This is a genomic window from Vagococcus intermedius (assembly GCF_029144185.1).
Taxonomy (GTDB): Bacteria; Bacillota; Bacilli; order Lactobacillales; family Vagococcaceae; genus Vagococcus_D; species Vagococcus_D intermedius.
Genome location: NZ_CP110232.1, coordinates 1,153,429 through 1,211,099 on the forward strand (window position 1 = coordinate 1,153,429; position 57,671 = coordinate 1,211,099).

Below are 57,671 nucleotides of genomic sequence, written 5' to 3' on the forward strand. Positions count from 1 at the left end.
TTCCTCATAAGTGATTATAGCTTTTTGAAAATAATTTGGCTATTGACTTAAAAGAGAAAATAATGAGGCAAATGCACAATAACTTCATAAATATGTCAAGTTAACTTGACATCGCGAGCGGTAATGTTGTAAGTTATATGTAAAGTTAGCTTTACATATAACTTAAGAAAGGAACGCATCTATGAAAAATAATTTAAGTGACTATCGAAAAGAACTTAAAATTAGCCAAGATGAATTAGCTAAAAAAATGTGTGTCTCCAGGCAAACCATTAGTTCACTTGAAAAAGATCGGTATAACCCATCTATTGTTTTAGCGATGAAATTAGCAAAATATTTTAATGTCACAGTAGAAGAATTATTTATTTATGAGGAGGGTGATGACGATGTTAAGAAATAAAACAAACTATTTAGTACTATCAGGGGGAATTGGTGTTATTTTTATCCTCGTAGGTAGCTATTTAGGTAGCGATTGGTTAAATAGCTCTCTAATTGGACTAGGTGCTGGTTTAGTAGGTGCCTCATTAGGTAAGTATATTAATTACCGGAAAATAACGAGAACTAATGAAAGCATAGAATCGTATGAGATAGAGATGAATGATCCTCGTAATCGTGAAATTAAAACAATCGCAATGGCTAAAGCTGGCAGATTACTTGATCTTATCTTAATAATTTTATCTGTAATTTCTATTTTTACTAAACAACCCTTATGGCTGACAGTCATTCTCATCTCTTTATTTTTACTTTACGAATTATTTGTTTATCTGTATATTGTAAAATTAAATAAAGAGATGTAAAAAAACTGCCTAATTAATTTAGGCAGTTTTTTACATCTCTTGTTATTCTATTATTGGTAAAGATGGATCTACTTTAACTGGTTTCCCCGTCAAAAGTGACTCTTGTGCCGCTGTAGCCACACGTTGTGCCATTATAACATCAAAACCATCAGCCACTAGTGGACAGCCTTCAAGCACCGCTTCAACAAATTGGTTCACTTCTTCTTTATAAGCGTAACGATAGCGTTCCGTAAAGATTGGTAATGGATTTTTCATACTTTGTTTTTTAGCAGTATACAGTTCGACAGTTGATTCTGAGACATTCTCAGCTTTCAACATACCTTTTGTTCCGAATACTTCTACTCGTTGGTCATAACCATAAACAGCCCGCCTACTATTATCAATTAAACCGAAGGCGCCATTTTCAAATTCTAAAACAATCGCCAAGGTATCAACATCTCCAATATTTTTTAAACTAGGATCTATCAATGTCCCTCCTTTGGCATAAACTTCCACGATGTTACTTTGCATCATGTAACGAGCCATATCAAAATCATGCATCGTAAAGTCAAATAATAAGCCACCAATCCTTTTAATCAAGTCATGTGGTAATAAATCAGGGTCACGTGAAGTAATCTTCACGATTTGAGGGTCTCCAATTGCACCAGCTTGAATTTGTTCATAAATAGTTTTAAATTGTAGATCAACCCGTCGGTTAAAACCTATCTGCAATAAAACATTATTTTTTGTTACTTCTCTTAAAACATTAATACTTGCAGATTCTTTCAAATCCATACTTAACGGTTTTTCACAGAAAATGTGTTTGCCAGCACGAGCTGCAGCAATTGTTATTTCTTCATGCGTATCCGTTGAAGAAAAAATAAAGACTGCTTCAATTGAATCATCTTTTAATAACTCTTCATAATCCGCATACAAATTATAAATACCTAAATCATTTAAATAAGTTTTGCTATTTTCTATAAATAAATCTGAAACACCTACGATGTTAATTGTTGATAAAGATAATAAATTTTCAATGTGCATTAACCCTACTCTACCTGCACCTATTACACCACATGTCAATCTTTTCAAAATTAAAATCTCCTTACTTTACTTTTATAATAGTTATGACAACTCTATTTTGACTACGTCACCTGTTTCAGCCGATACCTTACAGGCTTTAGCTATTTTTAAAGCTTTAATGCCGTCATCTACTGAAATATCAGATTGACAATTAGTTTTAACGTTTACGATAAAATCTTTTAATTCTGTAATGAAAGCTTCTTCGAAACGTTCTGAGAAACTTTGCATACTTGGACGAACAACGCCCGCATTTGTAAACAAAGTTACAAAATCTTTTTCTGGTTCTTGAGCGATTCTAATCCAACCGTTGGACCCCATTATTTCCATCTCAACTTGATTACCATGAGCCGCATGGCGACCACCTATCAAAGTTGCTACCATATTATTTTCAAATCGTAATGTTGCTACCCCTGTTTCAAATTCTCCGATAGCTTTTAATTGTGGTGCGGCAATATCATTACCAACAGCCCAAGTTTCAACTGGATCCATTCCGGTATACCATCTAATTAGGTCGATGTCGTGAATACACATATCAACAAAAATACCACCACTATCATTATCCGTAGCAAATTTAGTAAAACTTTCCATACCTGAAATAGGATCGATTCCATAAGCTCTAATATAGATAATATCCCCTATTCCATTAGCATCAATAATTTCTTTCGCATGACGATACGAAGCATCAAAACGACGCATAAAACCTAATTGGAAAACCAAATCAGAATGAGCATTGATTTGCGTAGCCATATCTTCAACTTCTGGCATTTCTAACCCTAAAGGTTTTTCACAAAAAACATGCTTACCTGCATTTAAAGCATATTCAGTCATTTCAGGATGGAACCCAGTAGGTGCAACGATTACCACTGCATCGATAGGTGCTTCATCGATCATTTTTTTATAATCGTCATAAGTTGTCACTCCAAAGTTCTCCTCAGCAAACATCAGTTGCTCTTTATCCACGGCGCAGACGGCTATAACCTCTGCATCACTAATAAGTGTTACTAAATGTTCTGTATGAACCATCCCTAAGCGACCTAAACCAATGACTCCGATTTTAACTTTATCCATTTCAATTGACACTCCATTCGACTATTACTATATTGTTTATTTATTAAAAAACTGTTCGATTTCTTCTAAAGTCTTCCCTTTCGTTTCAGGTACAAAAATATTCACTACAATCATCCCGATTACGGCACAGACTGCAAAACTATAGAATGTGGCATTAATCCCAATCGTTTCAATTAAGACTGGGAAGAATAACCCAATAAAGAAGTTAGCGATCCACAAGACGAACACCGCAATCCCTGAAAAAGTCCCGCGATATTTGGCTGGAAATATCTCTGAGATTAAAATCCAAGTAACGGGCCCAACAGCTCCTTGGAAAGCAAAAATATAAATAAAAATTAGTACTAACGCCAAGTAAGGTGTAAAACTTTGTTCTGCTAATAACTGTGAGGTTAAACTGACTAAGACAAGCGCTACTGCGCAAATAGACAAGCCAATGTTTTCCAATTTTTTTCTACCTAATTTATCAACAATTAGCATACCTACCATTGAGGCTACTACACAAATGACACCATTTAATACATTGAACGTTAAAGCTGCACTCTCACTAAAGCCATAAATATTTAATATTTCAGTACCATAGTACATAATGGCATTAATCCCAACAAATTGTTGAATAACACCTAAAGAACACCCGATAAGCAATACTCGGATAGCCCATCCAGGGATTTTCCCTTTGGTTTCACTTTGATTATCATTGTTTTGCTGTGAGATTTTCTCTAATTCATTTAATTCGTAAGCTTGTTCTTCACCGCTATAAATTCCTTTAATGATTTCAATTGCTTTAGCCATTTTCCCTTGTTTAGCTAACCATTTTGGTGATTCAAACACTTTAGTCATTCCGATTAACATAAAAATCGCTGGAATAGCAGCTGTTCCCATCATTAATTTCCATACTTGATTGTTATCCATAAACATATTTCCTAAAATTGCATTAATTAAGAATGATAAAAACTGTCCACCAACAATCATAACTTGATTTAAACCAACCATCTTACCACGTTGCTCAGGGCTAGAAATTTCACTTAAATACATAGGGATAACTGCTGAAGCTGACCCTACAGCTAAACCTAAAAAGAATCTAGCAGTGACTAATTGGATAAAGTTTAAAGATAATGAACAACCTATAGCACCCAATAAAAAGATCCAAGCGATGAGCCGCAGTGTTTTCTTTCGGCCTATCTTATCACTAATTGTTCCACCAAAAACTGCTCCAAATGCCGCTGATAAGGTTAAAGCTGAAGATACCCAGCCTTTTTGGAAAGAGCTTATTCCAAAATCTTTCTCCAAAAATCCTAAAGCGCCATTGACAACTGCTGTGTTGTACCCAAATAACAATGCTCCAATCGTTACAATTAATGCAACTTTCATAATTAACTTCTGACTTTGTTTACTACTATCCACCGCTAACCCCTCCTATTTTTGACCCCTAACCGTTTTTGGTTATTTTTTGATTCACATTTGATGAACAAAGGTAATCATAATTTTAACTAAATAAGATCGGCGTACACGGCTACTGGTTTTCCTGTCTCGAATGATTCTTTAGCAGCTATTGCAATTTTAACAGCCATAATCCCATCTTCTATCGTACATGCAACTGGAATGCCATTGATGATTGAATTGGCGAAATAATTCATTTCTGTAGCATAAGATTGTTGGTATCTTTCTAAAAAGAAGTACTGAGGTTTTTCTGATACCACACCTTCATCAGAGGAATAAACAGTGTTTGCTATAGTATGGTTAGCATTAGCTAACATTCCTTTATTTCCGAATACCTCCAGGCGTTGATCATAACCATAAACTGCTTGGCGACTATTATCAATCACACCAAGGGCTTTATTTTTAAATTTCAAAGAGATAATAGCTGTATCAATATCATTGTAATTTGCTACATCTGGATTTACCAAAGCATCACCTTGAACGAATACTTCTGTTACTTCGCCCATCATATATCGAGCCATGTCAAAATCATGAATGGCCATATCCATAAACAAACCACCCGAACTTTTTACGTATTCCATAGAAGGTGCTTCTGGGTCACGAGAAGTAATTTTTAAAATGTGAGGGTCTCCAACTTTTTTTAAAGTTTGATGAATTGCTAAAAAATCTTCATCAAATCGACGGTTAAACCCTAATTGGAAAATAACATCATTTTCTTTAACTGCTGTATACGCTTGCATTATTTCGTCCATGTTAAACCCGATTGGTTTTTCACAAAAGATATTTTTCTTAGCTTTAGCTGCAGCCGTGATAATTTCAGGATGTAAATCTGTTGGCGTACAAATCATGATAGCCTCAACTCGATCTGAAGATAACACTCTAGTATAATCATTCACAAAATCAATGCTACTTGGGAGCGATTCTTTTGAACAAGCTTCCTGATTGATATCACAGATAAATGTCACATCATAGGCTGGATTATTTTTAATGTTTTCATAATGAACCTTTCCTATTCTCCCAAACCCGATAATACCTAATTTAATCGCTGACATGTTTGTTCCTCCTCATAATATTAGCAAAATAGTTAAGCGTGTTAAAAATTAACTGCTTACGCTTACAATGAGTATATTACTCTTAAAAAAAGAAAAAATCAATACTTTTGGTTAAGTTTTATTTACTTCATGGTAACTTGGTGGTTATAAACATTAAAATGTTGACTAATTATTGATAACATATTATTGTTTATATAGTAACAAGAAAGAAAATAACTATAAGTCATAAATTTAAAATGGGAATGGCAGATTCTTCAGGACTAAAATAGTTAAAAATAAGGTTACTAATCCAAATTAATAATACTCACTGACTCGCTGTATGGGAATTATTTGCAAAAGATAGCGATCATTTCATTTATATTACTGATTTTTAAACAATTGATAGTTGCCATTGTCAAAGGAAAGGTTGAATATTGATGATTTCTTTTATCTTACTTTTAATAGCTATTGTAGTAGGCTGTTTATCTCCTATTCAAGCAGCTGTGAATAATCAACTAAATAAAAAAATAAACTCTACTTTCTTATCAGGAGCTATAAGTAATTTAGTTGGTGGGATAATTATGCTGGTTATCGCCCTGCACAAACATAACAAATCTCCTATTATGATTACGTCGTTCAACGTTAAAGATTGGTGGCTGTTTAGTGGTGGGGTTTTTAGTGCTGTTATCGTTCTTACTAGCATTATTTTACCGACTAAAATAGGATATGCTTCTTACATTTCCTCGTTCTTGTGCGGACAATTAATCATTGCCTTGCTTATTGATACTTTAGGATGGTTTGGCTCACCAGTTATACCAATAACGGGCAAGGATTTTTTAGCTATAATAATGTTATGTTTTGGTGTTATTCTATTAAAAAAATAAATTAAAAAGCTATTTAAGACTGATATCTTAAATAGCTTTTTAATTTAATATTTTTTAGCATTTAATAATTTTGCTAATTGTTTCTCACTTGCTAACTGGACTGCCTTATTTTTTGAAATATCCGCTACTCCGACATGCCACCAACTGCCTACACAATCATTACTCATCGTTTTAGGTAAAACTTTAATATCGATCAAAGTCGATGTTTTTTGTTTTTTAGAATCTAGCAATGCTTCTTCCAACTCCGCCATGGTAGTCACGGTATAAGAGGTCATTCCATAACCTTCTGCTATTTTTTTATAATCAATAGTCATGATTTCGTCATTATAATTTCTTAACTCCGTTCCTTGACTCCCATTACCATGTTCCATTTGGAGGTTATTGATACAACCATATCCTGAATTATCAAGTAAAATAATATTGATTTTTTGCCCATACTGTAAAGCTGTTACCAATTCTGTATGAAGCATTAAAAAGCTACCGTCACCTAAAAAAGCATAACTTTCCTGAGATGGTGCAGCTAATTTAGCGCCCAAAGCGCCAGCTATCTCATATCCCATTGTTGAATAACCATACTCTAAGTGATAAGTATTTTCGACACTAGCGTTCCACAATCGTTGCATATCTCCAGGAATGCTCCCTGCCGCAGCTACCACAATCGCATTATCATCTACTAAATCATTCACTTTGATGAACACGCTACTTTGAGTTAATTCTGTTTTTAAAGTATCTGCATAATCATTGAGTTTTGTTTGTGAAAAATGTTTCGCTATTTCTGGAGTGAAATTTTGACGGTTAAATGTTACATTGCTTAATCTATGGCGCTCTAATAACCATTCTTCTTTCTTATTAGTGAGTTCTTCCTCTGTATATGCTGTTTGATACTCACCTAAATCTTGGATGACTTTCTTTAAACTAATTTTTGCATCGCCAACAATTTGATCAGCGTCAAATTTATACGCTTGAAAACGACTAATATTAATATTTAAAAATCGACAATGCTCAAAATTAAAAATGGTCTTAGAAGACGTTGTAAAATCACTATAGCGAGTTCCAATACCAATAATTAAATCTGAATCCATAACTACTTGGTTCGCCGCAGATGTACCTAAAACCCCAACCCCTCCTAAGTTATATTTAAAATCAAAAGAAACAGTTGATTTTCCTGCATATGTCCCAACCAATGGGATGCGATATCTTTCAGAAATTTCTAGTAATTCTTCTCGTGCTTCAGAATATTTTGCACCACCACCAACTATGATAACAGGCCGTTTACTATTTTTAATTATCGATATAGCGTTTTCAATTTCACGGTCATTAGGCAACTTTCTGTCAACATAATGAATACGTTTGTTAAAAAATTCTACAGGATAATCAAACGCTTCCCCTTCGACATCTTGTGAGATACAAATAGTTGCAGGTCCTGCAGTTTCAGGATTTGTCATCACTTCAAAAGCGCGAATTAAAGCACTCATCAATTGCTCTGGCCGTTGAACTCGATCCCAATAACGAGATAATGGTTTGAATGCATCATTGGTAGTAATAGCACAACTAGAAGGTTGTTCTAGCTGCTGTAAGACAGGATCTGGTTGACGGGTAGCAAAAGTATCTGCTGGTAAAAATAAAACAGGTATATTATTAGTAAATGCTGTCCCAGCTGCTGTTAATAGATTGGCTGATCCTGGACCTGAAGAGGTTGAAACAGCATAAATTTTTTTACGTAAGGACTGTTTAGAAAAAGCTATCGCCGCATGAGCCATTCCTTGCTCACTTTTTCCTTGAAAACTTTTTAAATGACCAGGATCATTTTCTAAAGCTTCACCAATCCCTAATACATTACCGTGCCCATAAATATGGAATATTCCTTCAACAAATGGTAATTCTTCACCATCAACAAAAATATATTGTTGATTCAAAAATTTAATTAATGCTTGGGCTGTTGTTAATTTTATCGTCTTGGTCATAACATTCTCACTTTCTCAAATAAATTTTAGAGATATCGAAACAATTGTATCCGCTACCAAAAATGATTGTTTGAGTATCTTTATAGTTATATTTTAATACAATATATAATTTTAGTCAACAAAAACTCTTTTAAAAACCACAAAGTAACAAAGATGTTACCATCATTTAATCAAAAAACTTTAACTCCTGTTAATTGTATAGTATGATAAATATGTAGTAAAAAATAACTATTGGAGGATGTTAAAATGCCATTAATTAAAGTATCAGTAGTCAAAGGTCATGACCCTATCTTGTTAAAAAATATGTTGGACGATATACATAATTGTGTAGTCAAAGCTTTCAACGTCCCTTTTGGAGATCGTTATCAAGTATTAAATGAAATTGATGAATCGTTCTTAATATTAGAGGATACCGGCTTAGGATTTACTCGCACTAGTCAACGTTTATTGATTGAAATTACTAGTAGACAACGTAGTGAACACGAAAAAGTAACTTTTTATAAATTAGTGAATGAAACGTTACATCAAACATATCAAATAAATAAACAAGATATTATCATTAGCTTTACAGAAAATGGCAATGCTGATTGGTCGTTTTCTGATGGGAAAGCACAATTTTTAACCGGTGATTTGATATGAAACTGATAATTGTTGACTTTTGAATTAAGCTAGAATTTATTAAATTATTTGATGTTATTACTTTAAAAAATAAAGAAAGAGACCTTACTCAAATGCTGAATAGACTTGTTAATATTGTAGACCATCTTTAAACATATATGACAATTATAACTTAACAACAATAAGGTGAAACAAAGAAAGTGTATATAAGATTTTCTTGAGCTTCTTCTTGAAGACATGGCTAACTTATGATTGCCTACCAATCATAAGTTAGCCATATAAATAACAACAAAAACTTTTGTTAGGATTAGCTAACAAAAGTTTTTGTTGTTATTTATATAATATTTAGCACACTACTTTTAGTTTACTCAACTCCAAATTTAAAATCTAATTCTATTTCTTCTAACGTTTTCCCTCTTGTTTCGGGTACTTTTTTAATTGCGAATAATAATGAACCAAAATTAAAAACTGTAAACAATAAGAAAGTATAACTGATGCCAATTGAAGCTAATAAGATTGGGAACATTAGGGCTACTAAGAAATTAGCAATCCATAAAAAGAAAGTTGAGATCCCCATACCTAGGCCACGAATCTTTTGAGGAAATATTTCAGATAGTAATAGCCAAGTCACTGGTCCGATACAACCTTGGAAAAAGGCTATAAAAATAACAGTTAGAACTATAACAAAAATCGGTAACATCGTTGAATCAGGAATTATGAAAAGACATGCGGTTAATGCTGTCATAGAAAAAGTAGTCCCAATAATACCGGTTATAATCATTTTTCTCCGATCCACTTTGTGCATCACGTTCATTCCGACAATAATCGCTAGTACCGATACAACCCCATTAGAAACGTTCGCAATCAGCGAGACACTTTCTCCCATACCTGATTCTATTAAGATAACGGTTCCATAGTAAATCATAATATTAATTCCAATAATCTGTTGCATGACACCTAAACCGATACCTAAAAATAATAACTTTCTCATCCAAGGTATTTTAAAATCTGCTAAACTTAACTTAGTTTTTTCTACATTCTCTTTTTCACGTTTTAATGAAATACTGATGCGTTCTAATTCATCCCGTGAACCTTCTTCGCTTCTGATTACTTTTAAAGCGCTCAATGTTTTTTCTTTAGTCGAATGTAAAAATAACCACCTAGGAGATTCTGGTACTTTTCTCATACCAAAAAATAACACAAATGCTGGCAAAATAGAAACAACAAGCATTACTCTCCAAACACCGGGTATTTCCCCAAATAAAGTGCCTAAAATAGCATTAATTAAAAAAGCAACTAATTGCCCCGCCACAATCATCAATTCATTTTGAGTGACAATTTTACCTCGCGTTTCCGTCGTAGATATTTCTGCTAAGTAAGTAGGAACTATTACAGACGCTGCTCCCACTGCCAATCCTAAACAAAAACGAGCAATAATCATCATCGTAGTATTAGGAGCTAGTGCGCACGCACCTGATCCTAAGAAGAAAATAATTGACATAAACCAAATCATTTTACGACGACCAAATGTATCGGACAACCTACCTCCAAATAGTGCACCAAAAGCAGCACCTAAAGTTAAGAGGCTGGTTACTAACCCTTCAGATAGAGGTGTTAGGTTTAATTCCTCTGGACGTGACATGAACGATAAGGCTCCGTTCATGACGCCGGTATTATAACCGAATAACAACCCACCAAATGTTGAAATACATGCTATCTTACTAAGATTTTTTCTCGACTTACTATCTAATTCCATCGTGCCTTTTCTCCTTTCGTTATTATTAGACAGAACACTTCCTTACCTGTGCCCTGTCTAACATAACTTCCGATTCTTATATAGACTATAAACCTGTTACTTGTTTAATATGATTACGCGCTTTTTTAGCGTATAAAAATGGATTGGCTTTTGCTGGATCTTGCTCTGCTTCTACCACAATCCATCCTTCGTAATCATTTTCATCTATTAATTTCCAGATAGGAGAAAAATCAATCATGCCATCTCCTGGAACAGTAAATACACCTGATTTAACACCGTCTAAGAAACTCATCTTAGATTCTTTGACCACAGCCATTCTATCTTTTCTAATATCTTTAAAATGAATATGCTTAATTCGTGAATGATGTTTTTTATAAATCTCTAATGGGTCTTCTCCTGAGAATACTAAATGTCCAGTATCGAATAATAAAGATACTTTCTCCGGATCAGTATGAGCCATTAAACGATCAATTTCTTCTGTTGTTTGAACTCCTGTCCCCATATGATGATGATAGACGATTGTCATCTCTTTCTCTTTAGCCAATTCTCCTAATTTTTCCAACCCTGTGGTTAGCTTATCCCACTCTTCCTCAGTGAAAGTTGGTTTATCTTGATAGATTGGTTTATCTAATCCTTGAATACTGTGACCTTGTTCAGATATAACAATTACTTTGGCTCCCATTGCATGTAAAAAATCACGGTGTTCAATAAATGCAGGCACGTTTTCTTCATAAGATTTCGTTGTTAAATAGACACTAAACCAAGCACTTGCAACATTTAAACCGCGTGGTGCTAAATAACTTTTTAATACATCAGGATCTTTAGGATACTTATTACCAATTTCAGTCCCAGTAAATCTAGCTAAAGCCATTTCACTAATACATTGTTCAAAACTGTTTTCTGCACCTAATTCTGGTAAATCGTCATTTGTCCAAGCAATTGGTGCAATTCCTAATTTAATTGTCATTTTTTTCACCTATCCTTTTTTATTTTCCGTAACTTTCTGATTGTTTTTCAATTAAAGCTTCGATTTCTTCCAAGTTAGGCATAGCATCAGATGAACTATGTTTACTAACTACAATAGCTGCTGAAGCACTCCCATATTTTAATGCTTCATCGACTGGTTTACCATGAGAAAGAGCCGTAATGAAAGCTGCCGCATAAGAGTCGCCTGCACCAAAAGTTTTTAATACATCTGATTTATAGGCGTATCCTCGATGAGTCTTCCCATTTTTTTCAAATGCATATGAGCCTTTGACACCATGTTTAATAATCACTAACTCAGGTTCATAATTGAATAAATAATCAGCACTTGCGTGATCGTTACCATCTTTTAAATTTTCCATCATATCAAATTCGTCGCGGGTTCCAATAACTACGGAAGACTCACGCGCTACTAAAGAATAATACACCGCTACTTCTTCTGGATTTTTCCATGTATATGGACGGTAGTCTAACTCAAAAATAATCTTAATATCGTTATCCTTTGCTAGAGCGACTGCTTTTAAAATAGCTTCTCTTGACGGACTTTGGGCTAAAGCTGTTCCAGAAACTACTAAAGCTTCCGTATTTTTTAAATATTCTTCTGAAACTTCTTCTGGTGTAAGGAATAGATCAGCTACCTCGTCTCGATACATTAAAATACTACACTCTTCTGGGCTTCTAATCTCTGTAAAGGCTAAACCTGATTTATGCCCATCTTTATCAAAGACGACTCCTCCTGTATCAACATTTGAGTCTTCCAAGTATGATTTTATATAATGCCCATGTTGATCTTCTGAGAGTTTACCAATAAAACCCACTTTCATTCCTAACTTAGCAGCACCAATAGCGATATTAGCTGGTGATCCTCCTACGTATTTAGAAAAAGTATGTGTCTCTTCCATAGGTCGATTATATTCGACAGCATTCAAATCAATTGCTGCTCTACCAATAGCGATAAAATCAAATTTTTTACTCATGAAAAACTCTCCTTCTTAGTCACGATTGATTATCCATTCGTGGTCTTTTTCGTTATTAAATTTCCAAATTTTTGTAGGGCCTGCCATTATATTTAAATAATAACCATTATAGCCATCAGGTACGCTTACTGGATGATAGCCTTTTGGTACAATCACCATTTCCTGATTATAAACAGCCATTGTTTCATCTAAAATTCGGTCATCAGTGTAGACGCGCTGATAGACAAACCCTTTGTCCGAATCCATCTCATGATAGTAAGTTTCTTCCAAAAAGGACTCATGAGGCAAATTATCTTGATCATGTTTATGAGGCGGATAACTAGACCAGTTAGCTGAATCCGTATACACTTCTACGACTAATAAATTTTCAGCAATTTCACTTTGGTCATCTAAAATATTATGCACTAAGCGCTTATTATTATATTTCCCCCGCGCTTCAATTGAATTCTCATTAGCACGTATTAGTGTTGTGATTTTTTTATTATCAGATGATGGGGTATAGCATAAGATAATGTTGCCTGGCTCTAAACAGTCAATCTTCAGTTCTTTTTTACAAGGGACATAAACACTGTCAGTCGGAATTCGCTCAAAAACAGATTTTCTAGTTCCTACTGAGTTAAACAGATGCTCGCCTTCACACATTTTATATTTTCCAGTCAAGGCAACTGCACAGACCTCACGGTCTTCGGTAGTAACTGTAAGGCTACCACCGGGAGCTAATTTGAAGACTTGTACTTCGACATAATTTAAAAGACTATTCTCTTTTGAAATGTGCTGTAATAGTGTCACGTTTTCATCTATTTTAAAATTAATGACTTCTCTTTTTAATCGACTCACTTGACTCACTCCTTAAATATCTTCTTGACCATAACGAGCTGTCACCACTTTACGGTGTGTATAAAACTCAACGCTATCTTTACCATTACAATGTAAATCGCCATAGAATGAAGATTTGTATCCTGAAAAGGCAAAGAACGAAACAGGAGCAGGTACTCCAAGATTAATCCCTAACATACCAGCATCAATATTTTCTCTAAAGTAACGAATCGCACTAGCGTTATTACTGAATAGGCATGCTCCATTAGCAAATTCTGATTTATTAGCTATCTCAATCCCTTCTTGTAAGTTTTTCACACGAATAACTGACAAGACTGGTGCAAAAATTTCATCTTTCCAAATTGTCATATCAGTTGTCACATCAGTAAAAATAGTTGGTCCAACAAAATAACCTTCGCTAGGTAAATTTTCACGACCATCCAAGATTAAATTAGCGCCCTCTTCTAGACCTTTTTCAATATATTTAAATGTTCTTTCTTGATTTTCTTTCCTAATAACAGGTCCTAAGAACGTTCCTTCATCCAAACCATTCCCGATTTTTATTTCTTTTGCCGCTTGTGTCAAACGTTCGATAAATTCATCAGCAATGTCCTCTTCAACTGTGACAACAGTACAGGCCATACAACGTTCCCCAGCTGAACCATAAGCAGCGGATATAATGTTTTTAATGGTAGTATCTAAATTAGCGTCTTTTAAAATAATGCTATGATTTTTAGCACCTGTTAATGATTGGACACGCTTTAAGTTTTTAGTTCCTTCCTGATAAACATATTGACCAACAGGTTGTGAGCCAACAAATGAAATCGCTTTAACTTTCTCGTGTTCTAATAAACCGTTTACAATATCGTGAGCACCAAACACAATGTTAAAGACACCTTTTGGTAAACCAGACTCTTCTAATAATTCAGCTATTTTTTCAGATAACAACGGTGTTTTTTCTGAAGGTTTTAAAACAAAGGTGTTTCCACAAACAATCGCCATCGGGAACATCCAAAATGGTACCATCATTGGGAAATTAAAAGGTGTGATTCCACCAACAACCCCTAGAGGATATTTGTAGTTCGTTGCTTCGACATCTGTTGCAATAGATGTTAAGGAGTCTCCCATCATTAAAGTTGGTGCACTAGCAGCAAATTCTACATTTTCAATTCCTCTTTGTACCTCACCTAAAGCTTCTGAAAGAGATTTCCCATTTTCGATGGTGATTAATTTCGCTAATTCTTCTTTATTATCCATTAATAATTCATGAAATTTATACATGACTCTTGCTCTTTTTGGAACCGCTGTATTTTTCCAAGATTCAAATGCTTCATCCGCTATTTTTACTGCGTGGTCTAAATCTAATTTTGTTGACAAAGGAACCTCGCATAAAGCTTCTTCTGTTGCAGGATTATACACAGTTTCATAGTTAGTTGTGTCACTCTCAAGCCATGTTCCACCAATATAATTCTTTAATTTTCTTTCTGACATATTAATTCCTCCAATGTTTGATTAACTCTTACAATTAAAATAATAATCTAAAAACGCAAAAAAGTCAACAACTTATACCAATAAAGTAATCACGAGTTAACCAAAAAGAACAACATATGTTGGTGTTTTTCGTGTTTATGCTTGGTTTTAACCCTATCTATGTTATACTATAAATGAATTTATAAGAATTTTTAAGGAGGTTTGGTTATTTTGAAATCCAAAAGAATAGATGAAATTGAAAAAATGGTATTAAAATTAGAGACAGTTTCTATCGAGGAACTATGTGATGAGTTTGATGTTTCTAAAAATACAATCCGTCGAGATATTAATGAGTTAGTAGAAAGAGACGTGATTGAAAAAGTATACGGTGGGATAAAAGCCAAAAGGTTACCACTTGTTTCTTACGAAAAACGCGATGATTTTCATAGAGAACAGAAACGAAATATTGCCGAATTTGCATCATCTCTCATCAAAGAAGGGGACGTTATATATATAGATTCTGGAACTACAGCAGCTCAAATCCCTACTTTTTTGGACAAGGATATTGATTGCACTATCATAACTAATAATTTTGATGTTGTTGAAGTGTGCTCTGAGTTTCATAACGCGAACTTGTTTGTAATAGGGTCCTTATATAATTACAAGACGCGGTCTTTTGTTGAATTAGATACTAGCGCTGAGTTAGTTAATTTTAATATTAATAAAGCATTTATGGCAGCTACGGGACTAACGATTGATAACGGCTTAACAAATTCAGATCCTTTAGAATATGAAATGAAAAAGAAAATCTGTCAAAATTCAACAGAAATCATTGCAGTAGTTGATGAGTCTAAATTCAACAAATCTACCCTCTTAACGTATTGCCCTTTATCTAGTGTTAATCATATTATCTCATCGGATAATATAGCTGATAGGTACAAGGAGTTCTTTATAAAAAAAGAAATTATCTACACAGCTATTGAAGGATAAAGCACAGATAAAAACCCCCTCCTCTCTTAATAATGTTATTAAGAGAGGAGGGGGTTTTTATTCCCTATCAACAAAGATAGTTAGTATCCATTAATTAAATAAAATTAATCAATTTTATTAATTTTTTGATAATCTTGACGATATCTTTTCGGTGTCTTACCTGTATGTTTTTTAAAGGTTGTCTGAAAGTGACTTAAATTATTAAATCCAACCCGAAATGCGATATCTGTAACACTGTATTTCGTATTTTGGAGTAATGTTTGGGCCTCACCGATTCTCATTTTAATTAAATAATTAACTGGTGAACAATTGTAATGTTTTTTAAACTGATGAGCTAAATAATAGGGACTTACATTCACTAACTGTGCTAAACTATCTAATGCAATTTTTTCATTATAATGTGTTTCTAAATATGTTTTGACTTGATGCATCAAGTCTTTACTAACATTATCATTAAAATAAGTGAAGTGATTAAAAAGATTATCTTCAATATACTTTAAGTAGACTTCAAATAAAGATTGTACTGTCTGGTTATTAATTGGGTCATTATCTTGCAACAAATCAAATAAAAGACTCATTAGGACCTTTATTCGATTGAAATGCTTACCTGTATCGAAAACAGGACATATATTATCTGGAATTAAGGTGTTTTCTCGTAATCCTTTTTTACAAATATTGGTAATGCTACAACAATATGTTTCTACTAGTTTATCTTGTCTTAAATATTCATCATGAGCAACTAAGCTATTAAAAATAAGCAAATCCCCTTGTTTTACTAGATAACTACGGCCATCAATTAAATATTCCCCTTTACCTTTTGTGACTAAAACGACTTCTAAAAAATCTTTATGAAAATGCATAGACCTCTTGTAGACACCTTCAAAAGACTCAACTTTACTTATCGACATTAACAGTGGTTTTCCATCTATTGGATCTTTTTTCTTATCAGCAAAACAGACTTTCATATCATATCTCCCCTATATAAATAACTATAACATTTCTTTGTTTGCAAGTTCATTATAGTAGATACCTAGCCTTGTTGATAGCCTTAATTACTATTTAAAATAGTAACTAGAAAAAGAGTACACCTATTGCCAAATAACCGTAGCGACTTCTTTTGACGAAAGTTTTAGAGAGCATTCTTTTTCATTTTCTACTATTCTAAAATCAACACTCACACTACCATTATTGTACAGTACTATAATTTTGTCACCATTTGGATTAATAAAACCAACATGCTCAATCTGACTTGAATAACTTGATGTTAAAATCACATGAGCATCATTTTCAATGAAATGGCTAAAGTGATTGATGTAGTAATAAGACAAGTTAATTGATAATTTATCTTTTTCCGCTTGGTATAGGATAGGCGCTTCACAAGTATTTCCCATATGATTTGGACCGCCTTCATGATCTAAAAGAATATTCCAATCAATATAACCAGTTGTCCCATTTTTGAAATTCCCAATCAAATCATGAATATAAACATAAGCGTGTTCATGATTATTAATAGGTTCTTGATTAAACGGCACGCACCCTTCTGTAAACAATAAGTCCTTATCTGGATAGGTTGTTGCTAAATAATTAATTTGTTCAAAATGATCACCTGTATACCAATGGAAAGCCACGCCATCTATTTCTTCAGCATATATTTGGTTGTCTAAGCTAAATGATTGATCTATCCAATCAATCAACCCATCTTTATCATGATCCCAAATATATAATTGAATATCTTCGTGAGGACTATCTTTTAAAATAGTTCGCAAATATTTTGCAGCAAAAAGTAATTCATTTTTATTCGTATAAAGACACGAGTCCCATGGTTTTACCGCAACAGGTTCATTTTGGACAGATAATTTTTTTATTTTAATCCCATTTTTTAAATAATGGTCTAAATACTTTTTAATGACTAACGCCCATGATTCATAATACTTTTCTTTCAGTTCCCCCCCTTTATTCATATTTTGGTTTGTTTTCATAAAAGCAGGCGGACTCCAAGGAGATGCCATGAAAACTATCTCAGGATTCACTTTAAGAGCGGCTTTAACGAATGGTATAATATACTCATCATCATGAGAAAAATCAAAATTTTCATGTAACAAATCGGACTCATCTTTGATATATTCATAATTTTTCAATGAAAAGTCACAACTTTGAATAGGTAGCCTTGCTAAATTGTATCTACTTCCATTTAATCCAAAATATAAATCCAATAATTTTTCCTTTGTTTTTTCAGTCATTTTATTAAATGATACACCAGATCCTTCCGTGAAAGAACTACCAAACCCTTGTATTTTTTGCTTTTTTTTATGTGGAAAAACTTTTAGAATATTACTGTTATCTTTTGTTCGTTCAGTAAAAATAACATCTTCTTGAAGTAGTCTTATAGTCTCTGTTGTACGATAAATTTTTGCGTTCATTTTTATCTCTCCTAGAAAATTAGTTGATTAGTAAAAAGAGGTAAAGGGGTCCGTAGATTCCTTTACCTTCTTTATTGTTATAAATACGAAATTTAACTAGCGTTTACGCATTATAAAATTCTGGTTTTTTAGCACCTTTTACTAATTCTGTTTTACCAGATACTTGTGATTTGACACAGGCATCTGCTGTAATTGCAGCTAAGTAACCATCCCAAGATGTCGGTCCTGTTGGATCTTCGTTGTTGTTTAGACGGTCGAAGAAATCTTGGAATTCAACATCATAAGCTTCTTCGAAACGTTCTTTCCAATCAACTAAAATATCTGTACTATTTTTGGCATCTTTTCTAATTGACACGCTAGCAGGGTTAGGTAACTGTGCTAAACCTGTTTCTCCTGTGATATCGCAATTAATATCGTACCCATATTGACAATTTACAAAGACTTCTACTACAATATTAATACCTTTAGTTGTCTCCATCACAATCACTTGTGGATCTTTTAAGCGACCGTCATCACTTTTAACCAATGATGATTGACGAGGGAAATAAACTTTAACTTGCTCATAATCATCATCTAATAACCAATGTAACACATCTATTTCATGAATTAATGTTTCATAAATCGCACGTGCTGTTTTATAATCAGCCACTTGACTTTGGTTATAGTGACGACAATGTAACATCAACGGTTCACCAATCTCACCATTGTCTACAACTTCTTTCAAGCGTTTATAACCAGCATCATAACGTCTCATAAAACCAACTTGCAACATTTTTTTACCAGTTTTTTGTTCAGCTTCCATAACACGTTGACAATCATCTGCATTTAATGCCAGTGGTTTTTCGCAAAAAACGTATTTATCAGCTTCTAAAGCGGCTACGGCAATATCAGCATGGGCTTCATTTGATGCTGTAATCACGACTACTTCTACTTCCGGATCATCAATTAATTTTTGGAAATGATCATAGTCTTTCAATTTTAAATCCAAATCATCTAACGCTTTTTGTGCTTTACCAGGAACATTGTCACATACAGCTACTACTTCTACACCAGAAATAGAATTAGCTAAACGTTTTAAATGATCTACCCCTATAAAACCAATCCCTACGATACCTGCTTTTAATGTCATAATAATTTTTCCTCCTAATACTTAATTTGTACGTTTTTAGGTTTGTTATATATTGAAAGCGCTACCCGAGTACAATTTAAGTATATAACGGTTACATGTTGAGTTACTTTCGGTATATTGCTGAGTTTTAATAGAAAAAACAACTATTTTTCATTTATTTTAAAATTTAATACGATTTATTGCTTTTATTCGTCAAATGTTTAAACAGTCATAAAAATAAAAAACCTCTCTTGATTTAAGAGAGGTTTTTTATTTTTATGACTGTTTTATAATGATAAATCGATTACCATACGTCCTTTGATCTTACCTGATACCATTTCATCAAAGATATCATTAACATCTTCTAATGGACGCATATGTACTTTAGGTACTACTTTACCTTCTTTAGCAAATTCAAATGCTTCTTTCAAATCTTCACGTGTTCCGACTAATGACCCAACAACATGGATACCATCTAAAACTAGACGAGGAATACTTAAATCCATTGACTCTGGTGGTAAACCAACAGCCACAACTGTTCCACCTGCACGAACGGCATTAACAGCTGAATTAAAAGCTGATTTAGCTACAGCTGTTACGACTGCTGCATGAGCGCCACCCACTGTATTTTGGATTTCTTCTTCAACATTTGTTGTCATAGGGTTCAAGACCATATCTGCTCCCAGTTCTTTAGCAAATTCCAATTGAGCTTCATTGACATCAACTGCAATGACTTTAGCATTAAAAACATTTTTAGCATATTGTAACGCAAGGTTTCCTAGCCCACCTAATCCAAAAACGACTAACCATTGACCTGGTTTAATAGTAGAAACTTTTACTGCTTTATATGTTGTCACACCTGCACAAGTCACACTACTTGCTGCAGCTGGGTCTAATCCATCTGGCACTTTTACAGCATAGTCGGCTGTGACAATACATTGCTCTGCCATACCACCATCAACTGTGTACCCTGCATTTTTAACTTCACGACACAATGTTTCATTTCCATTTACGCAATATTCACAGTGTCCGCATCCTTCAAAGAACCAAGCAACGCTGACACGATCCCCTACTTTTAAACTAGTTACGCCTGGAGCGATTTCTTTAACAACACCAATTCCTTCGTGACCTAATGTAACGCCAGTGACATCGCCAAAATCAGCATTTTTAACGTGTAAGTCAGTATGACAAACACCACAAAATTCCATATCTACTAGAGCTTCGCCATGTTTAAGCGCTCTCATCTCTTTGTCAATTATTTCCACTGAATGATCTTTAGTTACGACTGCTGCTTTCATAAAATAACATCTCCTCATTAGTTCAATCTTTATTACGTGTTCATTATATCACAGACTTTTCTATAATAATAGTATTTTGGTCTTAATTTCAAAATAAATATTATCTTTTGTAAAACAAATTCATTAAATGGATATTTATAGGACGGATTTGTAAACCGGATGTCATATTCCTATTGTGACATTTCACACAAATTAGTTATGGTCAGATTTCTTACGCTATTGAAGATAGAAAGTTGGTTGTTTCTTCTTACTTTGCTATAATACTATTTAAGACACTAACAGCTAGCTAACTAATTAATTAATAGTACTGCTCAAAATAAAGGATGATATTATGAAAAAATCAAGAAAAGAAGAAATGTTGTTCACGCGTAAAACGATTATTGAAAAAGCAACCTCTTTATTCATGACACAAGGCTATAAACAAACGTCAACACGCGAGATTGCCATAGCTTCTGGTATTACACAACCAGCACTTTACCATCATTTCAAAGATAAAGAAACATTATATGTAGAAGTAATAAAAGAGCTGACGACCAACGTTAAAGAATCTCTGGATAAGTTATTATCCTGTAAAAATTATGATGAACGTTTATTAAGTGAGATGATAGAAACTTTGATTGTCCTTCACCCTACTAACATCTTACTCATGATTCACGATATCATGAGTGACTTAAAACCTGAAAATCAAACCTTACTTTACAAACTTTGTCTTCAAACTTACAATCAACCTTTTGAAATTTTTTTCCAAAAATTAAAAGATGAAGGACGACTACGACACTCAATTGAAGTTAAAACAGCAGCTCGTTATGTTATTTCTAGTATTACACCGTTGTTTGGACCAGAGCCCAAATTTAATGTTCAAAATAAAACCGAGCGCATTGCTGAATTGACGGATATTTTTTTGCATGGCTTATGCACCGATTAAAATAAAAAAGAGATCCCTCTAACCAGATTGGTGGGGCTCTTTTTTTTAAGCATAATATTTCATTTATCAACTGATAAGTGATATTATCTTATTTATCAGTTGATAAATGAAATTAAAAAGGAGTGGTACAATGTTTTTAGCGTGGAATGAAATAAAACATTCAAAAACCAGATTCATCTTGATTATTAGCGTGATGGTTCTTGTTTCTTATTTAGTCTTTTTTTTAGGTGGTCTAGCTTATGGTCTAGCTCAAGCAAATCGTACAAGTGTTGATAACTGGAAAGCGGATGGTATCATCTTAAATAGTGAGGCCAATGGGAACTTAACCGGCTCTACAATTGACTTACCCTTAGCAAAAAAAGTCAAAGCAAAAAAGGTTACCCCATTAGGACAAAGTACAAGTGTTGCAACAATTCCTGGTCAAAGTGATAAAGTTAATATTCAAGTTTTTGGTGTTATGAAGAACCAATTTATTTCACCTGAAATTACTGAAGGAAACGTATTTTCTAAAAAGAATGACGTAGTCGTAGACGATAGTTTAAAAGAAAACGGCATAGCTATTGGAGATACTTTTAGTCTATCTAATAGTGACGAAAAGTTGAAAGTAACAGGTTTCACCACCAATAGTAAATTTAATACAGCACCTGTTGTTTATATGTCTCTAGCTAACTGGCAAGATCTTAAGTTTACCCAAAAAGATCCAAATCGTCAGGAACGTGCGAGCGCTCTTATTATAAAAGATAACCAGATCAATCAGTTGAAAAGTCCTAGTAAGGATCAAATAATCTACAATATGCCTGACTTTATCAATAAAATTCCTGGTTATAAGCCTCAAAATTTAACTTTCGGTTTAATGATTGGCTTTTTATTTGTTATTGCAGCCTTTGTTATTGGGATATTCATCTATGTTTTAACTCTACAAAAGGTAAATATGTTTGGTGTTATGAAGGCGCAAGGGATTCCTACTAGCTATATAGCCCGTGGTAATGTTGCCCAAACCTTTATTTTAGCAACCATTGGTGTTGCGATTGGTTTAAGTTTAACAAGTTTAACAGCAGTTCTTTTACCAAGTGCTGTCCCTTATCAAACGAATTACCTATTCTTAGGAGCCTTTAGTTTGGTTTTAATCGGGGTTGCCATTTTGGGTTCGCTATTTTCAGTCAGAACCATTGTTAAAATTGATCCATTACAAGCGATAGGAGGATAAATAGAGATGAGTTTATTAGAGTTAAGTCACGTTACCAAAACATTCGAAGATGGTAATCAAAAAATAGAAGCCTTAAAAGCGACCTCTTTTTCTGTAGATAAAGGTGAATTTGTAGCAGTTATCGGTCCTAGTGGTTCCGGAAAAAGTACTTTTCTGACGATTGCAGGGGGATTGCAGTCCCCTTCTACCGGTGAAGTCTTAGTCAACGGTCATCCATTAAGTACTGAAAAGGAAAAAGTAAGAGCTTCTTTACGATTAAAAGAAATTGGGTTTATCTTACAAGCATCTAATTTAATCCCATTTTTAACCGTTTCAGATCAATTTGTTTTAGTCGATAAAATCGGTGAGAAAAACGAGCCTAAGATGGATAAAATGCTTTTGTTAAAAGACTTAGGTATTGCTGATTTGGCCCAAAAATATCCGGCTGATTTATCAGGTGGTCAGCGGCAACGAGTTGCTATTGCTCGCGCCTTATATCATAATCCAAGTGTTATTTTGGCAGATGAACCTACTGCTAGTTTAGATTCTGAAAAAGCCTTTGAAGTAGTTGAAATACTAGCACGAGAAACTAAAGAAAAGCAAAAAGCAACGGTTATGGTGACCCATGATACACGATTATTAGACTATTGTGATAAAGTATATGAAATGCGTGATGGTGAACTGTCACTTGTTAGGTCTAATAAAAATTAAATAAAAAAGCATACACCTTTTTATTCAGGTGTATGCTTTTTTATTAAGATTATTACAAGTGTCATAATTCGTTTTCTAACTGTCATCTCTTTTTAACCTAATAATTAAGGACTCTTGTTATACTGTTGTTAACTTAAGGTGGCAAGATTAGTGATTTGAGCTATCTTCTCTAAGCGACTCTCAATTTAAAGGGGATTTCCTTTTACTCATCTTAATCAACCAAATAAGATTAACTAGGTATTCCGATAAGTTGTGACGACCTTGAGATTAGCGGTGCAACTCCGCTAGCCACCATTGTATTGAAAATCCTTCAATACAAATTTTTTAAATAACGAGAAATCTTCTCGTTTCGACAGCCGCGCCGTCATGGGTGCGGTCTTTTTAGTTTGGCGAGCGACTCGTTGATTACTAGTAATAATCCTCTCTGCTAACTATTTAAATATAACAGAAAAAAGCTTCTTGCTACTCTGTTTATAGTAGCAAGAAGCTGTTCATATCATTAGTTAGTTTCTTTTGAGGCTGTTGTTTCATCTTTACCTTTTAATAAGATAGTAAAACCATCTTCTTGCTTAATACGGCGTTCTTTAAGCAACGAGCCTAACGCACGTTTGAACTGCCCTTTAGAAATAGCAAACATTGTTTGGATTTCTTCTGGTGTAGATTTATCAGTAAATGGTATTTTACCTTCGGCTGATTTTTCTAAAAAGGTTAAAATCATCATAGCATCATCCGAAATAACTTCATGTGCACGTGGTTTTAGTGAGATATTAAGCGTCCCATCTGGTGATACCCCTACAATTCGCCCTTTTTGAGTTTCTCCTAAACGAGGTTCAATATAACGTTCTGACGGATGGATAAAACCTAAATAGTTATCTTCAGTAATGACATGAGTACCAGCTACTTTCAAGCGAAATGCTGTTGCCACAACATCCTTATTTAGAAAATCTTCTTTATAAACAGCTTGAACTTTTTTGCCCATAGCTTGAAAGACTGTTTCGTCAGCCAATGTTGCCCACATTCTATCTTTGTTGTCATTAATTAAGCTGACCATCAGACGGTCACCTTTTTTGGGCCAAAGCTCTCTCATTGTTGGCAATTCATCTAAAGATAAAACGACTTCTTTATCTGGTAAACCGATATCTATAAATGCTCCCAAATCTCTTCTTGTTGCTACGACTTCACCAAAATCACAACGATCTTGTGTTACTTTAGGGATATTTGTTGTAAAACGATTGTCTTGTTTCTGCCCTACATAGGCAAACCCTTCAATAGCTTCTCCTAACTCATGTTCGCCTTCAGCTTTGTCAAGTTTAAACGTGACACCTTCTTTTTGAACAAAATACGCCTGTTCATTCTCGTCTGTAATTAATCCTGTAAAGACATTTCCTAATAAATTTTGCATGCTATTCTCCTTCGTAACTCGATAATTTATTATAGCACAATTTGCTACCTAACTGGTTATTAATATCTTCCTATCCATTACTTTGCTACCTATTTTATTGAGATATATGCTATGATAAAATTAAAAGGCTGTGATAATATGATGAAGCGTATCAAAATAAGTCTGATAGGGATGTTCTTTTATGCTCTAGTAGCTTACAGCGGAAATATTTTAACCGGTTTAGCGAAATTGTCTAGTTGGCGCAGTATTTTAATCGAAACCTGTTTTTTCGGTATATTTATTTTATTATTTCAACAATTCAGAAAAACCAAAGAATCTGACGATGACTATAAATAAAAAGCGCTGTCTATTAAGACACGCTTTTTATTTATAAATGATTTTATAAAATTGCTAAAATAATAAAATTTATAATGAATAGTCCTGTCACGATCCATAAAATAGGTGAAATTTCTTTATGTTTTCCTTTTGTTAACTTCACAATAACGTAAAAGATAAATCCTACAGCAATCCCGTTTGAAATACTATAAGTTAGCCCCATAAAAATTGAGGCGAAAAAAGCTGGGACTGCATCTTCCAAATCTGACCAGTTAATCTCTTTAAAAGAGGCCATCATCATAATACCGACGAGAATTAAAGCAGGTGCAGTTGCTTGCGCAGGGACTAAACTAATAAATGGAGCAAACAAGCTACTTAACATAAATAAGATAGCCACTACAACCGAAGTTAACCCTGTTCTCCCCCCAGCACCAATTCCGGCGGCACTTTCAACGAAAGTTGTTGTATTAGAGGTTCCAAAAATCGCGCCAATCGAGGTTGCAATAGCATCTGAAAACAAGGCTTTATCCATTTTAGATTTGAATCCTCGGCTATCTTCCAGTGCCTCTTCATCTTCTTTACTAAATATACCTGTTCGTCGACCAGTTCCGATAAACGTCCCAATGGTATCAAAAGTATCAGATAAGCTAAATGCTAGAACCGTCATCAATACTTGAGGTAATTTAGCTGGGTCTTTAAATAAAGAAGGTAATCCTTCTGAGCTAAATGCTGCACCAAATGTTACCCCTAATTCTTTAATCGAATTGCTTAAAGAATTTTTTTGACTGTCCACCGCACTTACATCAACTACCCCTAACAATATACCTAATAGTGTAGTAGCAATAATTCCGATTAAAATAGCTCCCTTAATATCTAATAAGACTAGAACTAAAGTCAAAACAATACCAATAACAGCTAATATAACACCTGTATTATTGAAGTTAACTAGGCTAGGTACAATTCCACCATTTAATGACACATTAGTGACTTTTTCTCCCTCAATAACAGCATCTGTAATGGCTTGTTGGTTGCCTGTAAAACTTAATAAATTAGCATTTTTAATACCGACATAGGCCACAAAAATACCGATACCTCCACCTATGGCGTGTTGAATACTTTCTGGAATAGCTTTAATAATCAATTTTCTTATTTTCGTTACTGTGATCACAATATTAATCATCCCGCAAAGAAAAACCATTCCCAATGCTTGTTGCCAAGTATAACCTAGACCAAATACGACCGTAAAGGTGAAAAAGGCATTTAACCCCATTCCTGGCGCTTGAGCATATGGGACGTTAGCAAACAATCCCATAATCAACGTTCCGATGGCCGCTGAAATAATAGTTGCTAAAAAAACAGCTTGGAACGGCATACCTGATAAAGATAAAATCGACGGGTTAACGAATAAAATATAACTCATCGCAAAAAAAGTTGTCACACCAGCCATTATTTCTGTTCCAATTGTGGTACCGTGTTCCTTTAACTTAAAAAACTTATCCATTTGTAATTAGCTCTCCCTTAAAAATGTTATAGTTTAATACACGAACAAAAAAACCAATGAACCTTTTATAATTCGTTTATTGATCAGCTCGACCTTATTATAAAAGTAGTTTTATCTTTTTACAACCTTTTAACCTATTTAAACACTTTAAAACGAAATAATGTTCGTGTTTTATCGTTTTTTTCAGAGAATCACTATAAAAAATCAATAAAATCAACCAAAAAGACACCTCTTTTTCAGAGGTGTCTTTTTGGCTATGCTAATTTTCCTATCTTTTTACGAATTTTTTGTTCAAAGTTCTCATAGGCATAAACTATTTTTTTTATGAATTTAGAACGATAGATGGTTTTATGACAAATAGTCGCCGATAACCAACTTATAAAAATTGAGAGCAACACATCACTCGGGTATTCTGATCCGACCCATACTCTAGCCAAGCTTAACCAGCCTATCATCAATAAATAACTGATTCTGACCTGACTATACGAAGTTTTATACAGGATGAAGCAGACACTAAAGAATAGTAAACTATTATTGTTCGGGAATAACTGACTCATCTCAGATGTAATCAGTTCATTCACTTTATGCAATGTTTCAGCAGGAGGTAACTGTTCATAAAAACTACTACTTACTAGATACATAACCTCCGCTAAAATAAAGGAGCAGACGGCTGTTAGTACTTTGAACCTAGTTTTTCTTTTTTTTCTTGAACTAAACCAGAACCAGACTAACCAAGCGCTTAAAACTGAAGGCCCCCATGTAACGAATAAAACCATGATTTCGTTCAAATCATTCCCTTTATGTGCCCAATTATTAATAGCTCTGAATAAATTAACATCAATTTGCAATATAACACTCCTCCTATAAAAATATAATTTTACGCATCTCTTTAGGATTTTTCAAGTGCTATGACTAAATAGATTGTTTAGTTTCGTTTAAGTTCAATTCCACCTTCATTTACTTGGGCGGATATTTCAATTTCTGACTTAGGCCCAATGTCACCTTGATAATGACCATCCTTAATGTCTAATTGTTCATTAAAATCTGTCTCAATAGTTCCTTTTTCAGTCACGCCTCTTAGTTTAAAACCAATCTCTTTAGGAATGAATAATTTGATGTCACCACGATGACTAATTAACTCAACATTATCGTCTATTTTTTTGAAATTTCCAATAATAGTTCCTTGTTCGGTCACAAGTTTAGCAGAACCCTCAATATCACCTAACTTAATAGAGCCTCTCCTTGTTGCTAAATCCAACTTACCGTTGACTTTTTTTGCAAGTAAGTTGCCGTTAGAAATATTAGCAGTGACGTTATTCCCTTTTAATATTGACGTCCGAATACTTCCTTTTTGTACTTCAATATTTAATTTATCACTGCTAATTGAATCAGATTCTAAGTTACTATTAGTTAAAACCAGATCTGTTTCCTCAGCTTTTAAATTTTTAACAATTACATTAGAGTTATCCGTCCACAATTTAAAATTACTAAATGATAGCTGATCTTCAATATCTAGGTTACTATTATGCAAATCTAGTAGTAACAACCCCTTATAAGATTTTGGTAGATAAATAGTGACATCCTTCTTATCTTTGGCAGTATTTTTACGATTCAATTCTAACATTGAGGACATTTGTTTTGTTGTTTTTTCATCGTTATTCGCTTCTTCATGAGAGGATAAATTAACTGTTAACTGTGCTTTATCCGTTGTTTTTAATGATATATTAAAACCTGTATAGGAAAGTTTTATTTTTTTTATATCATCCAGCTCAAATAACTCTAAATGATTGTCAGGTAGTTTTTTCTCTTTTGAATCTAATGTTTTTTCCTTTTTTTGACTTCTATTTACACCTGGTTCTTTATTAAGTTGATGCGAAGGCTTTCCTTCGTCAGTACTAAGTTTATGTTTTGTTTGACTCGGTTTATCAGAACAAGCTGATAGTAAAACGAGACCTACTAATAAAAAAAGAATCTTTTGTTTTTTCATATAATTCCTCTCCAAAATAGTGATACTTTAATTATACATGTTTTTAAGAAACCAATCATTAAAAAAATTTGCCAAATAGTTCCATCTTCTCTTACTTTTAACAAATAATAGAAAAACCGTTATCCCTAGTTAAAGGCATAACGGTTTTTAATTTAATTAAAATCTTTTTCAAATTCATCCAATGACTCTTTTAATAAGGTAACAGAATAGGCCATCGTCGGGCCACCTCCAAAAGCGACACCAATCATTGCCGATTCGTTAATCTCACCTCTTGTTGCTCCTGCTTCAAAAGCTTTATAGGTATGATAAACAATACAGTACTCACATCGGCTATAAACAGCGATTGCAACACTGATTAGTTCTTTTGTTTTAGTATCCATCTCACCTTCAGCATAGTTGGTATTCAAAAGGTTCATAAATGCCTTGACGTGCTGCCCATTTGTTCTTGATAACTCTCTTAATCCACCAGAAAAATCATTTAACATTTGTCTAACATCTTTTGCCATTTTACATTCTCCTTTTAGATATGTGATATTATTCACTTTCCCTACAAGACATACTTTACACGCTAATACTTGCTGTGTAAAGTGTAAGAGGAGAATTACCTTAAATAGTCTAATTTACATCCCTTTATTAAATACAAAAAAGACTAACAAAAGTTATTTTTGCTAGTCTTTTTATATTTAATAACTTAATTTTCATCCGTATTTACTAAATTTAGTACCATTCTATCTAATACTTTTTTAAATGTAGCCAACTCATCGTCTGAAATGTTCCTTATCGCATCTTGATGGAATTTTTCACCAATTGGCAGCAATGAAGACCTGATTTTTTCGCCTTTAGGAGTCAAGCTGACTCTAATAATTCGACGATCTTTGGGATCTCGTATTCTCTTACACAACTCATCTTGTTCCATTCTATCTAGTAAACGTGCAATGGAAGATTCTTTACTATTGGTTTTAGCACCCAACTCTTTTTGTGATAAGCCATTACTTTGACCAATAAAAAAAAGTGCAGTCCATTGTGCATTTGAAATATCATTCTTTTTAAGTCGCTTATTAAACTCATCTACAATTGTTTTGGAAGCATCTTTAGCAATGAATCCTATACAGTCTGTCAAATCAAACATCCTTGTCAAAACCCCTTCTCTAATCAATACCTCTAGTATACAGGCGAAGCTTAATTTTAACAAACTAGTACGCTTTAGTTAGTTTAACTGTGAAAAATAAAACACTCTCCTTCTTAACTCGAAAGTGTAGGAAAAACATAATCCAGTCTAGAAATACATGATAGATTATATCGGGACAAGACTCTAATAAATAATTAATGAATTTTTATATAATCAGTTAAAAAAACTTTTCAACTTTATTTTTTAGCCAAAGTTAAAAAGTTTTTCCTCATATTATTCTGTAAGAACTCTAACTAATTAGTATTCACGAAACCTTTTATAGTTAGCATTCGTAGTTAGTGCCTCTATTCATCAGAGCTCGCTACTCTAATGAAAGAGCTCCCCCTATTGTGTAATAGCTATCTTATCCCCAACGCAATCCGTGCATATCTGCTCATGCGATCAGTCGTCCATGCAGGATACCAAACTAACTTCACTTCAGAATCCGTGACTTCCGGGACTTCTTTCAAAGCTTCTAAAATTTGTTCTGTAATGACATCAGCTAAGGGACATTGATATATCAATATTCTCATGACAAAAAAGTAATGAAATTTCTTTCGTTAACTTTTTATTTGTATACTTATTTTACCATTAAAAAAGTGTGAATTCTAGTGGAATTGGGCTTGGGCTACATACTAGGAAGAGGATTAATTACTCTGTTTAGGTTAGTATCCGTATAAAATTCATCTTTTCCTACTACGATGCAAATAAAATAACAATTAATCTATAGTCTAAACGTAATTTCACACTCTTCAGCAGTAATATTCACACTGCCCTCTTTCTTAACAAAAATACTCACTGGTTTTCCACCTGTTTGATTGTTCGTTCTTTTGTGTTGGCAATTTATAGCTTTACATCTTCAATATAACCACGCTTGCCACTTATAGATATTTTGTTATTCCCTCAGCACTATATAAGCTTGCTTCATCCCCAAACTTATTACTTTAAAACTATTTAATTAATTTGAGTCATACCCCAAACTAATAATTTCCCTGTCAGCTCTACTAACTTAGGGTGATTTTCTAAAAATGAGGTAAATTTACTTAACGCTCCACTTTCCTCTTTATTCTCAGACTTAACTATTTCTACAATCTCAACGGCTTCAACCTTCTCACTATCGGAAAGTGTACTTAGATATTTTTCTATTTCATTCAAAGTATTTCCATAATTATTATTCTGAATGTTATTTGTACCTATTTGTGCTCCTGAAAAATCACCGCCATTAAAATTAAACACTGTACCACTTGTTTCATTATTTCTTTGTTTAAAATCGTTTTCCATAATCTCAAACCCTCTTGTAGTGACTCTCATTTCATGTCTTATAAAAAAAGGTTTATTCGATGCATATTTTATCGATAAGCCTTTTACCAATCCTGTAGAAATTGCTTCTTGAACCAAATCGAAATAATCTTTTTCTCTCATTCTATCGTTTGGAATCTGCAACTCGCTATCATCGTTTTCTACTCTTTCTAAAAATACTTGCATTTCTTTATAACTATTTTTTGCAGTCATTCTAATAGGCTTAGCTTCTTCAAGTAATTGTTCCAAAAATACTTCCCCGCTTGCTGTTAGAAAAACACTAGCCCCGTATACCATGGCACCTGACATATACTCTTCAACTTTAGCTCCATGAATATATCCTTGATTAATCAAATATGTATAATAATTGCTGTGGACAGTATCTAAATCTAACTCTAATGAGTTTGGTGAATTATCTCTTATTAATGTCAAAATTTCTTTATACTCTGAATTATTAGACAAAATAGTTTCCTCACTTTCTTTAAATATATAAATACATATTTAGAAAAGATTACTTTACAGCAAGCGATTCTCGATATTCTTCTGCATCTACATCAGCTCTAAAATCAATTGTTAGCTCTCCATAATCAGCCAGTTTTTCTTCTATTTTGCCAATAGAAACCTTAAAGAACTCTTTTCTACTATTTACTTTATTGATTCTATAAGAATCAAAATAGTGATGTAATTCTGATTCTAACTTATAAGCATCATAACTGAAAATCAGTGCATGAACATCAAATTTAAAAGGAACGGATGCACTGCTTAATTCACTAATCCGTTCTAACGGGTCAATTCGCCGTGTAACACCAATCTTAACAACTTCTTTCCCAAATGCTCCAATGTTACTAATTATATATACGTAGCCTGCTGATGCATGAGCCGTTCGATAATCTAATTCTTCTTTTTCATCTTCTCGTTCTTTGACTTTAACTCCCAAGTCAATGATTTGGGCTTCTATCGATTTCTTTTCTTCCTCACCAACAGCGGACTTTAATTTTAGTTGTAAATCAGTAATTAAGTTTTGATAATGTTTAATATCTTTGTCTATCAGTTTTTTCTTACTTTGGATTTCCTTTTGTAAAGCTTTTTCTTCTCTTTCACGTTCACGCTGTTCTCTTAATTCTTCCTTTTCGTCTTGCTTTTTTCGTTCGTACTCATATGCTAAATATAATTCCTCTAATTTTAAATTTAAAAATTGAACAGTTAGCGAAATTAAATTTGATTTATTTAGTTTATTCAGTTGTTCAAACGATTTGTTAATTCTATTTTCAATCGATTGAATATTATTATACTTAACTTTATTTATTGAAGCTTCGCACTCATTATTAAATGACCTTAAAATTTGTTTGATATTATCATTTGTCATTTTTCTTCCTTTAACTTTACTTCCGTCCACAGTCCAATTTTCAGAATAATTTACAGCACTTTTATCTTTTATCATTTGTTTCTGTAGGGAACGAACATCAGTCAGCTTTTCTTTATAACCTAACGCACTAGCGAAATTATACTTAGGTGTATACAAACCAAACGATTCCATAAAGAGGTCATCTTCAAGTACAACAAACTTCGTTTTTAAATTATCTATCTCATCTTGCTTATCGCTTATATCGCTGACTATTTTACTGTAAATTGATTGTTTATTCGTAATTTTTTGTTCATACTCTTTTATGCTTGTTTGTTGCTTTAATATTTCTTCACCTAGTTCTATAACTGTCATCTGCTCGACAGATAAACTTTTATTTTTTACTTCATTTAAGTCGTTTTTTAGTAATTCAATTTCTTTTTTATATTCATTTACTTTAAACAAATCAAATATTCCCATAAAAACATCTCCTAAACTTTTTAAAGTACAACTATTCTCAATAAAATCAGAATTTTATAGCGAATAAAAATATTATTAAATTCTTAAATCAACTAACAAAATTAATTATTCCCTAATATGCAGCTTTTTCTTCTTTTCTACCCATATATAAAAATTCCATTATTAAATTAAATTTTGTTATTTCAATTATATTTCCTTCTACAATTCCTAATTCTTTATACAATCCCTTTGCATTTTCAAAAGTAGTGTATCTTTTACCTTTCATTTCTATTTGCAAGCTAACTAATTCGATCTTTTTTTTGCATAAATCATACATATTTGAGCTATTACTTATTATAAGTTCAGCCATTTCATTATCCATATTATTCTTTAAATTCTTTCTAGCTTCTTCAGAAACTGAACTCATTTGTTCTAAAATCATTTTTCTATCTTCAATCCAAATAATTGCATCTTGTTTAGTTTTAGTTTTTAAGATAGATAACACTAATTTATCAATAACATAAACATTATCTTTATAATTATTTTCATTTAAATAGGTCAATACTTTAAACCTTATTACTGGAGGAAGAATTGAAAAAGCACTAATAACAGGGTTATTATAACCAAATTCGTACTCCTCAAAATAGGTAATTAATAAATAGGCGTACATGTTGAATAAACTATCTACAGATTTCTCAAACTCATTATCTGTAAATTCATTAACATTTTGTGTATGAGTTGCATCATTACCAAGAAGCTTAATACTATCAATTGAATCTATTAAAAATTTATTATTATTAGTTTTTTTTTTAACTAATTTCCTTATCTCCGATCTACCTAATGTAAGAAATTCACTTTCTGAAAAATCTAAAATTCTTCTCAAAACAATTTCTGCTAATTGTCGAATAACTTTTAGTTTTCCTCGATTAGTAATTCCTTCAACATAAAAAGCATCATTTATACAATCTGTTGTCATTTGTTTAAATGTCTCATTATTAAATTTATCCATGTTACCATCCCTTAGTAATAATTTATTTTTCATCTCTAATCCTATAAATCGTATTCCTCGCCACATCCAACTCTTTAGAAATATGAGTTATTGGAACATCTTTCTCCAACATCTCAACTATCTTTTCATACGTTAAACGTTTCTGTTTATCAGTTGAATCAGAACTATAAGCCAAAGGACGTCCCTTGTACTTATCTTTTTCTTTAGCCAACTCAATACCCTGTCTTTGCCTCTCACGTATCTGTTTACGCTCATTCTCAGCCGTGTACTTGAACAGTTCGATGATTAGGTTATTCAGCAACCTCCGCAAGTTATCGTTTTGTATACCGCTTAAAGAGGGTAAATTAAGGATTTCAAGTGTTGCCCCTTTATCTTGTATTTGGTTCATAACACTCGTAACTTCTTTATTATTACGACCTAAGCGGTCAAGTTCTGCTGCAACTATTATATCATCTTCTCTAATATAGTTAAGCATCTCTTTTAATTGTGGTCGATTATTATCTTTCCCACTTAATTTATCCAAAAATATTTTAGTGACTTGCGCACGTTCTAACAATTCGAATTGTCTTTCTAAATTTTGTTCCTTAGACGAAACTCTAGCATATCCTATCTTTGTCATCGAAGTCCCTCGTTTCTAATTTTTATATAATGAACATGTATATTGAGCACTCTTAATCCATTATATATCAACAAACCACTACTGTATAGATAGGGTACACTTAAAAAGAACAAAAATAAACCCTAATTATAAAAAAGGGCTCTAAACTATCTTATGTTTTTGTATCTATCTCTTAAATGATTGGATATATTATAATGTAATCAACTTTTCATTCATATTTTCATTTAAAAATACCACCCATTCATCCACTAATTTAGATATTCCTTCTTAAACCGTGTTAATTCTATTTCCATCTTTTTCAATTCTTCTTTAATTTAAATATATCTGAAACTATTAACCTAATTATATTAACTTTTTAAAATCAAATCGCACACGCTTGTTACAATTTCATTCATTTGCATTACGTCAAAGCCATCTCCCTTAAGATAGTCATAATTTTTACGCATTTGTTTATTTATTTCTTTTTCAAAATTGTCTTTACATATATTTCGCAACTGAATTTTTAACCCTGATAAATTCCTGTGTGAGGACTAACTCTAATGTTAGGGCTAATACGACTTGCATTGCCGATAATTTTTATCTCTCTTTCTGCTGAAATATAGCTATATTGCTTATCATGCTTTGTGATAAAAACATAGTTCTCTCTCACTATATCATAATAATCAAAATAAAGAGAGGCGACTCTCAAATACTTCATATATTCTTTATAAACAAGCGCTGAGCAGTGAACGACTCTGTCTTTCTTCCCCTTGCCATTCTCAACAATAATTTGTGATTCTTTAATATGTTGATGTTCCAGATTCATAACTTCATTTATGCGAAGACCAGTATCAACTAACAATAATAATAATAAATAGTTTCGTTCATTGGTGAACTTCGTTTGTAAGCCCAAATGATACTTGTCCTTCCGTTTAACACTACTAAAAGTTCGTTGCCTCGCAAACTTCAACATGCATATTACCTCTTTATCTGAAAAAGTATTTATGATTACTTGCCTCTCCTTTATCCATTTTACGTATAAGCAAGGGTTCTCTTTTTCTCTCATGTAATTCTCATCTACACAGTACCTAAAAAACGCTCTAACACTACGTAAATGGCTGTTTACATAACTTTCAGCTTTTCCTTCTTCAATATTTTTGATGAGAAAACCACGTATGTGAGATACGGTCACCATACTCAATGAGTCTACATTTTGTTCTGCCAAAAACGAAAAAAATAATCTAAGTGTTTTTTGATGTTTTTTTATTGTCTTTGGTGATAATCCTCTAGCTCTATCACTAAATGACATTTCTTCAACTAAATCCTTTAATAACAACTTTTCCATAACAAAAAACTCCTCCATTAACTTATTAGTTAACGAAAGAGTTTATTAGTTTTTTGTCATTTTAATATGGTATCCGATTAAAAAAACACTCATTTACTAGATAGTCCAAGTTTTAATATCCCAGTCTTGGACACCATACTAGTTGAGTTTTCCCCTCATTTAATTTTAATCAAAACCTCTGTAAACATTGCTATAGCGCCTATCTTATTCCCAACGCAATCCGTGCATATCTGCTCATGCGATCCGTTGTCCACGCAGGATACCAGACTAACTTCACTTCTGAACCAGTCACCTCTGGGACGTCTTTTAGGGCTTGGTAAATATTATCAGTTAAGACATCAGCTAATGGGCAACCCATTGTTGTTAGTGTCATTTTCACTGTACAGAAACCATCTGTGGCTAATTCTACCTCATAAATTAAACCTAAATTAACAATATCAATCCCTAACTCTGGGTCAATAACTGTTTCTAAGGCAGTTAAAATACGATCTTTAATTTCATCTGTTTGTTCTGTTGACCATTCTGTATTTTCGCTCATCTTGTCAACCTCCCTCTATTCTACTCTAACATATGATAACTGTTTCCTAATTATTTGTAAATGCTAAAGTCTCACAACTTCAAGAATAAATAAAAAGCCACTCGCCTCTAAGACGAATAGCTTTTACTTTAATGCATTTCCTGAGATAGGGCTTGGGCTTGAGCTGCTTTTTCTTTTAAGTAAGCTCGTTGTTGATCTTCATTCCAGTAAGCTCCCATGACAGTCTGAGTCGGCACGATATTAATAAAGGCATTTGGGTCAACCGTATAAACTGCTTTTTCTAAGTCGAACAATTCATAACGGCTTACTACCATCATAATAACGCTACTTTCTTGGTTAGAAAACCCGCCTTTTGAAGGTAAAAGTGTCATACCACGTGTTACAGTTGTTTTAAGTTCTTCCACAACTTCTCCTGACTTACTTGAGATAATAAAGGCTGTTACTTTTTGACTACCTGTATGGATGGTATCAATCACTTGTGTTAGACAATAAATGGAAATAATGGTATACAACGCACTTTCCCAACTAAAAATAGTTCCTGCTAATAAAATAATTAATAAATTCATTGAGAACATCATATTTCCAACAGATTTCCCTGTCGTTTTAGCAATAACAAGAGCAATAATATCTAGGCCCCCTGTTGTAAAACCAAGTTTTAAACAAAAACCAGCTCCTACTCCAACTAACACACCACCAACAATAGCATTCATTAATGGATTAGTAGTCACAACATATTGAGGAATCACCATTGTTGCTACAGACATCGAAATTACTGTTAAAAAGCTAAAAACAGTCGCTGACTTCCCTAATTTTAACCAGCTCAAAATAAATACTGGGATATTCAATAGAAAAATCAGGAGTCCGGTGTTTAAACTCATCCCGACATACATTTCTAATACGCTTGATACCAGCTGAGCAATACCATTAAGCCCGGCTGAAAAAACATTGGCTGGTATTAAAAACATATTAAGGGAGACCGCAGATAACAAGCCTGTGGCTACGATTACAACTAATTTCATAAATACTTCATTTTGCAAAATCCAATTTTTATTTTTTTTCATCTAACACTTCTCCTTTCATCTCGTTACAAGCCTAGAATAGCAGTTTATTTTTGTTATGGAAAGACTTTTCACTCATTTTTAGTAATAATCTTTTTTTCTTTTCTTATGAAAAAAGAATAGTTATAAAAATAACTGATACCTGCAATATTTTCAACTCAAAGGATAACTAATTTAATATAGAGTAATTAAGTTTAGCCAGCAAAAATAAAAACTGCTAGCACGAAGTGCTAACAGTTTTTGTCATTTGAAATAATCCAAGTATCATTGCAAATAGGTATAGATAATGATAGGCTTAGCATACCTTTTCTTTCAAGGAAAGTAAATAGGTAAAAGATAAGTTCTAATATTATTTTCTAACTCATAATTTAAATAATAATGACTTTAACATCTAGCCTATGTTATTATTTAACTAATATAAAAGAGAGCTACTCTTACTTATTTTAAAAATATGGAGGGATAATAATGGCAAAAGATGCAAGTTTTGATATTGTTTCAGAAATTAATCTTGAAGATGTTAAAAATGCAGTACAAGTTGCTATGAAAGAATTGACGAATCGTTTTGATTTTAAAGGGTCAATCGCTAACATAACAATTGAAAATGGTAAATTATTGGTCGTCGCTGAAGATGACTTTAAAATTGAACAGGTCAAAGATATTTTGTTTAGTAAACTTATTAAACACGGCGTCCCAACTAAAAATATTCACTTTAGTGACAGTCAACACGCCCTTGGCGGTAATGCTCGACAGTACGGTGAGCTAGTTAGTGGTATTGATCGTGATAATTCAAAAAAATTAATAAAAGCGATTAAAGATTCCAAATTAAAAGTTAAAGCGACAATCCAAGATGAGCAAATTCGCGTTTCAGGAAAAAGCAGAGATGATCTCCAAGCGGTTATGGCACTATCTAAAAAATTAGAGTTACCCATTGATTTACAATTTACAAATTTCCGTTAAACAAAAAAGACAATTCACACACGACATGTGTGAGTTGTCTTTTTTGTTTTTTATCTCGGTTTAATGTGTTATTTATAGAAATATATTGTAAACACTCTCTTTAAATGTTAACCTTTTAAAAAAACAGGTTAACAAGAAAGGGATATGTTATTTTTATGAAAAAAACACCACTAAAACATCTGATTTTTAATGCACAAGCAGCTATTTTAATTGCGATACTAGCTCAATTTACTTTGCCTTTGGGCCCTATTCCTTTAACTGGCCAAACTTTTGCCGTAGGGTTAATAGCTACCCTATTATCGCCTAAAAACGCTACACAAGCTCTTTTATTATACTGGTTATTAGGTTTAATTGGTCTGCCAGTCTTTGCTGGTGGCTCAAGTGGCTTGCCTGTCTTTTTAGGCCCTACCGGAGGGTATCTATTAGGATTTTTATTAACAACACTGATTACAGCCAGCCTACTACATAATAATTCTATAACCTTTTTCAAAGCTAGTTACGCTAATTGTTTGGGTGCCTTAGCGACTTTATTAGTTGGCACAATTTGGTTAAAGTATCAAACATCACAGCCTTGGGATATAGCCATTAAAATAGGTTTTTACCCTTTTATTATACCGGGAATTATAAAAGCAATTGGAGCGGGCATTTTAGGCCTAACCGTGAAAAAACGTCTTGAAAAAGCTAAAATTTTTTTAAATTAGACTATTTTTATACTAATACCCACTTTTTTTGTAAACAAATTTTTTCTTTATATGTTATTATGCTAGGGTAAACACCTATTATTTCTAGAATAATTGCATAGGAGAGACTATTTTGAAAAAGATAAAATTATTAAGCGCTACTCTACTCGCTGTCTTAGTTCTTACCGCTTGTAGTCCATCGCTCAAACCCAAGGAAGAAAAGAAACAAGATCTAACAGAAGACACTTCTAAAAACAAGACTAAAAAGAAGGAACCTTCAGAAGAAACACCTTTAAAAGATAAGACCAACAAGAAAAAGAAGACAACGTCCCAGAAAGACGATAAAGAGCACAGTAATACTGAAAACACTCACAATAAAAAGAAAAACAACGCGAAGCTCGATAAAAATAAAACTGTCACAAATGAGTCGGAGCAACAGTCAGCAAAAAATGATGATAAGGGTCAGACTGATAATAAAAAAACAGCTATGAAAAAAAAGAAAGAACAGCTTCCAGAACCTGAAGGCGTACAAGATGAAAAAATCTATACTACAGACTGGAATACTAATTGGAATGGTCTTGAAACTAGCATTGGCGAGGTCTCAGTTGTCAAGATGGACCCTGAGGTAATGGCAGATTCGGGTATCGAAGGTCAAGGTTTAGTTGGCGTTAAATTCTCTTTAAATAATAAGAGTGATATTCCTTTAGACGTTTATCCTGATCAATCACAATTAAATATTAATGGACAAATTGTTGAAGCTAACATGTTAGCTAGTGACCAAATAGGTGGACAAGTACAATCTGGTGAAACAAAGGAAGGTTTTGTTATTTATAATCTACCTGAATTAGAAAATATCGAAGAGTTAACAAATTTTAATGTCGAGTGGCGTGCCAGTCATGATGAAGAATTAGTTGAAGACCAAGAAACAGCCTTTGACACTGTTTATGAAACGGGTAATGATTCCAGTTATCAAGAATTTACAGCGAATATCCAATTAAAATAAAAAGAAATTAAAGAGGTAGAAAATGCTACTTCTTTTTTTTATTTGATGCGATCAGTATATTTACAAAAAAAATACTTCATGTTATATTTGTTGTTCTATAATCAATTAACTGACAACTGATTAGTAATTACTAATTTAAATAATATGGAGGCTAGTCAACTATGACAACACATATCTATAAAAATAATGATTTTTCAGCTATTATGAAGGGACGCCGCTCAATTAGAAAGTATGATACGACTGTCAAAATTAGCCAAAGCGAAATGACAGCTATCTTAAAAGATACTATTACTGCCCCCTCTTCTATTAACATGCAGCCTTGGCGTTTTGTCGTTATTTCCAGCCCTGAAGGCAAAGAGAAATTAAAACCATTGGTTAAATTTAATGCAACTCAAAATGATACTTCCGCTGCGATGATTTTAATTTTTGGAGACTTAAATAATTTTGATAATGCAGACAAAATTTTATCTCAAGCTGTTGCAGAAGGATTGATGCCAGAAGAAGTGAAAAAACGTCAGCTAGAGATGTTTACTCCCATTTATAATAATATGTCAAAAGAAAAACTAAAGGATATTGTCTTAATAGACGCTGGGCTAGTTGCGATGCAATTTATGCTAACTGCTAGAGCTTACGGTTACGATACCAACCCAATTGGTGGTTTTGATCACGATAACTTGGCTCAGACTTTTGGTTTAGATTCTGACCGTTACCTACCAGTGATGATTATCAGTATTGGTAAAGCAGACGAAGATGGGTATTCTTCTGTCCGTTTACCTGTAGATGATGTCACTACTTGGGTTTAATACGCTATAAAAAGAACGTGCCAGACTGTTGAAAAGTCTGACACGTTCTTTTTATGATTTACTTTTAGATAGTTTCTCGGCTACGATTGCGATATTTATTAATAGCAATTGTTACAACAAAGGATAAGAAAACTACTAAAGCAAATAACATTGTTGGTATTTCAATATCAATCATAGGGATTGATAAAAATAGTTTGATACCAATAAAGAAGATCAAGAAGTAAGCCATGCCTTCTAATTCTGGAATTTTATCCATCCAGCTTGCTATAATTTGTGCGATACCACGCATGCATAGGATACCAACAAACCCTCCTAGTAAAATGACTACAGGATTATCTGATACTGCTAAAGATGCTAAAACGGCATCTACTGAAAAGGCAATGTCCATTAGTTCAATTGAAATAACGGTCTGCCAAAAACCACGTTTTTTGCTTGATGTTTCATGTTGATCTAGCTGCTCCTTATTTCTGCCAAAAAAGTGCTTATAAGCTAAATAAACTAAGTAGAGTGCACCCAATACTTTTATTTGCCATAAATGAATTAAAAATGTCCCTAATCCTATCGCAATAAATCTAAAAATATAAGCTCCCCATAAGCCATACGTCAATGCTTTTTTTCGATCTTTAGGGTCATCTAAGGTTTTTGTTTGAGCGGCAAGTACTACAGCATTGTCAACTGACAACAAGCACTCCATTACTACTAACGTTAATAATAGTACCCAAGAACTTGATGATCCTAGAAAATCCAACCAATTCGCCTTATCAAAGAACGGTTGATACAACTTAATTAATACGTCCAAATCATTCCCTCTTTCTTTTCACCTAGCGTCACTAAAATCCAATTAGCAACAGAGAATAGTATCTCATATTTTCAGAAATTTTTCATCTTAATAAACTTAGATTACCGATTAAATAAATCTCATGATTATATAATACAATGTCTATCTTAAATCCCAAAAACCACCTCATGATAACTGAATAAGTTAGCTTGAAGTGGTTTTTGGGGTTGATAAATTAAGGTTTCTTTACTTGCTAAGATTAGCATTAAAAGTCAGTAACATCACGTTTCCGCATGATGTCACTAACACAGACTACTATTTAAATTAGCTATAGTAAATACACATTTTTTTGAGATAACAACTAGCCTCATTAGAAAGCGGACGCAAATCCTTCATTTTATAGTTTTATCGCTATTAAGATAACAGTATAATTTTTTTCATAAAAATTGATTATTATGAGACGACTATGGCTGATTACACTCCTATTTTTAAAAAATGATACGATTCCTTTCTAGAAACAGCTGCTCTTAAAACTTTTTCACCCTCAAATAGATCCGGAGTCATTTCCAATCTAGAAATTTGATTGTCTTCAAACGTTTTAATTGTCAAAATTAATTTTTCTGGATTTAAGCCATAAGCTGAAGTGTATTGGGTATATTGAATAGTTTCCTCTTCAGGATTAAAGGGACTCGTTTTACGAATTGCACCGTAAGGTATATCAAATTGATTTAATAAATTATACGTATGATGCAATGCCTCTTCAACATTTTCTGGTACTACCATCAAATCACGTAAAATAGCGGCTCTGACAAAACGTGACTGGGGTGTAAAGTCTCCAGGTAATCCCGTTAAACCACTTCCAAGTCCTCCTGAAAATACTTCTTGCTCTCCAATATTACGAGTAGGAGTTGCATAACAACTCAGTCCAGTATAATTTTGTAAGTTCTTTAAATGCCAATCAAAGTGAGGCGTATTAGTAAATACTTTAACTTTATTATCTGTGATGGTAAAACCGTCATAATGATCTGGTTCAACTGAAATCGAGGCCCCACTTTGATCATAAAAGACATAGTGCTGGGGCTGAGCATCTCCTAATAAGTTCTTAACATTAGCAACTTGAACATCTTGATTGATATGTTCTTTAATATCTTGAACAGACGAATAATTAGCTAAAACGTAGGTCACAACTTCTTCACCACGTAGTGGCGTTTTGTTCAATTTTTGAATCGTTTCTAATTCGGCGTATTTATTGTAGCCATTGCCAAAATAAAAGGAGCCACCTGCTAAACCTTTTTCGTTGACACCGTCCATAATTAGTTCGGTTTCACTTGTTTCTGATAAGATATTTTTCAAATCAGGCATTTCCTTGGACATTTTATCGCGAAGATTCATATCCGCCATTTTCCCATCCATTACGACTGCGAGAGTCGCATACTTAAAAGTAATTGGGCTTAGTAGCTGTGATTTAGACACAAATTTTCTGGGGATAATTGCTGCTTGAACTGGTAAAGGTAAAGCGTATTCTTGCGTTCTACCAAACGTCACCTGTCCATCTTTTGTAACGAAACCAATACCTGTACACATAATAATTTCCTCCTCCTATTAATGCTTATAACTTACTCACTAGTTTATATTAAAAGTACATTTATTGTAAAGATTATTATTGTAGAAATTTAATTTTCGACGTATACTGTAGAAAATACTCCATCATCTACTCATTCCCTTTGCCAATTTATGGACTTTTAATTCATTCATCTTATACATTAGATCTTTCAGTTATCCACTAGGAGGGATTCTATGTTTTCAATTTTCCTTAAACAAAATGAACGTTATAGTTTAAAAATTTTGATTTTTATTGCTAATAAGTCTCATTTTACGGCTTCGGATATCCAAAGTCTTTTGAAAGTATCCGCTAGTTCTGTTCACCGACTAATCAAAAATCTCAATAGTGAGTTAATAGTCTTAAGTAATCACTCTATTAGAATTACTAAAAAAGATAAAATTTTTTATCTTTTTTATAATCATTCATCATTTTCCTTAACTCAGTTAATTGAATTACTGATGAAACAATTTTTAGAAAAATCGATTACATTTACCATTTTGACTAGCGTCATTTCAAATAACCATATCCCAGTCGTAAAATTAGCACAAAAAATAAATATTTCAACTAGTTACCTTTATAACTGCCTAACTGATATTAATAAAAAACTAGCACCCTACCACGTCCAACTGATCCTTAAGCATCAGAAAATAAAGCTAGTTGGGGATGAAGCTACACTAGTGATTTTTTTATTTTTGGTTAGTGAGTCGTTGACTCGTTTTACTATTTTAGACAATAAAAATGCTTTGTATCACCAACAAACCTTTCAAACTACTTCTCATAATTTAAATGAAACACAGCACGATACCCTATCTCAACTCCTATCCATCGCCCGTACGCGACACGCTTTTCAAAAAAACCTAATTATAAAAAATCATGACATTTTTGAAATATTAAACAACATTGTAACTGAAAATAATTTACTAGTTAGGTATTCGCATTTATTTGAGGAACAATCTGACAGTCTTTTATTTTACAATTTATTTGAAAGGTTAATTATTCTCACGAGTGAATCATATGACCAGCGACTGACTAGAGGCTATCAACTTTATCAAATCAAGAACAATGAACTAATTCGTCTAGCTAAAAAAATAATCCGTTATTTTCAAACAAATGCGTTGGCTTACCCTAAATCAATCTCAGCAGATAACTTTTTTGAAACCTTTTATTATATTTGTCTGTTTTCTTCTTGTATAGACTTACTATCAATGGACTATATTTATCAATTTAGATACCGAGATAGACAACAATTATTTGAAGAAGAGAGTCGGTACTACTCCCAGACAGAACAACATATTCAACAAGTTGTCCGTTCTATTATTTCATCATATTCTAAGTGGGATATCAAACAGAAAGATGCTTATACCGTTTGCATCTCTCGTATTTTACATACTAATTTCTCACCGCCTGTTGTTGCAAAAGTGTCTATATTTTTACACTTTCCAGAGTCTATCTATACTGAACAAGCAGTGAAAAAACAGTTAAATTTTTATTTTTCAAATACCTTTATTAACTATGAGACTGATATTAGCAAGGCGGATATTGTGATTAGTGATCGTTTTATGACTCTACCTGTTGATATCTCATTTTTTCTATTTTATGATATTAAATCGCCTTTCTTATGGGAGAAGTTATTTATCAGACTGACGACTTATTTAAATCAGGCAATCACACGATTCCCTGATCACGCATAGCTTGCGCTACTTTGAGGAATCCGGCAATATTCGCACCAACAGCATAATCTATCTTATTATCAACAGTCCCAAATTCGACGCATTTATCATGGATATTTCTCATTATTTGTTTAAGTTCTTGATCTACCTCGATTGGTTTCCATGAATAACGCAGACTATTTTGAGTCATCTCTAAACCAGAAACAGCCACACCTCCGGCATTAGCTGCTTTAGCCGGACCAAATAAAATATCATGTTGCTTTAACAAGTCAAAAGCTTCTTTAGTAACTGGCATATTACTAGCTTCGCAAACACAAATGATTCCATTACTTAGTAATTGCTTAGCATCTTCTTCCGTCAATTCATTTTGACAAGCTGAAGGGATCGCAATATCAACTGCGACTTCCCAAGGTTTTCGCCCAAGAATATAAGGGAGATTATAACGTTTAGCATACGCTTCAACTGGTAAATGGTCACGGCACCATAAATTTTTAACAAACTCAATTTTATCGCCCCTAATTCCCTGTTCATCATATACGTACCCTTTCTTGTCTGATATAGTGACTACTGTTCCACCTAACTCTGTTATTTTTTCAATTAAAAATGAGCCAACATTTCCATAACCAGATACGGATACCCGTTTTCCTTTCAGCTCACTACCTGCTTTTCTAAGCATATTATCTAAAAAATAAGCAACGCCATATCCTGTCGCTTCAGGTCTGAAATAACTACCGCCCCATTCCATTCCTTTACCTGTTAAAACGCCTGTAAACTCATTAGTTATTTTCTTATATTGTCCAAATAGATACCCAATTTCACGTTTATTAACACCTAAATCACCTGCAGGTATATCCGTATGTTCGCCAATATGACGATATAGCTCTGTCATATAAGAGTGGCAAAAACGCATAATCTCTCTGTCTGATTTTCCAGTACTATCAAAATCAGCTCCTCCTTTGCCACCACCTAAAGGTAGCGATGTCAAACTATTTTTAAATATCTGCTCAAATGCTAGAAATTTTAAAGTACCTAGGGTGACATGTGGTGAAAATCGTAACCCACCTTTATATGGCCCAATAGCGCTGTTAAATTCCACACGCCATCCTCGATTAATTTGAACAGTATCCTCATCATCAATCCAAGGAACACGAAAAGTAATCACTCTTTCTGGTTCAACCAAACGTTCTAACAATTTATCTTCTAACCATGTAGGATTCTCTTTGAGATAAGGAGCTAAAGACTCTATTACCTCACGAACAGCTTGATGAAATTCAACTTCTCCCGCATTTTTAGAAACGACTTTTTCCATAAATCTTGTTATATCAAATGTCATCCGAACTCTCTCCTAACTTAATTAATTTAACTTTTATAAATCATCTTCTGCATAGCGAGCAGTCATTACTTTGCGATGCGTATAAAATTCAACAGCATCTTTACCGTTAGCATGTAAATCACCAAAAAATGAATTTTTCCAACCTGAAAAGGCAAACCAAGCTAATGGAGCTGGAACACCTAAGTTGATTCCTAACATTCCCGCATCGATTTTTTCTCTAAAATAACGAACAGCTGAGGTGTTATTTGTAAAGAGGCACGCGCCATTCGCAAATTCCGAGCTATTTGCTAGATCAACTCCTTCTTTCAAAGAGTTGATGCGTGTAATACAGGCAATCGGGGCAAATAGCTCCTGTTCCCAAATTGACATACTTGAGGTGACATGATCAAAGATAGTTGGTCCAATAAAATAACCGCTCGTATTTAAGCCTTTTTTCCTTCCGTCTAATAATAAGGATGCACCTTCCTCTACCCCTGTTTGGATAGCTGCAAAGATTCTTTCTTTGGCTTCTTTCCGAATCACTGGACCTAAAAATACCCCTTCTTTAAGACCATTACCTAAAACAAGCTTTTTAGCCGCTGACGTGTATTTTGCAACAAAAAGATCTGCAATGTCATTTTCAACGGCAATTACAGCTGCCGCCATACAACGCTCTCCAGCTGAGCCAAAACTAGCATTTATTAATTCAAAAACGGCTTTGTCCAAGTTTGCATCTTTTAAAATAATAACGTGATTATTCGCGCCTGCCATAACTTGAACTCTTTTTAAATTAGCTGTCGCTTTTTTATAAACATACTCTCCGGCTTTTTTCGACCCCACAAATGAAACCGCTTTTATTTCCGGGTTTTCTAAAAGTTCATTTACCACCTCGTGGCTACCATTAACAACATTAACGACTCCGTTTGGAATACCAGTTTTTTCAATTAGTGTCATCATTTTTTCAATTAAAAGTGGTGTTTTTTCTGAAGGTTTTAATACGACGGTATTCCCCGTTGCTATTGCCATTGGAAATAACCAAAATGGCACCATCATAGGAAAGTTAAAGGGGGTTATACAACCAACAACGCCTAATGGGTAACGATAGTTAGTTACTTCAATATCTGAAGCGGCATTTGCTAAAGAATCCCCCATCATTAAGTTAACAATACTAGCTGCATGCTCAACATTTTCAATCCCTCTTTGTACCTCTCCCATAGACTCACTGAAAGATTTACCATTTTCTAACGTGATTAAGTTTGCTAAAACTTCTTTATTTTCAAGCAACAGATGATGTAACTCAAATAAATAACGACCCCTTTTCGGGATACTCACTTGTGACCATTTTTTAAAGGTCTCTTTAGCTACTGATATGGCCAGTCTGGTCTCATCTTTTGTTCCATAAACTAATTCACCTATCACTTCTTCGGTTGCTGGATTGACGATTAGTTCTCCTTCGTATCCCTTGGGTGTAATCCATTTCCCGTCAATGTAATGTGAAAATTTTTTAATCGCTGACAATAAAATCCCTCCTTAAGTTAAGCTCGGATGATCTAAAATAAATTGGGTCAACCCTAATTCCAACAAATCGAAAGCACTATCAATTTCTTCTTTAGTAATCGTTAGTGGCGGAGAAATAAAAATACAAGACTCGTGAGAATAAGTATAAAAACCTTTGTCTAACAAACAAGCTAATAAGGTTGACATATGTCCCTGTAAATCTTTGCCGTAATCTTGACCATAATCGATGATAGGCTCCTTTGTTTGCTTATCTTTAACTAATTCTATCGCTGAAAATAATCCAATGTTTCTAACATCTCCAACATACTTATATTCTTTTAACTTTTCTAAGCGACTATTAATAACTGATTCCATCTCTTGCACATGGCTGATAATCTCTTCTTGATGGTAGACATTTAAAGCAGCACAGCCCATATGACAAGCCATTGCATGCCCACTATAAGTAGAACCTGTCATAAGGACATTCTCATCAAAATACTCAGCTATTCTATCTGATACAATCACTCCTCCTAAAGGTAAGTAACCAGCGGTAACACCCTTAGCAAAGGTAATAATATCAGGTTGAACATTAAAATGATCCACTGCAAACCATTTTCCTGTTCTGCCAAACCCAGACATCACTTCATCGCAAATCAATAAAATATCGTAGCGTTTGCATAAGGTTGAAAGTCCGGTTAAATACCCTTCTGGCGGTAATAAAACGCCATTGCTACCTGGGATCGGTTCGATAAAAATAGCAGCTATGTCTTCTGGGCCTTCAAATTGAATTTGTTTGTCCAACTCACTTAATAAATAATTGGTATAATCTAATTCATCTGAAAATGTTAGCTTTTCTCGATAAAGATACGGTGTTTTAAATTTTATAAATCCTGGTAAGCCTGGCTCTACCTGAAACCGGCGACTCTCACCTGATAAATTCCCTGCACCAAACGTACTACCATGATAGGAACGATAACGTGATAAAATTTTATGTTTGCCTGTTACCATACGAGCGATTTTAATAGCATGTTCATTTGCTTCAGCTCCAGCCATTGTAAAATAAACTTTTTTCATATTACTTGGAGCCACGTCAATAATTTTCTCAGCTAATTCTGACTTACTACTGGATGCAAAGCCAGTTGCAACAATTTCTAAGCCAGAAAGTTGGTTGAATGCTTCCAACATTTTTGGATGCTTATGTCCTAAATTAGCATAAACTAACTGAGAAGACATGTCATAATACTCTCGTCCTTTTTGATCTGTAAACTTGACACCCTGTGATTTAATAATGATATTGTTTCGTTTGTTTTTTTGTCTACTCCATGATTGTAATACTCTTGATTGATCTAACTCTTGAATTTCTTCGATTTTATTATCCGACATATAATCCTCTCCTTTTCTTTTTCTGCTAACTCTTAAAAAGTAGTCATCATTTAATAAATGCCTGCTTTTCTCTTACAGTGTAACTAGTATGTTGTTCCATGATTATGTTTTTTTGAAACTAACCTGCCATTATGTCATAGTTTTATTTGACATCATCATAACCAATAAAAAAACTTTTATGCTATCTTTTATCAGCTATTTATTTAAGGAAGAACCTTTTTCCTAATATCAAAACAATCAAAAACATGTAGCCAATCTTTTCAAGATTGGCTACATGTTTTTTTATTTATTAGATTTTAACCATTCCATTGCGATAGCCGTATAAGTGGTTGAACCATATGGAATAATGTCTTCATTTAAAACTAGACTTGGATGATGTACAGGGTAGGCTGGACTTTGTCTAGAATCTGCTGCTGCAATTAAACTCATGACCGTCGGAATTTTTTGGCTGAAATAAGCAAAATCTTCTGAACCCATTTGAACAGCCCCACCAGAAAGAGCAGTTGGTGGCACTAATTTTGTTTCACCAATATAGTCTGGTAAGATACGATTAGCCAACTCTACTAAGCTGCTATCATTTTCAAGAGTCGGACAACCTGCTAAAAAGTTTACCTCAACTTGACAACGATAAGCTTGCCCAATTGATGCACCGATGACCTTCATACGTTCTTTAACATACGCTCTAGTATCATCATTGTATGTTCGCAGCGTGCCTTTAAGTTCTGCTGTTTCAGGAATAACATTTGAAGTCGTTCCTGCGTGGAATTCTCCTACTGTTAGGCTCATAAAATCATCCGTTGCTACTTCTCGTGATTGAATTTCATTCAGAGCAAGATGGATATTGGAAGCTGCTACAATAGGATCAATCGTTGTGTGTGGCGTTGAACCATGTCCACCTTTTCCCGTTACAATTATTTCAAACCAATCACAAGATGACAAGGCTTTACCTTTTGGTGATATTAAAATCATACCATCATCTAAAGGTAAAGCAGGCATCACATGCATCATCATTCCTGCATCCACTTGAGGGTTTTCTAAACACCCATTTTCAATCATATCAGAAGCACCCAACATAATTTCTTCAGCTGGTTGGAAGATTAACTTCACAAGACCTGTTAAGTCTTCTTCATGAGATTTTAATAACTTGGCTGCCCCTAATAACATGGTCGTATGCAAATCATGACCGCAAGCATGCATCTTGCCGTTAGGTGATTTAAAAGCTAAGTCAGTTTCTTCTACAATTGGCAAAGCGTCCATATCAGCTCTTAATAAAAAACACTTACCAGTCGGATTACCAATTGTTGTTACTATACCCGACTTACCACAACGCTTAGGCTCACAACCTAATTTGATCAACTCTTCTTCGACAATAGTTAATGTATCGGATAAGTCAAACCCTGTTCCTGGATTTTTATGAATTCGTCGTCTTATATTAACTAATTCTTCTTGATTGCCTTTGGCTTCTTCCAACAATAATAAATGTGTCATCCTTGTTACAACTCCATTCTTTAATGATACGTTTATTATACACCTGGATATAACAAAATAAGCAGTTTCAGCTGAAAAAAATTACTTATAACGACGAAACCTCGCCATGTTCATCTTCAGACTTAGTATTATCTTTCTTGTGTCTTGTAAAATAACCTTTGATTTCTTCTATTAGGTAATCAGAATAAAGCGTAACCTGATGGATGTCACGCCCTTTTTCCAAGACATCAGCACAACGAATGAATGACCAGTTGGGTAAATCACCGCGATAAGTAGGATTGTTAGCATAAACAATTCCATCCAAACCAGCCCAAATAGCTGCAGAGGAACAAAGAGGACAAGGTTCAAAAGTAGAGTATAACCAATAACCTGAAGGAAACTGACTGGTTTTTAACAATCGACTCGCCTCTCTAATTGCATTTACTTCCGCATGAGCTGTTGGATCGCATGATTGAGCAACTGTCGTTGTCCCTTCAGAAATAATTACTCCATCATTAGTGATAACTGCTGCATATATCGAATGATTTTGCCACTGCTTTTTAATAAGATCTATCATTATCTCCTTATTTGGATGCTTCATTATAATTCCCCTTCTTTAACAACTCATTTTAACATCATATTACCAGTCTAACATTCTTTACTATCTATCTTTTAATAGTGTACTATAAAAGATTACTATCGCTAGCACTTTTCTCTTAATAACTCTGCATTGGCACAATATTTAGACAATTTAGGATAAACTTAGCGCAACGGTTGGCATTTTTGTAGTTATGTCTTATGATATAAGGGAAGAGAGTACACGTGAAAGGATGATCATTTTATGACAATAGGAAAAAAAATAAGCCAACTACGCGAGGAAGCCGGATTGACCCAAGCCGATTTAGCTTTAAAAGTAAAAGTTAGAACTCAAGATATCGTGAAATGGGAACAAGGTCAGTTAAAACCATCTCCTGAGGAGTTGGCCAGATTGGCAGCAACCTTTGATGTATCTGTAGCTGATTTTACCATCACTACTAATAAAAATGAGGATCAAGCGATTAGTAGTTCTGGAAAACTAAAATTACTATCACTCTGTGTCATGTTTTTTGCAGGGGTTGTTTTACTCGGTGTATCACTGGTTGATTATGTACAAACTAAACAAATCCATTGGTTAACTCTTGTTGTTGGTTTATTCTTGCTAGTGGACTCGTCTATTTTACTAAAAAAAGGGATTTACAAATAAAAACAACCTGATTAGTTTGACTAATCAGGTTGTTTTTATTTCAAAAGGAGGACACCAATTAAATTTAATATGTTTAAAAATGAAATTTTTTTCTTTTGTGAGTATTACTTACACCTTTATATTAGTATTTAATGAGAATGTAAGATAAAATAAGGAAGATAGATGAATTAATAAATTGGAGGTATAAATAGTATGAAAAAACACAGTATTTTTCCTGTTATTTTAATAAGCTCACTCTTCTTGGTTGCTTGCGGTAAAAAAGAACAGGAAACAGAACCGATTAAAACTGATAAAATAGAACTACCTGAAAAAGAGCACTCAACCTCTCCTAACAAAGCAAACGCTAAAAAAACAGATAATTCAAAAAAAAATGAAAAAACAACTACTTCAACAGAACAAAATAATAAAACAAAAGCGTCTACTAATACTAATAAGTCAAATGCTATTTCAACTGAACAAAAAGATGAGTCAGATTATGCAGATAAACCGGTTCACATCGACACACTATCTGAAGAAATAGAAGCAACACCATCGTCTCAGACTACGTCCCCTACCAATAATAACAATATAATTGAATCACCACAAAATGATTGGGAACAAGAAAATAATACGACGCTAGAAATTGCTCCCACAGAGACTATACATTCTGCAGAGTATGACTCACACTCTGCATCTGAAACAATGCCTTACTACGGTGAGAATGAAGAAGTCGATACTCAAATGTCAGAATACCATGTTCCTTATGATGTGGAAACAAACCAATATCTCGAAGTTCCTATGGATGAGAGTTCTGTTTCTTTTCGCCAAGCATGGATCAATGATCAAATTGAATGGGCTAAAGAAAAAGGCTATGATACTCAATCATTTTCTGACTAATTGTGACTATTACCTAATAAATAAAAACACTTGATATTAATCAAGTGTTTTTATTTATTAATTATTCTCACCAATAATCCCGATTTTCCCTGCACCTAAACCAGTCCATAATAAAACACCTGCTAATAACCAAAGAGACCACATAGGTGTCAACCACGTTCCAGATAAATCATGTAATAACCCAAATAATAAGGGACCAGCGGCTGCTAATAGATAACCAATTGATTGAGCCATCCCTGAAATTTGAGCAGCGTCCACTGCGTTTTTAGTTCGTAAACTAAAAAACATCATGGATAAACTAAATGTAAAGCCACCACTAATACCAATTAAAGATAGAGAAATAGCATTTATTACAATCCCATCGGCCAAAGTAATCCCAACTAAACCTAGAAACATTAAACACACTCCCCATATTACTAAACGGCGTTGATCTGCTACACGTCCTGCTAAAATAGAAACTAAAAAGTTAAAAGGAACGATAAAAATCTGCATCAATGCTAACAGCATGCCAGACGTTTCACCACTAATACCTTTTTCGCTTAGAATTTGAGGTATCCAGGCCAAGAGGCTATAAAAAACTAAAGATTGTAATCCCATAAAAGCACTTATCTTCCAAGCTAAGTGTGATTGCCACATATTGGTTTTATCTTTAATTTCGGATACGATTTTTACAGTTGTTTTGTCTTTCACTTGAGGTATCCAGGCAAGTAAGGCTAAGACACTCATGACTACCCAAATATTAAGTGATGTCTGCCATGTTACTCCCCATTTATTGACTAAGGGTAAGCTAATCCCTGAAGCGATAGCACCTGCTAAATTCATTGCAACAGAATAAATACCTGTCATCATCCCCAATTTATCAGGAAAATCCCGCTTAATTAAACTAGGAACTAAAACATTACCATGTGCGATGGAGATACCAACTAAAGCTGTTCCCACAAATAAATTAATCACACCTGGTAAAGATCTAATAACTAAGCCAATACTTAAAACAAACATTGCCATCAGTAACGTTCGTTCAATCCCAAATTTACGAGCATTTAATGGTGCTAAGATTGAAACAAGGGCGAACGCCAACAACGGTGTTGTAGCTACCATTCCTGCAGTAGTCGAATTTAACTGGTATGATTGACTTATATTTTCAATTAACGGTCCCACTGATGTAAGTGGCGCACGTAAATTAGTCGCAATTAAGACGATTCCTATTAATAAAATAATAGACTGACGTGTTGTTCTTTCTTTCATATATACTTCCTCCTTTTGTTTAAATGTTGGACATTTGGACAATTAGAATAATAACTCGTTTTACTGTATGTTGTCAATAAAAAAAGGAAGAAGCTTATGCTTCTTCCTTAAAGGGTAATGATTTTTGCTGCAAGACTTTCAGATAAATGACTATCTTGATCAATAATAGCCTGAATTAACTCTTCATGAAGTTTATTGGATAGCTCCGCATTGTGATAACCTTCATCTGTTAATTTGGATAATAAAACTTGATAAATATAACTAGTCATTGCTTGATATAATTCAAATAATACACTGTTATGGGCGGCTCTAGCTATTTCTAAATGAAAAGCCCCATCAGTTTCTACTAAGCGTTCCAAATCTGCTTGATTTTCTAGCCTAACTTGCCAAGCATTTTTTATGATGGCTAAATCGTTCGCTGTACGATTCTGAGCAGCTAAATATGCCAAATTTTTTTCTAAAAAACAACGAGCTTCAATCACCTCTTCAGCTTTAGCTAAGCTTAATTGATGATACATATTAGCTTCAAACTTACCACTTGCTAAGACATAAGTCCCATCACCCGGTCTTGCTTCTAATACACCAACTTGAATTAAAGATTGTAAGGCCTCTCTAATCGTATTTCTGCTCACTTCAAATTGCTTAGCTAACTGAGATTCTGTCGGTATTTTAGTCCCAATTGGCCAGGATTTTGATTCTATTTTAATTTCGATTTCGTTAGCAATTTGTTTGGTTAAAGAAAGGCGTACTGGTTTTTTCATCTTACTTCCTCCTCAATGTCTTGCATTTAATAAGCAGTTTTTATATTGGCTAGACAATTATATTAGTAACAATTTAATTAATATTTAAATTGTTGGTGAATTTCATTTAGTCATTTGCTATTTTACGCTATTTTTAAATATCTGGCTATAAAAATTAAGCACCTTTGCCTGCTTGACTTAAATTGATAATCAAAAAACTCTTAATTGTCTAATGATAATGACAATTAAGAGTACACATACATATCTTAATTAAGTATTGGTAAATAATCAGCATAGCCAGCGGCTCGCATTTCCGATTTTGGAATAAATTTTAGAGCCGCACTATTGATACAAAAGCGTTGACCTCCGTCCTCCTGAGGGCCATCATCAAAAACATGTCCCAAATGAGAATTAGCTAATTCACTGCGTACTTCCGTCCTTTCTTGAAAAAGGTTGTTATCTGTATGATAGGTAACAGCCTTCGGTTCGATTGCTCGAGTGAAGCTAGGCCAGCCACAACCTGAATCATACTTATCGGATGAACTAAACAGTGGGACGCCACTCACGATATCAACATAAATTCCTGATTCAAAAGTCTGCCAATATTCATTGGAAAATGGTGGTTCAGTGGCATTTTCTTGCGTTACTTGATAGGAGTCAGAAGATAATATATGACGTAACTCTTCCTTAGTTTTTTGCTGATAAGTAGCCGTTTGATTCATCAATGGCTCTTCAGCTTTGGAAAGATTAATGCAACAATACCCGTAGGGGTGCTTCTTCAGGTATGCTTGATGTGTCTCTTCTGCTCTCACGTAATTTTTAATTTCATCAACTTCTACGACTAAAGGATCTTCATAAATAGATTGCATCTCTAACAACCAGGATTCTATGATTTTCTGTTGCTTATTACTGACAAAATAGATCCCTGTTCGATACTGACTTCCTTGGTCATTTCCTTGTCTATTTAATAATGTTGGATTGATTACCTTAAAAAAATACTCTAATAAATCAGTGAGTGGTAATTTTTCACTATCATAGTAAATTTCGACAGCTTCTGCATGCTGGGTATGTTCCAATAAATGATAATTAGTTTCAGGTACCTTGCCATTAGCATACCCCACTGACACTTTTGTCACACCAGCAATTCGATTAAAATATTCTTCTAATCCCCAAAAACACCCACCGGCTAAATATATCTTCTGACTATCATGATCTTCCTTAACATTTAGTTTCACAAAAAAGTCCTCCTTTTGTAAGTTACATACATTGCGAACATTACTAACAACTTTCTACAACAATTCAACTAATTTAGTTCATTATTTATTAACTTAGTATACTAGACAATTCTCGTATAACCTATTAACTTAACTTGGTAGAATAAATTCTATAAAAAAATACTTATTCTGACTATCTAATTCAGAATAAGTATTTTTTTAGTTAATCCACTGATTTTAGAGATAAGATTGTTTGCTCTTTTGGCAGCTCATAAATGGTCGCGGACTTAGCTTCTAAGTCTAGCTCATTCAAATTAACCTGATGTAACGCTCGATCAGCTTTACTCGAAACATTATAAGTTAATTTTTCATTGTCCATTACAGCTGTATAATGGGTAGTATCACAAAGCTTAGTTTGTGAATTATACACAGTTCCTTCCGGGACGTCGAAATGTGATAAAATATGAAAAGCTTCTGTTACAGCTTGCTCTGAACTCAATTGTTCTGGCATATGACTCACCATATTTGCTGCACGTACAAACCTTGAAGGTGGTGTGAAATCTCCAGGTATGCCCAACAAACCTGATCCTTCGCCAAATCTTCTAACTTCTAATTCAGAAAAATGATTAGTATCTTTATTTTCTGATTGAATATGGACGTAATTACGTAAGTTGGTTAAATGCCACTGAAAATCCGGTGAATTGGTCATAACACCTACTGGGTTATCGATCACTTTCAATGATTTGTTAAGTGGTTCAATGATGATTTTTTCCCCAGTCTTATCGTAAAAGGCAAAATGGAAAGTTAAAGATACTGGTAAACTAGAGGCCTCTTCTAAATCGTACAAATAAATCGAGGTAATCTTTTTTTTAATATCAGCAATTGAGCTGCAAGTAGCCAAGATATAGGAAATAAACATGTCTGAGCGTAGTGCTACTTTATCTTGATCAGACGTAATTGGATAGTCTGGATAGTCAGCGTCACCTGCAAAATAATTAGCGCAGCCAATCAGCCCCTCTTCATTAATTCCATCGAAAAAAGCATACGTATCATCTTCGTAAATAGTCGTTCCTATAAAAGCCTTTTCAGAAATCAATTGATTATTATGTAAGTCTGTTCGGTAATTGAAATTTCTAGGGATAAATACTGGGACAAAATTCATCGGTGAGGCAAACTCCATAGTTCTGCCAGCTGCTAAACCGTTTGGACTTTTAACAAAGATTGTTGTACACATCAAAACACTCCCTTTTTATCAGATTATTATTTTTAAAAGGCACATTTTAAACAAAGTAAGCGTATCTAATTATCAGTTTTTTGTCAACTAGTTACTCTCTATAACGAGATAGCCTATTAATACTTATTTTGAGAGTCAGTAAATCAATCAATATAATGGGTCACTTTGTTATTGACAAAAAAATCATGCTAGTCTAGACTAGTAAGTAATCAAATAAACTATTTTAGTTGAGTTTAGTAGTTTCAGATCACTGTTTTAGAGAGACAACGGATGCTGGAAGTTGTTACATATACTGAAATGAATTACGCTCTTTTATCAAACTAAATGACTCATTCTCATTACGAATGAAAAGCGGCAATTTTTATCAATTGCAAGTTGGGTGGTACCACGGAACTAATACTTCGTCCCTACAAGTCAAAGACTTGTAGGGACTTTTTTATTACTAA

Annotated in this window: 54 protein-coding genes, 1 pseudogene and 1 other annotated feature; of the genes and pseudogenes, 16 read left to right on the plus strand and 39 right to left on the minus strand. The window is 33.6% G+C overall.

Features of this window, described 5'->3' with window-relative positions; genetic code table 11:
• The first annotated feature begins 181 nt into the window (after window positions 1-181).
• Complete coding sequence (locus OL234_RS05305; protein ID WP_275468206.1) at window positions 182-397, plus strand: helix-turn-helix transcriptional regulator; 216 nt, start codon at window positions 182-184, stop codon at window positions 395-397.
• On the plus strand, window positions 384-794 hold the full coding sequence (locus OL234_RS05310; protein ID WP_275468207.1) for a hypothetical protein: 411 nt from the start codon (window positions 384-386) through the stop codon (window positions 792-794). Before OL234_RS05305 ends, OL234_RS05310 begins: the two co-directional genes overlap by 14 nt.
• Before the next feature lie 42 nt (window positions 795-836).
• Here the strand turns inward: OL234_RS05310 and iolG (OL234_RS05315) are convergent, their stop codons facing one another.
• The 4 genes from iolG (OL234_RS05315) to iolG (OL234_RS05330) form a co-directional block, all read right to left on the minus strand.
• Entirely contained in the window at window positions 837-1,865 is a 1,029-nt protein-coding gene (gene iolG / locus OL234_RS05315; protein ID WP_275468208.1) for an inositol 2-dehydrogenase, read from the minus strand.
• A 33-nt stretch (window positions 1,866-1,898) separates the two neighbouring features.
• Window positions 1,899-2,936: a Gfo/Idh/MocA family oxidoreductase gene (locus OL234_RS05320; RefSeq protein ID WP_275468209.1), complete on the minus strand. Its 1,038-nt coding sequence runs from the start codon at window positions 2,934-2,936 to the stop codon at window positions 1,899-1,901.
• Window positions 2,937-2,960: 24 nt separating this feature from the next.
• On the minus strand, window positions 2,961-4,325 hold the full coding sequence (locus tag OL234_RS05325) for a sugar porter family MFS transporter (RefSeq protein ID WP_275468210.1): 1,365 nt from the start codon (window positions 4,323-4,325) through the stop codon (window positions 2,961-2,963).
• An 86-nt stretch (window positions 4,326-4,411) separates the two neighbouring features.
• Window positions 4,412-5,413: an inositol 2-dehydrogenase gene (gene iolG / locus OL234_RS05330; protein WP_275468211.1), complete on the minus strand. Its 1,002-nt coding sequence runs from the start codon at window positions 5,411-5,413 to the stop codon at window positions 4,412-4,414.
• A 416-nt stretch (window positions 5,414-5,829) separates the two neighbouring features.
• On the opposite strand from iolG (OL234_RS05330), the gene OL234_RS05335 reads away from it, so the two are divergent.
• Window positions 5,830-6,276, plus strand: a complete 447-nt coding sequence (locus OL234_RS05335) for a DMT family transporter (RefSeq protein WP_275468212.1) — start codon at window positions 5,830-5,832, stop codon at window positions 6,274-6,276.
• A 44-nt stretch (window positions 6,277-6,320) separates the two neighbouring features.
• Here OL234_RS05335 and iolD read toward each other — a convergent pair whose 3' ends face one another.
• Window positions 6,321-8,240 (minus strand): 3D-(3,5/4)-trihydroxycyclohexane-1,2-dione acylhydrolase (decyclizing), encoded by a 1,920-nt coding sequence (gene iolD, locus OL234_RS05340; protein WP_275468213.1) that lies wholly within the window; start codon window positions 8,238-8,240, stop codon window positions 6,321-6,323.
• A gap of 246 nt (window positions 8,241-8,486) precedes the next feature.
• Between iolD and OL234_RS05345 the strand changes: the two genes are divergently transcribed.
• A complete protein-coding gene (locus OL234_RS05345; RefSeq protein ID WP_275468214.1) occupies window positions 8,487-8,879 on the plus strand; it encodes a tautomerase family protein in 393 nt (130 codons plus the stop codon).
• A gap of 343 nt (window positions 8,880-9,222) precedes the next feature.
• On the opposite strand, the gene OL234_RS05350 is transcribed toward OL234_RS05345, so the two are convergent.
• The 5 genes from OL234_RS05350 to OL234_RS05370 all read right to left on the minus strand — a co-directional run bounded on the left by OL234_RS05350 (window position 9,223) and on the right by OL234_RS05370 (window position 14,882).
• Window positions 9,223-10,614 carry a sugar porter family MFS transporter gene (locus OL234_RS05350; protein ID WP_275468215.1) on the minus strand — a complete coding sequence of 464 codons (1,392 nt, stop codon included), beginning with the start codon at window positions 10,612-10,614 and terminating at the stop codon, window positions 9,223-9,225.
• An 85-nt stretch (window positions 10,615-10,699) separates the two neighbouring features.
• Window positions 10,700-11,581, minus strand: a complete 882-nt coding sequence (iolE, locus tag OL234_RS05355; RefSeq protein WP_275468216.1) for a myo-inosose-2 dehydratase — start codon at window positions 11,579-11,581, stop codon at window positions 10,700-10,702.
• Between the two features lie 19 nt (window positions 11,582-11,600).
• Window positions 11,601-12,575, minus strand: a complete 975-nt coding sequence (gene iolC, locus OL234_RS05360; RefSeq protein ID WP_275468217.1) for a 5-dehydro-2-deoxygluconokinase — start codon at window positions 12,573-12,575, stop codon at window positions 11,601-11,603.
• 15 nt (window positions 12,576-12,590) lie between these two features.
• Window positions 12,591-13,412 (minus strand): 5-deoxy-glucuronate isomerase, encoded by an 822-nt coding sequence (iolB, locus tag OL234_RS05365; RefSeq protein ID WP_275468218.1) that lies wholly within the window; start codon window positions 13,410-13,412, stop codon window positions 12,591-12,593.
• Window positions 13,413-13,424: 12 nt separating this feature from the next.
• Window positions 13,425-14,882 (minus strand): CoA-acylating methylmalonate-semialdehyde dehydrogenase, encoded by a 1,458-nt coding sequence (locus OL234_RS05370; protein ID WP_275468219.1) that lies wholly within the window; start codon window positions 14,880-14,882, stop codon window positions 13,425-13,427.
• A gap of 210 nt (window positions 14,883-15,092) precedes the next feature.
• On the opposite strand from OL234_RS05370, the gene OL234_RS05375 reads away from it, so the two are divergent.
• Window positions 15,093-15,851 (plus strand): DeoR/GlpR family DNA-binding transcription regulator, encoded by a 759-nt coding sequence (locus OL234_RS05375; protein ID WP_275468220.1) that lies wholly within the window; start codon window positions 15,093-15,095, stop codon window positions 15,849-15,851.
• A gap of 104 nt (window positions 15,852-15,955) precedes the next feature.
• On the opposite strand, the gene OL234_RS05380 is transcribed toward OL234_RS05375, so the two are convergent.
• The 4 genes from OL234_RS05380 to adhP all read right to left on the minus strand — a co-directional run bounded on the left by OL234_RS05380 (window position 15,956) and on the right by adhP (window position 20,677).
• A complete protein-coding gene (locus OL234_RS05380; RefSeq protein WP_275468221.1) occupies window positions 15,956-16,816 on the minus strand; it encodes an AraC family transcriptional regulator in 861 nt (286 codons plus the stop codon).
• Between the two features lie 123 nt (window positions 16,817-16,939).
• Window positions 16,940-18,271 carry a glycoside hydrolase family 30 protein gene (locus OL234_RS05385; RefSeq protein ID WP_275468222.1) on the minus strand — a complete coding sequence of 444 codons (1,332 nt, stop codon included), beginning with the start codon at window positions 18,269-18,271 and terminating at the stop codon, window positions 16,940-16,942.
• Window positions 18,272-18,374: 103 nt separating this feature from the next.
• The gene (locus OL234_RS05390; RefSeq protein ID WP_275468223.1) at window positions 18,375-19,400 is read right to left on the minus strand and encodes a Gfo/Idh/MocA family protein; all 1,026 of its coding nucleotides are present in this window, start codon (window positions 19,398-19,400) and stop codon (window positions 18,375-18,377) included.
• Between the two features lie 266 nt (window positions 19,401-19,666).
• Window positions 19,667-20,677 (minus strand): alcohol dehydrogenase AdhP, encoded by a 1,011-nt coding sequence (adhP, locus tag OL234_RS05395; RefSeq protein ID WP_275468224.1) that lies wholly within the window; start codon window positions 20,675-20,677, stop codon window positions 19,667-19,669.
• A gap of 331 nt (window positions 20,678-21,008) precedes the next feature.
• Here adhP and OL234_RS05400 point away from each other — a divergent pair, with 331 nt between their 5' ends.
• The 3 genes from OL234_RS05400 to OL234_RS05410 all read left to right on the plus strand — a co-directional run bounded on the left by OL234_RS05400 (window position 21,009) and on the right by OL234_RS05410 (window position 23,499).
• Window positions 21,009-21,602, plus strand: a complete 594-nt coding sequence (locus tag OL234_RS05400) for a TetR/AcrR family transcriptional regulator (protein ID WP_275468225.1) — start codon at window positions 21,009-21,011, stop codon at window positions 21,600-21,602.
• 130 nt (window positions 21,603-21,732) lie between these two features.
• Complete coding sequence (locus tag OL234_RS05405; RefSeq protein ID WP_275468226.1) at window positions 21,733-22,809, plus strand: ABC transporter permease; 1,077 nt, start codon at window positions 21,733-21,735, stop codon at window positions 22,807-22,809.
• A 6-nt stretch (window positions 22,810-22,815) separates the two neighbouring features.
• Complete coding sequence (locus OL234_RS05410) at window positions 22,816-23,499, plus strand: ABC transporter ATP-binding protein (protein ID WP_275468227.1); 684 nt, start codon at window positions 22,816-22,818, stop codon at window positions 23,497-23,499.
• A 499-nt stretch (window positions 23,500-23,998) separates the two neighbouring features.
• Here OL234_RS05410 and OL234_RS05415 read toward each other — a convergent pair whose 3' ends face one another.
• A complete protein-coding gene (locus OL234_RS05415; protein ID WP_275468228.1) occupies window positions 23,999-24,901 on the minus strand; it encodes a CvfB family protein in 903 nt (300 codons plus the stop codon).
• Between the two features lie 138 nt (window positions 24,902-25,039).
• On the opposite strand from OL234_RS05415, the gene OL234_RS05420 reads away from it, so the two are divergent.
• Complete coding sequence (locus OL234_RS05420; RefSeq protein ID WP_275468229.1) at window positions 25,040-25,237, plus strand: hypothetical protein; 198 nt, start codon at window positions 25,040-25,042, stop codon at window positions 25,235-25,237.
• Between the two features lie 43 nt (window positions 25,238-25,280).
• Here OL234_RS05420 and OL234_RS05425 read toward each other — a convergent pair whose 3' ends face one another.
• From OL234_RS05425 to OL234_RS05485, 13 genes and pseudogenes are all read right to left on the minus strand, one after another.
• Window positions 25,281-26,717, minus strand: coding sequence for an NCS2 family permease (locus OL234_RS05425; RefSeq protein WP_275468230.1), 1,437 nt, complete (start codon window positions 26,715-26,717; stop codon window positions 25,281-25,283).
• A 254-nt stretch (window positions 26,718-26,971) separates the two neighbouring features.
• The gene (locus tag OL234_RS05430; protein ID WP_275468231.1) at window positions 26,972-27,565 is read right to left on the minus strand and encodes a phosphatase PAP2 family protein; all 594 of its coding nucleotides are present in this window, start codon (window positions 27,563-27,565) and stop codon (window positions 26,972-26,974) included.
• A gap of 77 nt (window positions 27,566-27,642) precedes the next feature.
• The gene (locus tag OL234_RS05435) at window positions 27,643-28,704 is read right to left on the minus strand and encodes a DUF4097 family beta strand repeat-containing protein (protein ID WP_275468232.1); all 1,062 of its coding nucleotides are present in this window, start codon (window positions 28,702-28,704) and stop codon (window positions 27,643-27,645) included.
• Between the two features lie 152 nt (window positions 28,705-28,856).
• Window positions 28,857-29,210, minus strand: coding sequence for a carboxymuconolactone decarboxylase family protein (locus OL234_RS05440; RefSeq protein ID WP_275468233.1), 354 nt, complete (start codon window positions 29,208-29,210; stop codon window positions 28,857-28,859).
• A gap of 185 nt (window positions 29,211-29,395) precedes the next feature.
• Window positions 29,396-29,833: a MarR family winged helix-turn-helix transcriptional regulator gene (locus OL234_RS05445; protein ID WP_275468234.1), complete on the minus strand. Its 438-nt coding sequence runs from the start codon at window positions 29,831-29,833 to the stop codon at window positions 29,396-29,398.
• Window positions 29,834-30,231: 398 nt separating this feature from the next.
• Window positions 30,232-30,387 (minus strand): annotated as a pseudogene (locus OL234_RS05450) (metal-sulfur cluster assembly factor); the annotation flags it as partial.
• Window positions 30,388-30,826: 439 nt separating this feature from the next.
• Window positions 30,827-31,633, minus strand: a complete 807-nt coding sequence (locus OL234_RS05455) for a hypothetical protein (RefSeq protein WP_275468235.1) — start codon at window positions 31,631-31,633, stop codon at window positions 30,827-30,829.
• 49 nt (window positions 31,634-31,682) lie between these two features.
• Window positions 31,683-32,993 carry an SNIPE associated domain-containing protein gene (locus OL234_RS05460; RefSeq protein ID WP_275468236.1) on the minus strand — a complete coding sequence of 437 codons (1,311 nt, stop codon included), beginning with the start codon at window positions 32,991-32,993 and terminating at the stop codon, window positions 31,683-31,685.
• Between the two features lie 112 nt (window positions 32,994-33,105).
• Complete coding sequence (locus OL234_RS05465; RefSeq protein ID WP_275468237.1) at window positions 33,106-34,014, minus strand: hypothetical protein; 909 nt, start codon at window positions 34,012-34,014, stop codon at window positions 33,106-33,108.
• On the minus strand, window positions 34,004-34,600 hold the full coding sequence (locus OL234_RS05470; protein WP_275468238.1) for a recombinase family protein: 597 nt from the start codon (window positions 34,598-34,600) through the stop codon (window positions 34,004-34,006). Before OL234_RS05470 ends, OL234_RS05465 begins: the two co-directional genes overlap by 11 nt.
• 502 nt (window positions 34,601-35,102) lie before the next feature.
• A complete protein-coding gene (locus tag OL234_RS05475; RefSeq protein ID WP_275468239.1) occupies window positions 35,103-35,924 on the minus strand; it encodes a tyrosine-type recombinase/integrase in 822 nt (273 codons plus the stop codon).
• A gap of 199 nt (window positions 35,925-36,123) precedes the next feature.
• Entirely contained in the window at window positions 36,124-36,462 is a 339-nt protein-coding gene (locus OL234_RS05480; protein WP_275468240.1) for a metal-sulfur cluster assembly factor, read from the minus strand.
• Between the two features lie 128 nt (window positions 36,463-36,590).
• Window positions 36,591-37,523: a YitT family protein gene (locus OL234_RS05485; protein WP_275468241.1), complete on the minus strand. Its 933-nt coding sequence runs from the start codon at window positions 37,521-37,523 to the stop codon at window positions 36,591-36,593.
• A 462-nt stretch (window positions 37,524-37,985) separates the two neighbouring features.
• On the opposite strand from OL234_RS05485, the gene OL234_RS05490 reads away from it, so the two are divergent.
• From OL234_RS05490 to OL234_RS05505, 4 genes are all read left to right on the plus strand, one after another.
• Window positions 37,986-38,477, plus strand: coding sequence for a YajQ family cyclic di-GMP-binding protein (locus tag OL234_RS05490; RefSeq protein ID WP_275468242.1), 492 nt, complete (start codon window positions 37,986-37,988; stop codon window positions 38,475-38,477).
• Between the two features lie 155 nt (window positions 38,478-38,632).
• Window positions 38,633-39,178, plus strand: a complete 546-nt coding sequence (locus OL234_RS05495; protein ID WP_275468243.1) for a biotin transporter BioY — start codon at window positions 38,633-38,635, stop codon at window positions 39,176-39,178.
• Between the two features lie 112 nt (window positions 39,179-39,290).
• Entirely contained in the window at window positions 39,291-40,160 is an 870-nt protein-coding gene (locus OL234_RS05500) for a hypothetical protein (RefSeq protein ID WP_275468244.1), read from the plus strand.
• Window positions 40,161-40,321: 161 nt separating this feature from the next.
• Entirely contained in the window at window positions 40,322-40,963 is a 642-nt protein-coding gene (locus OL234_RS05505; RefSeq protein ID WP_275468245.1) for a nitroreductase family protein, read from the plus strand.
• A gap of 64 nt (window positions 40,964-41,027) precedes the next feature.
• Here OL234_RS05505 and OL234_RS05510 read toward each other — a convergent pair whose 3' ends face one another.
• Both OL234_RS05510 and OL234_RS05515 read right to left on the minus strand, forming a co-directional pair.
• Window positions 41,028-41,762, minus strand: a complete 735-nt coding sequence (locus tag OL234_RS05510; RefSeq protein ID WP_275468246.1) for a TerC family protein — start codon at window positions 41,760-41,762, stop codon at window positions 41,028-41,030.
• Between the two features lie 453 nt (window positions 41,763-42,215).
• Window positions 42,216-43,325: a linear amide C-N hydrolase gene (locus OL234_RS05515; RefSeq protein WP_275468247.1), complete on the minus strand. Its 1,110-nt coding sequence runs from the start codon at window positions 43,323-43,325 to the stop codon at window positions 42,216-42,218.
• A 213-nt stretch (window positions 43,326-43,538) separates the two neighbouring features.
• On the opposite strand from OL234_RS05515, the gene OL234_RS05520 reads away from it, so the two are divergent.
• A complete protein-coding gene (locus tag OL234_RS05520; protein WP_275468248.1) occupies window positions 43,539-45,035 on the plus strand; it encodes a helix-turn-helix domain-containing protein in 1,497 nt (498 codons plus the stop codon).
• Here the strand turns inward: OL234_RS05520 and gdhA are convergent.
• The 5 genes from gdhA to OL234_RS05545 form a co-directional block, all read right to left on the minus strand.
• Window positions 45,010-46,347 (minus strand): NADP-specific glutamate dehydrogenase, encoded by a 1,338-nt coding sequence (gdhA, locus tag OL234_RS05525; RefSeq protein ID WP_275468249.1) that lies wholly within the window; start codon window positions 46,345-46,347, stop codon window positions 45,010-45,012. The two genes, OL234_RS05520 and gdhA, sit on opposite strands and share 26 nt — an antisense overlap.
• Before the next feature lie 33 nt (window positions 46,348-46,380).
• Window positions 46,381-47,844: a CoA-acylating methylmalonate-semialdehyde dehydrogenase gene (locus OL234_RS05530; protein WP_275468250.1), complete on the minus strand. Its 1,464-nt coding sequence runs from the start codon at window positions 47,842-47,844 to the stop codon at window positions 46,381-46,383.
• Window positions 47,845-47,856: 12 nt separating this feature from the next.
• Complete coding sequence (locus tag OL234_RS05535) at window positions 47,857-49,206, minus strand: aminotransferase class III-fold pyridoxal phosphate-dependent enzyme (RefSeq protein ID WP_275468251.1); 1,350 nt, start codon at window positions 49,204-49,206, stop codon at window positions 47,857-47,859.
• 282 nt (window positions 49,207-49,488) lie between these two features.
• Window positions 49,489-50,694 carry a M20 metallopeptidase family protein gene (locus tag OL234_RS05540; RefSeq protein WP_275468252.1) on the minus strand — a complete coding sequence of 402 codons (1,206 nt, stop codon included), beginning with the start codon at window positions 50,692-50,694 and terminating at the stop codon, window positions 49,489-49,491.
• 85 nt (window positions 50,695-50,779) lie between these two features.
• Window positions 50,780-51,274 carry a nucleoside deaminase gene (locus OL234_RS05545; protein WP_275468253.1) on the minus strand — a complete coding sequence of 165 codons (495 nt, stop codon included), beginning with the start codon at window positions 51,272-51,274 and terminating at the stop codon, window positions 50,780-50,782.
• Between the two features lie 240 nt (window positions 51,275-51,514).
• Here OL234_RS05545 and OL234_RS05550 point away from each other — a divergent pair, with 240 nt between their 5' ends.
• Complete coding sequence (locus OL234_RS05550) at window positions 51,515-51,916, plus strand: helix-turn-helix domain-containing protein (protein ID WP_275468254.1); 402 nt, start codon at window positions 51,515-51,517, stop codon at window positions 51,914-51,916.
• A gap of 192 nt (window positions 51,917-52,108) precedes the next feature.
• The gene (locus OL234_RS05555) at window positions 52,109-52,792 is read left to right on the plus strand and encodes a hypothetical protein (protein ID WP_275468255.1); all 684 of its coding nucleotides are present in this window, start codon (window positions 52,109-52,111) and stop codon (window positions 52,790-52,792) included.
• A gap of 57 nt (window positions 52,793-52,849) precedes the next feature.
• Here OL234_RS05555 and OL234_RS05560 read toward each other — a convergent pair whose 3' ends face one another.
• From OL234_RS05560 to OL234_RS05575, 4 genes are all read right to left on the minus strand, one after another.
• The gene (locus OL234_RS05560) at window positions 52,850-54,037 is read right to left on the minus strand and encodes a CynX/NimT family MFS transporter (protein ID WP_275468256.1); all 1,188 of its coding nucleotides are present in this window, start codon (window positions 54,035-54,037) and stop codon (window positions 52,850-52,852) included.
• A gap of 107 nt (window positions 54,038-54,144) precedes the next feature.
• A complete protein-coding gene (locus OL234_RS05565) occupies window positions 54,145-54,798 on the minus strand; it encodes a FadR/GntR family transcriptional regulator (protein ID WP_275468257.1) in 654 nt (217 codons plus the stop codon).
• 245 nt (window positions 54,799-55,043) lie between these two features.
• The gene (gene msrB / locus OL234_RS05570) at window positions 55,044-56,012 is read right to left on the minus strand and encodes a peptide-methionine (R)-S-oxide reductase MsrB (RefSeq protein WP_275468258.1); all 969 of its coding nucleotides are present in this window, start codon (window positions 56,010-56,012) and stop codon (window positions 55,044-55,046) included.
• A 202-nt stretch (window positions 56,013-56,214) separates the two neighbouring features.
• The gene (locus OL234_RS05575) at window positions 56,215-57,225 is read right to left on the minus strand and encodes a linear amide C-N hydrolase (RefSeq protein WP_275468259.1); all 1,011 of its coding nucleotides are present in this window, start codon (window positions 57,223-57,225) and stop codon (window positions 56,215-56,217) included.
• A 214-nt stretch (window positions 57,226-57,439) separates the two neighbouring features.
• Window positions 57,440-57,637, plus strand: a binding site (T-box leader).
• Window positions 57,638-57,671 lie beyond the last annotated feature (34 nt).

Coding starts and splice junctions, on each gene's coding strand:
- OL234_RS05470 (WP_275468238.1), bottom strand. CDS start 34,600: ATGACAAAGATAGGATATGCTAGAGTTTCGTCTAAGGAACAAAATTTA.
- OL234_RS05490 (WP_275468242.1), top strand. CDS start 37,986: ATGGCAAAAGATGCAAGTTTTGATATTGTTTCAGAAATTAATCTTGAA.
- OL234_RS05520 (WP_275468248.1), top strand. CDS start 43,539: ATGTTTTCAATTTTCCTTAAACAAAATGAACGTTATAGTTTAAAAATT.
- OL234_RS05405 (WP_275468226.1), top strand. CDS start 21,733: ATGTTTTTAGCGTGGAATGAAATAAAACATTCAAAAACCAGATTCATC.
- OL234_RS05345 (WP_275468214.1), top strand. CDS start 8,487: ATGCCATTAATTAAAGTATCAGTAGTCAAAGGTCATGACCCTATCTTG.
- OL234_RS05505 (WP_275468245.1), top strand. CDS start 40,322: ATGACAACACATATCTATAAAAATAATGATTTTTCAGCTATTATGAAG.
- OL234_RS05535 (WP_275468251.1), bottom strand. CDS start 49,206: ATGTCGGATAATAAAATCGAAGAAATTCAAGAGTTAGATCAATCAAGA.
- OL234_RS05445 (WP_275468234.1), bottom strand. CDS start 29,833: ATGTTTGATTTGACAGACTGTATAGGATTCATTGCTAAAGATGCTTCC.
- OL234_RS05335 (WP_275468212.1), top strand. CDS start 5,830: ATGATTTCTTTTATCTTACTTTTAATAGCTATTGTAGTAGGCTGTTTA.
- OL234_RS05380 (WP_275468221.1), bottom strand. CDS start 16,816: ATGAAAGTCTGTTTTGCTGATAAGAAAAAAGATCCAATAGATGGAAAA.
- gdhA (WP_275468249.1), bottom strand. CDS start 46,347: ATGACATTTGATATAACAAGATTTATGGAAAAAGTCGTTTCTAAAAAT.
- OL234_RS05305 (WP_275468206.1), top strand. CDS start 182: ATGAAAAATAATTTAAGTGACTATCGAAAAGAACTTAAAATTAGCCAA.
- OL234_RS05540 (WP_275468252.1), bottom strand. CDS start 50,694: ATGACACATTTATTATTGTTGGAAGAAGCCAAAGGCAATCAAGAAGAA.
- OL234_RS05435 (WP_275468232.1), bottom strand. CDS start 28,704: ATGAAAAAACAAAAGATTCTTTTTTTATTAGTAGGTCTCGTTTTACTA.
- OL234_RS05420 (WP_275468229.1), top strand. CDS start 25,040: ATGATGAAGCGTATCAAAATAAGTCTGATAGGGATGTTCTTTTATGCT.
- OL234_RS05495 (WP_275468243.1), top strand. CDS start 38,633: ATGAAAAAAACACCACTAAAACATCTGATTTTTAATGCACAAGCAGCT.
- iolE (WP_275468216.1), bottom strand. CDS start 11,581: ATGACAATTAAATTAGGAATTGCACCAATTGCTTGGACAAATGACGAT.
- OL234_RS05465 (WP_275468237.1), bottom strand. CDS start 34,014: ATGAAAAATAAATTATTACTAAGGGATGGTAACATGGATAAATTTAAT.
- OL234_RS05370 (WP_275468219.1), bottom strand. CDS start 14,882: ATGTCAGAAAGAAAATTAAAGAATTATATTGGTGGAACATGGCTTGAG.
- OL234_RS05550 (WP_275468254.1), top strand. CDS start 51,515: ATGACAATAGGAAAAAAAATAAGCCAACTACGCGAGGAAGCCGGATTG.
- OL234_RS05460 (WP_275468236.1), bottom strand. CDS start 32,993: ATGGGAATATTTGATTTGTTTAAAGTAAATGAATATAAAAAAGAAATT.
- OL234_RS05415 (WP_275468228.1), bottom strand. CDS start 24,901: ATGCAAAATTTATTAGGAAATGTCTTTACAGGATTAATTACAGACGAG.
- OL234_RS05545 (WP_275468253.1), bottom strand. CDS start 51,274: ATGAAGCATCCAAATAAGGAGATAATGATAGATCTTATTAAAAAGCAG.
- OL234_RS05475 (WP_275468239.1), bottom strand. CDS start 35,924: ATGGAAAAGTTGTTATTAAAGGATTTAGTTGAAGAAATGTCATTTAGT.
- OL234_RS05385 (WP_275468222.1), bottom strand. CDS start 18,271: ATGAACGCAAAAATTTATCGTACAACAGAGACTATAAGACTACTTCAA.
- OL234_RS05515 (WP_275468247.1), bottom strand. CDS start 43,325: ATGTGTACAGGTATTGGTTTCGTTACAAAAGATGGACAGGTGACGTTT.
- OL234_RS05390 (WP_275468223.1), bottom strand. CDS start 19,400: ATGACATTAAAAGCAGGTATCGTAGGGATTGGTTTTATAGGGGTAGAT.
- iolG (WP_275468211.1), bottom strand. CDS start 5,413: ATGTCAGCGATTAAATTAGGTATTATCGGGTTTGGGAGAATAGGAAAG.
- OL234_RS05425 (WP_275468230.1), bottom strand. CDS start 26,717: ATGGATAAGTTTTTTAAGTTAAAGGAACACGGTACCACAATTGGAACA.
- iolD (WP_275468213.1), bottom strand. CDS start 8,240: ATGACCAAGACGATAAAATTAACAACAGCCCAAGCATTAATTAAATTT.
- OL234_RS05560 (WP_275468256.1), bottom strand. CDS start 54,037: ATGAAAGAAAGAACAACACGTCAGTCTATTATTTTATTAATAGGAATC.
- OL234_RS05575 (WP_275468259.1), bottom strand. CDS start 57,225: ATGTGTACAACAATCTTTGTTAAAAGTCCAAACGGTTTAGCAGCTGGC.
- OL234_RS05565 (WP_275468257.1), bottom strand. CDS start 54,798: ATGAAAAAACCAGTACGCCTTTCTTTAACCAAACAAATTGCTAACGAA.
- OL234_RS05350 (WP_275468215.1), bottom strand. CDS start 10,614: ATGGAATTAGATAGTAAGTCGAGAAAAAATCTTAGTAAGATAGCATGT.
- OL234_RS05555 (WP_275468255.1), top strand. CDS start 52,109: ATGAAAAAACACAGTATTTTTCCTGTTATTTTAATAAGCTCACTCTTC.
- adhP (WP_275468224.1), bottom strand. CDS start 20,677: ATGAAAGCAGCAGTCGTAACTAAAGATCATTCAGTGGAAATAATTGAC.
- OL234_RS05440 (WP_275468233.1), bottom strand. CDS start 29,210: ATGGCAAAAGATGTTAGACAAATGTTAAATGATTTTTCTGGTGGATTA.
- OL234_RS05400 (WP_275468225.1), top strand. CDS start 21,009: ATGAAAAAATCAAGAAAAGAAGAAATGTTGTTCACGCGTAAAACGATT.
- OL234_RS05485 (WP_275468241.1), bottom strand. CDS start 37,523: ATGAAAAAAAATAAAAATTGGATTTTGCAAAATGAAGTATTTATGAAA.
- OL234_RS05480 (WP_275468240.1), bottom strand. CDS start 36,462: ATGAGCGAAAATACAGAATGGTCAACAGAACAAACAGATGAAATTAAA.
- iolC (WP_275468217.1), bottom strand. CDS start 12,575: ATGAGTAAAAAATTTGATTTTATCGCTATTGGTAGAGCAGCAATTGAT.
- OL234_RS05410 (WP_275468227.1), top strand. CDS start 22,816: ATGAGTTTATTAGAGTTAAGTCACGTTACCAAAACATTCGAAGATGGT.
- OL234_RS05310 (WP_275468207.1), top strand. CDS start 384: ATGTTAAGAAATAAAACAAACTATTTAGTACTATCAGGGGGAATTGGT.